The organism is Enterobacter sp. AC1 (assembly GCF_050434705.1).
In the GTDB taxonomy this organism is placed as follows: Bacteria; Pseudomonadota; Gammaproteobacteria; order Enterobacterales; family Enterobacteriaceae; genus Enterobacter; species Enterobacter cloacae_L.
In genome coordinates this window covers 514,975-572,475 of record NZ_JBNDIZ010000003.1, presented here as the reverse complement: position 1 = coordinate 572,475, position 57,501 = coordinate 514,975, and the positions used below count along the sequence as shown (strand labels likewise).

Sequence of the window (57,501 nt, the reverse complement as noted above, 5' to 3'; positions counted from 1 at the left end):
TGTTCTGCTCAATAACCTGCGTCACGGTGTTTTCCAGCGTTTGTGCGGAGGCGCCGGGGTAGTTTGCGGTGACGCGCACGTTCGGCGGTGCCAGATCGGGGTATTGCTCAACGGGAAGTGAAGTAATCGCCAGGACGCCTGTCAGGCACAACAGGATGGCAAGCACCCAGGCAAAAATGGGGCGATCGATAAAAAAATTCGCCATGAAAGAGTGACCTCGTTTTGCTGCACGTCATTATTGTTTATTGCCCGCATAACTTTAGCGGTAAGGCCCAGGTCAAACGTGGAGAAATAAAGGAGATAATGTAAATTATCATGCGCTTTTCCCTGCGCTTCCTCCTTTACCGTTATTTACCCGCCGGCGCCGCAGGCACGGGGAATGTGACGCTGACCAGCGTACCGCCGTTTTGCGGCTGCGAAAAATGCAGCGCTCCCCCTAGCCGCTGCGCGCGTTCACGCATAATGTTCAGGCCGTAATGCCCCGGCGGCTCGCTGGCCTCGCCAATCCCGATGCCGTTGTCACGAATGCTGACGCTGTGCGTACCGTCCGCTGCCGTGACGCAGCTCACCGCAATCTCAGTGGCCTGCGCGTGCTTAATGGCGTTCAGCACGGCCTCACGTACGATCTGTAAAAGATGCACCTGCTTTTGCGCGTCGAGCGCCAGCGAGGAGAGGCGGCAGTCGAGATGCAGCTTAGCCTGCGTCTGGCTCTGCAGGGCGTCGAGGGACTCCTGCAGCGCCGCGGGTAAATTCGCGTGGTTCAGGGTCAGGCGGAAGGTGGTGAGCAACTCGCGCAGCTGCTGCCAGGCGTTGTTCAGCTCGCGGGAGAAGTCAGTGATGATGGTCTGCGCCGGGGCGTTTTCCTCCGGCACGGCGCGTTTAAGCAGGGCAAGCTGAATGCGCAGATACGACAGCACCTGCGCCAGCGAATCATGCAGCTCGCGAGCGATGGTGGCGCGCTCTTCCATTAGCAGCAGCTGCTGGTAATGCTTTTGCGCCTGGTTAAAGTACAGCCCGCGCCCGAGCATGGTCGCCACGCTTCGCATCAGCGGGAGGGGGACGCTGTCCCTCTCGCTTTGCCAGCGCAGCTCGCCGTAAAGGGTGTCCTGCATCAGCACCGGCAGATTTTGCAGCGGGAGGCCGTGTGACTCCGTCCCTTCACACAGCCGCCAGTCGTCGCTGGTGCGCAGCTCCAGATAACTCATCTGCGTATAGTCATGGACAATCTGCAGGATATGCCGGAAGCAGTGGCTGTCTATCTGGCCGGTATTCAGCGCCTGAGAGCACTTGAACAGCATGTCGAGCTGCTGGTGGGCGTCATGCAAATGCCGCGTTTTTTCCGCAACCGAGGCTTCAAGCGAGCGGTAGAGCGTGGCTAGCTCGGCGGACATGTGGTTGAAGGCGCGCGAGAGCTGGCCAAGCTCGTTCGGCAGGGCGGTATCCGGCGCAGGGGTCGCAAACTCGCCTCGCTCAATTCGCTCGCTGGCCGCCACCAGATTGTTCAGCGGCAATACCACCTGGCGACGGATGCGCCGCAGGGTAAACAGCGTCAGCAGCAGGATCCCAAGCGCGCCCGCCAGGGAGAGCAGGGTGACCGTCTGAATTTTATGTTCAGTGTAGTGCTGCAGGGCAAGCACGAAGGCATCAATGCGGCCGACAAAATCGCCAATGTGGTTTTGATACCACGCGCTGTCGCCGCGGGCGATGCGCGTGTCCATCTCCAGCCAGGCCACGTGCAGCTGCTGATAGCGTGCTTTTACATTGTCCGGAACGTACCAGCGGTTCAGCTTCTGCAGGGCAGGCGCGCTGAGCGTCAGTTGCCAGTTCTCGCGATGTTCGGCAAGGGAAGGGCTGTTACGCTGCATCTCGTAGCCCAGGCGATAGCTCTGCATGCGCAGTGAGCCCGCGATATTAATGGCTTCGGCGTCACGCTGGCTGCTGGCAAGCGTCAGCAGCGCGACGGTGCTGGTCAGCACGGATAAGACGATGATCGAAAAGAAAGCCCAGGCGAGGCTTCCGGAAACGGGTCGTTTAACGGTCACAGAACGGCTCTCTGAATAAAATTGATCTGCCACAGGTTCACTGGAAATAATTGGGCATCCTGGGCATTTGAACATTGCCCGATCGCGCCGTGATGCGTAAATACCATATTCATACAAAGAATAAGGTTATTGAACCAAAAACAGGTGTGGATATGAATCGTTTTATTATGGCTGACGGCCAGCAATGCATTGGGTGTCGCGCCTGCGAAGTGGCCTGCGTGATGGCGCACAACGGTGATCAGCACGTCCTGAGCGAGCGCCATTTTCATCCCCGTATTACGGTCCTGCGAGCCGGCGAGAAGAGAAGCCCCGTCACCTGCCATCACTGCGAAAACGCGCCCTGCGCGCAAAGCTGCCCGAACGGTGCCATCAGCAAATGCGATGACAGCGTACAGGTGAATCAACAAAAATGCATCGGGTGTAAGGCCTGCGCGGTGGCCTGCCCGTTTGGCACGATGGAAATTATCGTCACCCCGCTCGGCAGCGGCGGCGTGAAGGCCTCGGCGAACAAATGCGATCTCTGCCAGGCGCGACCAAACGGCCCGGCCTGTATCGAAAACTGCCCGGCAGACGTCCTCTCCCTGGCGACGCCCGCCGTCCTGGACAATCTGGCAAAATCGCGCCGACAGCGCGCTGCCAGCCTGGAGGCGCGGCCCTGGCATGCGGAGGCCGTCAGAGAGGACGTCCCGCGCACTAAGCTGCAGCAGATGCAAACAACCCCGCCACGCGGCGAGCCCGACAAGCTGGCTGGCGCAGAGCGCGTGGGCCATTTTAACGAAATCTACCTGCCGTTTCGGGCCGAACAGGCCGCCCGCGAGGCGTCGCGCTGCCTGACGTGCGGCGAGCACAGCATTTGCGAATGGACCTGCCCGCTGCACAACCACATCCCGCAGTGGATTGAGCGCCTCAGCGCGGGGGACATTGCCGGCGCGGTCGAACTTTCTCATCAGACTAACTGTTTACCTGAAATTACCGGCCGCGTCTGTCCGCAGGACCGTTTATGCGAAGGGGCCTGCACCATCCGTGACGAGGCGGGATCCGTGACCATCGGTAACATCGAGCGCTATATCGCCGAACGGGCGCTGGCGATGGGCTGGCGCCCGGATATGTCCGCCGTCACGCCGTCAGGTAAGCGTGTCGCGATTGTTGGCGCGGGGCCTGCCGGGCTGGCGTGCGCCGACGTGCTGGCGCGCAGCGGCGTGAGCGTGACGGTCTATGACCGGCATCCGGAAATCGGCGGATTGCTGACCTTTGGCATCCCGGCGTTCAAGCTGGATAAATCGCTGCTCGCGCGGCGCAGAGAGATATTCACCGCGATGGGTATCCGCTTTGAGCTGAACTGCGAGGTGGGCCAGGACGTGTCGATGTCACAGTTAAAGAACGAGTACGACACCCTGTTTATTGGCGTGGGCACCTATCGCTCGATGAAGGCGGGTATCCCGCACGAAGACGCGCCAGGAGTCTATGACGCGCTGCCTTTCCTGGTGGGCAATACGCGGCATGTTATGGGGCTGGATGAGTCGGCCAGCGAACCGTTCATCGACACCCGTGGCTTAAACGTGGTGGTGCTGGGCGGGGGCGATACCGCGATGGACTGCGTCCGCACCGCGTTACGCCACGGCGCGGCGAACGTCACCTGCGCCTATCGTCGGGATGAGGCCAATATGCCGGGGTCAAAGAAAGAGGTGAAGAACGCCAGAGAAGAGGGCGCGGTGTTTGAATTTAACGTCCAGCCGGTTGAGCTGACGCTGGATCCTGACGGAAAGGTCAACGGTATCCGGATGCTGCGTACCGAGCTCGGTGAGCCGGATGCGCAGGGGCGGCGGCGTCCCGTTCCGGTGGTGGGGAGCGAGTTTGTGATGCCCGCTGATGCGGTCATTATGGCGTTTGGTTTTAACCCGCACGCGATGTCGTGGCTGCAGGCGCAGGGTGTTGAAACGGATGACCGGGGGCGGATTGTTGCCTCGGTTGAGAGCCGCTACCGTTACCAGACGACCAACCCGCAAATCTTCGCCGGGGGGGATGCGGTACGCGGTGCGGATCTGGTGGTAACCGCCATGGCGGAAGGGCGGCATGCGGCGCAGGGGATACTCGACTGGCTGGGAGTCAGTTCGCCAGAACACCATTAAACCGGCGGGCGACAAAGCGGGATTCACGGCGTAGTATAGGGCGACTCATTATGTTGTGGAGCCCGTATGACCCTGAAAATTGACGTTATCAAAGACAAAATTCTCTCTGAAAACTACTTTGTCCTGCGTAACATCACCTACGATCTTACGCGTAATAACGGTGAAGTGATCCGCCACAAACGCGAGGTCTACGACCGCGGCAACGGGGCAACCATCTTGCTCTATAACCGTGAAAAGCAGAGCGTGGTGCTGATCCGTCAGTTCAGGGTGGCGACATGGGTTAACGGCAACCCTGACGGACGTCTGATTGAAACCTGCGCGGGCCTGCTCGATGACGATGAGCCGGAGGTCTGCATCCGCAAAGAGGCCGTAGAGGAAACTGGCTTCGAAGTGGGCGAGGTCAAAAAGGTCTTCGAGCTGTTTATGTCGCCCGGCGGCGTGACGGAGATCGTTCACTTCTTCATTGCGGAATACAGCGACGCGCAGCGCACTCACCGGGGCGGTGGCGTAGAGGATGAAGATATTGAAGTGCTGGAGCTCCCCTTTTCCCGGGCGCTGGAGATGATGCGTTCAGGCGAAATCAAAGATGGTAAGGCAGTGATACTACTGCAGTATTTACAGACGACCGGGTTGATGAATAGCGCTTTCGAACGGATATAGCGTGTTTTTCGGGTATATCTGATAAATCCGATTGAGCAACCCCGGCGGGAACACGAAGATACTGCCCAGTTAAGCGTTTTCGTTTCGGGATTGTGCCATTCATGCGCTACAGCGTCTTTTTATTTTCCCTGTTTTGCGTGCTTCTCGCGCCGCAGGTGCGGGCTGCGCCCGCGCAGCAAGCCTTCTCTGACTGGCAGGTGACCTGCAATAACCAGAATTTTTGCCTTGCGCGCAACACGGGCGAGCACCGCGGTCTGGTCATGACGCTTACCCGTAGCGCCGGGGCAAAAACGGATGCCACGCTGCGTATCGACCTCGGCGGACTTGAAACGCCCTCCGTCAAAGAGCCGGAGATAGCCCCCCGGCTGCTGCTGGATAACGCCCCTCTGAAGCTGGACAGACAGCACTGGCAGCTCACGCCCTGGCATCTTAAAACGGACGATGCGGCCACCATCACCGCCTTTCTGAAAAACATCCAGGAAGGGAAAGCCCTGACCCTGCGCGACGGCAAGCAGGTGATTTCCCTGAGCGGTCTGAAAGCGGCGCTGCTGTTCATTGATGCCCAGCAAAAGCGCGTCGGCAGCGAAACCGCATGGATTAAAAAGGGCGACGATCCGCCGTTAAGCGTGCCGCCCGCACCCGCCCTGAAAAAAGTGGCTGTCGTGAACCCCACCCCAACACCGCTTTCCCACGCTGAACTGAACGACCTGCTGGATTATGGTACCGGGCGGATGAACAGCAGCCAGTGCTCGCTGGATCCTAACCGTCGGGAAGTGCGCGTTACCGCGTTAACCGATGACAAAGCGCTGCTGATCGTCAGCTGCGAGGCGGGGGCCTATAACACGGTCGATCTGGCGTGGCTGGTATCACGCAAGAAACCCTTCTCCGCCCGGAGCGTCAGGCTGCGGCTGCCGTTTACGCCGTCAAGCGACAGCAGCGAAATGGAGCTAATGAACGCCAGCTTCGATGAGAAAACGCGCGAGCTGACCACGCTCGCGCTCGGGCGCGGTATGGGGGATTGCGGGATCCAGACGCGCTGGCGTTTTGACGGCCAGCGTTTTCGCCTGGTGCGTTATGCCGAGGAACCCAGCTGTGATAGCTGGAACGGGCCAGATGCCTGGCCTACGCTGTGGATCACGCGCTAGCTTTTTGCCGGCCTACGTTTCGGACCCGTAGGCCGGGTAAGCGTAGCGCCACCGGGCACGCAGGCCGCACTAGATCACGCTCAACGCCTTCTCGACCACGTTCTCAACGGTAAAGCCGAAGTACGGGAACAGCTTGTCGGCAGGGGCAGACTCGCCGTAGCCCCGCATGCCAACAATCGCCCCCTTAAGCCCGACGTATTTGTACCAGTAGTCGGCAATACCGGCTTCCACCGCCACGCGCGCCGCGACGTTAGAGGGCAGCACCGACTCCCGGTACGCCTCGTCCTGAGCGTCAAAGATATCCGTCGACGGCAGGGACACCACGCGCACCGCGTGGCCTTCGGCGGTCAGTTTTTCCGCCGCTTTCACCGTGATTTCCACCTCTGAACCGGTCGCAATCAGGATCACGTCCGGCTTGCCGCCGCTGTCTTTCAGGATGTAGCCGCCGCGGGCGATATTTTTCACCTGCTCCGGAGTACGCTCAATCTGCGCCAGGTTCTGGCGTGACAGAATTAATGCCGTTGGGCCATTGTGGCGCTCTACCGCCAGCTTCCAGCCGACCGCCGCTTCGACCTGATCGCACGGACGCCAGGTGCTGAAGTTTGGCGTCAGGCGCAGGCTCGCCAGCTGTTCAACCGCCTGGTGCGTCGGGCCATCTTCCCCCAGCCCGATGGAGTCATGGGTGTAGACCATAATCTGTCGCGCCTTCATTAATGCCGCCATGCGCGCCGCGTTACGGGCATACTCGACAAACATCAGGAAGGTGGCGGTGTAGGGCACGAAGCCGCCGTGATGGGCGATGCCGTTGGCAATGGCGGTCATCCCGAACTCACGCACGCCGTAGTGGATATAGTTCCCGGCAATGTCCTCTTTCAGCGATTTCGAGCCGGACCAGATGGTCAGGTTACTCGGTGCCAGATCCGCCGAGCCGCCCAGCAGTTCGGGCAGGATAGGACCGATGGCATTCAGCGTGTTTTGCGAGGCCTTACGGGTGGCGATTTTCGCCGGGTTGGACTGCAGGTTTTCAATCAGCGCCTGGGTTTTATCGTCCCAGTCCTCCGGCAGGCCGCCGCTCATGCGGCGGGAAAACTCGGCGGCCAGATCCGGATGCGCTTTTTTGTACGCGGCAAACTTCTCGTTCCAGGACTGCTGCGCTTTTTCACCCGTTTCGCGGGCATCCCATGCCCTGTAGATCTCTTTCGGGATCTCAAACGGCGGATGTTTCCAGCCCAGCTTTTGCCGGGTCAGCGCCACTTCCTCTTCACCCAGCGCCGCGCCGTGCGCCTCTTCTTTGCCCGCCTTGTTGGGCGAGCCGAAGCCGATAGTCGTGCGGCAGATAATCAGCGACGGTTTGTCCTTCACGCTTTGCGCTTCCTGAATCGCCTTTTTCACCGCCTCGGGATCGTGGCCGTCGATCTCATGCACCACGTGCCAGTGGTAGGCCTCGAAGCGCTTCGCCGTGTCGTCGGTAAACCAGCCCTCGGTTTCCCCGTCGATGGAGATGCCGTTGTGATCGTAAAACCCGATCAGCTTGCCCAGCCCCAGCGTGCCCGCCAGCGAGCAGACCTCGTGGGAGATCCCCTCCATCAGGCAGCCGTCGCCCATAAACACGTAGGTGTAGTGATCGACAATCTCGTGGTCCGGCTGGTTAAACTGTGCCGCCAGCGTGCGCTCGGCAATCGCCAGCCCGACCGCATTGGCCAGCCCCTGACCGAGCGGCCCGGTGGTGGTTTCCACGCCCGGCGTATAGCCGATTTCCGGGTGTCCCGGCGTTTTGGAGTGCAGCTGGCGGAAGTTTTTCAGCTCCTCAAGCGGCAGGTCGTAGCCGGAGAGATGCAGCAGGCTGTAGAGCAGCATTGAGGCGTGGCCGTTGGAGAGAATAAAACGGTCGCGATCGTACCAGGTGGGATCGTTGGGGTTGTGCTTCAGGAAGTCGTTCCACAGCACTTCGGCAATATCAGCCATGCCCATTGGCGCGCCGGGGTGGCCGGAATTGGCTTTCTGCACGGCATCCATGCTGAGGGCGCGAATGGCATTGGCTAGCTCTTTACGGGACATAGTTCACTCCGTGGCAAGGTTAAAGTTTGGCGGCGAGAAGATCTTCAAGTTTGCGCTGGTCGACGGCGAACAGGCGGATACCTTCCGCCAGTTTTTCCACGGCCATGGCGTCCTGGTTATGCTCCCAGCGGAATTCGGCTTCGGTCATGGCTTTTGGTTTTGGCAGGACGGTAGAGGTGGGCACCAGCTTGCGGATCACCGTCTCTTCTTTGTCCTGCAGCTCTTTAAGCAGATTAGGGGAGATAGTCAGGCGATCGCAGCCCGCCAGGGCGAGGATCTGCTCCGTACGGCGGAAGCTCGCCCCCATCACGATGGTTTCATAGCGGTGCTGCTTGTAATAGTCGTAGATATTACGGACCGACTTCACGCCCGGGTCCTCATCCACCACGTACGGGTCCATCGGCTGTTTCGCCTGGTACCAGTCGTAGATGCGGCCGACAAACGGCGAGACGAGGAACACGCCCGCTTCAGCGCAGGCGCGCGCCTGGGCAAAGGAGAACAGCAGCGTCAGGTTGCAGTGGATCCCCTCTTTTTCCAGCACTTCCGCCGCGCGGATGCCTTCCCACGTCGACGCGAGTTTGATCAGAATGCGTGATTTATCGATTCCCTGCTCCTGGTAGAGCTCAACCAGGCGGCGGGCTTTATTAATGCTCTTTTCTTTATCGAACGAGAGTCGGGCGTCCACTTCGGTTGAAACGCGCCCCGGGATGCTTTTCAGAATTTCCGCACCGAAATTAACCGCCAGCTTGTCGCTGGCTTCCGCGACCTGCTGCTCCTGCGTTTTCCCGCGCTGTTTACCGTAGGCAATGGCGTCATCAATCAGATGACTAAAGTGCGCAAGCCCGGCTGCCTTGAGCAGGAGCGACGGGTTGGTGGTCGCGTCCTCCGGCTGATAGTGGCGAATCGACTCGATATCGCCGCTGTCTGCGACCACGGTGGTGAATTGTTTGATGCCGTCTAGCTGGTTCATAAATAATTACTCCTTGGAAATAAAAGAGTTAGATGAGTGCGTTAGTTCACACTTCTGAGAAAATCATGATGGACTTAACAAAAAAGCATAGCAGACAGGGGAGGCATTGCTTTTGAGACGGGTAACATGGCTGTTATAAATTGATAACAATTTTTAATGTGTGATGGTGAGAGTTTGGCAGCCTTCAAAGTTTATGCGCTGTCCTGCGGCGATACTATCTGACCGATACGTAAAAGGAATAACAAGATGGACGATCAGTTAAAACAGAGTGCCCTCGATTTTCACGAGTTCCCCGTCCCGGGCAAAATCCAGGTTTCCCCAACCAAGCCGCTGGCGACCCAGCGCGATCTGGCGCTGGCCTATTCGCCGGGCGTCGCTGCGCCGTGTCTGGAAATCGAAAAAGACCCGCTGGCAGCCTACAAATATACCGCGCGCGGCAACCTTGTCGCCGTTATCTCCAACGGCACGGCGGTGCTGGGTCTCGGTAACATCGGCGCCCTGGCCGGCAAGCCGGTGATGGAAGGGAAGGGGGTGCTGTTCAAGAAATTCGCCGGTATCGACGTGTTCGATATCGAAGTGGACGAACTCGATCCCGATAAATTCATCAACGTGGTGGCCGCGCTGGAACCGACCTTCGGCGGGATCAACCTGGAAGACATCAAAGCGCCGGAATGTTTCTATATCGAGCAGAAGCTGCGCGAGCGTATGAACATTCCCGTGTTCCATGATGACCAGCACGGCACCGCGATTATCAGCACCGCCGCCATTCTGAACGGCCTGCGCGTGGTTGAGAAAAATCTCTCTGACGTGCGCATGGTGGTTTCTGGCGCAGGCGCAGCGGCCATCGCCTGTATGAACCTGCTGGTGGCGCTGGGGATGCAGAAACACAACATCGTGGTCTGCGACTCCAAAGGCGTTATCTATAAAGACCGCGAGCCCAACATGGCGGAAACCAAAGCGGCATACGCGGTGGAAGACGACGGCAAGCGCACGCTCGAGGACGTCATTGACGGCGCGGATATCTTCCTTGGCTGCTCCGGCCCGAAAGTGCTGACCCAGGAGATGGTGAAGAAGATGGCGCGCGCGCCAATGATCCTGGCCCTGGCGAACCCGGAACCGGAAATTCTGCCGCCGCTGGCGAAAGCGGTGCGTGAAGATGCCATTATCTGTACCGGCCGTTCCGACTACCCGAACCAGGTGAACAACGTGCTCTGCTTCCCGTTCATCTTCCGCGGGGCGCTGGACGTCGGCGCGACGGCGATCAACGAAGAGATGAAGCTTGCCGCCGTGCACGCCATCGCCGAGCTGGCCCACGCCGAGCAGAGCGAGGTGGTTGCCTCAGCCTACGGCGATCAGGATCTGAGCTTTGGCCCGGACTACATCATTCCAAAACCGTTCGACCCGCGTCTGATCGTTAAAATTGCGCCAGCGGTGGCCAAAGCGGCGATGGATTCCGGCGTGGCGACGCGTCCGATTCAGGACTTCGACGCTTACGTCGATAAGCTCACCGAGTTCGTCTACAAAACTAACCTGTTCATGAAGCCGATCTTCTCGCAGGCGCGCGCCGACGCGAAGCGCGTGGTACTGGCGGAAGGGGAAGAGGCGCGCGTGCTGCACGCCACCCAGGAGCTGATCACCTTAGGTCTGGCGAAGCCAATCCTGATTGGTCGTCCGAGCGTGATCGAGATGCGCATTCAGAAGCTGGGCCTGCAGATTAAGCCGGGCGTCGACTTCGAGATCGTCAATAACGAATCCGATCCGCGCTTTAAAGAGTACTGGAGCGAATACTACGCGATCATGAAGCGCCGGGGGATCACCCAGGAACAGGCGCAGAAAGCCGTCATCAGCAACACGACGGTGATCGGCGCGATCATGGTCCATCGCGGCGAAGCGGATGCGCTGATCTGCGGCACCATCGGCGATTACCACGAGCACTTTAGCGTGGTGCAGGAGATCTTCGGCTATCGCGACGGCGTCCATACCGCCGGGGCGATGAACGCCCTGCTGCTGCCGAGCGGGAACACCTTTATCGCTGACACCTACGTTAACGACGATCCAAGCCCGGACGAGCTGGCGGAGATCACCGTGATGGCCGCAGAGACCGTGCGCCGCTTTGGCATCGAGCCGAAGGTGGCGCTGCTGTCGCACTCAAACTTTGGTTCGTCTAAATCCGCGGCGGCCTGCAAAATGCGTCAGACGCTTGAGCTGGTGCGCGAGCGTGCGCCGGAGCTGATGATTGACGGGGAGATGCACGGCGATGCCGCGCTGGTGGAGAGCATCCGCAACGAGCGTATGCCGGACAGCCCGCTGAAAGGATCGGCGAATATACTGATTATGCCGAACGTGGAAGCGGCGCGTATCAGCTATAACCTGCTGCGCGTCTCCAGCTCTGAAGGGGTGACCGTAGGACCGGTGCTGATGGGCGTGGCGAAACCGGTGCATGTGTTAACGCCGATTGCCTCTGTGCGCCGCATCGTGAATATGGTGGCGCTGGCGGTGGTTGAGGCGCAGACGCAGCCGCTGTAATTTTTACCCTCACCCTAACCCTCTCCCAAAGGGAGAGGGAATTTATACTGCCTCTCCCTTTGGAAGAGGGCCGGGGTGAGGGGTAAGGTTTACACCCACTCCCGAACCTGAATAAATTCACTCAAGGCAGCCTCCGGGCTGCCTTCTTTTGGCTCGTAGCAGTACTCCCAGCGCACCAGCGGCGGCATCGACATCAGAATTGATTCCGTGCGCCCGCCGGTCTGCAGGCCGAATAGCGTTCCGCGATCCCACACCAGGTTAAACTCCACGTAGCGCCCGCGACGATAGAGCTGGAACTCGCGTTCGCGCACGCCGTAGTCGGTATTTTTACGGCGCTCGACGATGGGCAGATAGGCGTCGGTATAGCCTTCGCCCACCGCGCGCATAAAGCTGAACGCGGTATCAAAATCAGGGGTGTTGAGATCGTCAAAGAACAGCCCGCCGATGCCGCGCTGTTCGTCGCGGTGCTTCAGATAAAAGTAGTCATCGCACCACTTTTTGAATTTCGGGTAGACGTCTTCGCCAAACGGCAGACAAAGGTCCCGCGCGGTGGTGTGCCAGTGCACGGCATCCTCTTCGAAGCCGTAGTAGGGCGTCATGTCGAAACCGCCGCCAAACCACCAGACCGGATCGGCCCCCGGTTTTTCCGCAATGAAAAAGCGGACGTTGGCGTGGCTGGTCGGCACAAACGGGTTGTGCGGATGCACCACCAGCGAGACGCCCATCGCTTCGAAGCTGCGGCCCGCGAGTTCAGGACGATGTGCGGTCGCCGACGCGGGCATAGCGTCTCCGTGAACGTGGGAAAAATTCACGCCCGCCTGTTCAAAAATACCGCCGTTACGCAGCACCCGGCTGCGTCCGCCGCCGCCGGCTTCGCGCTGCCAGTTATCTTCCTGAAATTCACCGCCGTCTGCGGCGGCCAGTTTCTGGCAAATCTCATCCTGCAGCTGCAGCAGGAACGTTTTAACCAGTTGAGCATTGGGTTTCATCAACGTTTCCTGGAGTGCGCTTTTTGGTTATCGAACCAGTTGAAGTAGCTGATAATGCCGGAGGCGATAGCGTTGGCGATCTTCTGGCGAAACGCCGTGGTGCCGAGGAGCCGCTCTTCTTCCGGGTTGGTAATGAAGGAGGTTTCCACCAGTACGGACGGGATTGACGGTGATTTCAGCACCACAAACGCCGCCTGCTCGGTGCCTTTACTGTGCAGACGATGCACCGGCTTAATCTTCTTTAGAATGTGCGAGCCGAGCGTCAGGCTGTTTTTGATCGTATCGGTCTGCACGAGGTCGAACAGCACCTGTTGCAGCAGATGGTCTTTGTCGGTGGCTTTCTTCCCGGCGACTTCATCCGCCCGGTTTTCACGGTCGGAGAGGTATTTTGCCATGGCGCTACTGGCGCCACGGTTGGAAAGCGCAAACACCGAGGCGCCCGCCGCTGAAGGGTTGGTAAAGCCGTCGGCGTGAATCGACATAAACAGATCCGCACCGTGCTGGTGGGCAATCTCAACGCGGTCATACAGCGGAATAAAGGTGTCGCCAGAGCGAGTCAGACGGGCGTCAATGCCGTTGCTGCGTAAAATTGCGCGCACATTTTTTGCAATCGCCAGCACGACGTGTTTTTCTTTCGAACCGTTTTTGCCGATGGCGCCGGTATCAATGCCGCCGTGGCCCGGGTCAAGCATGACCAGACGCTTCGCGCCCGGCTTTTTGGTTTTCGGTTTGCTGTGTCCGTTACTGGTTTTGAGCGTGCTCTCGTCTTTCGCCTGAGCCTGCTTTGCGATACCCGTTAACGTTAAGGCCGCCAGCCCCGCTTTGAGAACCTGACGACGCGATGTGAGTGCTTTTAATGGTTTGAATGTGCTCATGCGGCCTGAATACTAAAAAATGGGGTCCTGGTGTTATATCGTATCGTGTTTCCCGTTACGACAGTCCATATTGAGAATTGTTTTACTTTTCATTTCAATACGTGACAAAGTGACATTATGCCAAATTTTGGCGAGATTTTCCCCGGTTATTGGCTAAAGGCGTGGTTCACGCCATAATCACTGTTTTTAAACCCGAAAAGGCGGTTAATACCATGGAGATACGCGTTTTTCGCCAGGAAGATTTCGAAGAGGTGATCACCCTTTGGGAGCGCTGCGATCTGCTGCGTCCGTGGAACGATCCGGAAATGGATATCGAACGTAAGGTGAATCACGACGTCAGCCTGTTTCTGGTTGCGGAGGTCAATGGCGTGGTCGTGGGGACGGTGATGGGCGGTTACGACGGCCATCGCGGCTCGGCCTATTATCTGGGCGTTCACCCGGAATACCGTGCGCGTGGCATCGCCAACGCGCTGCTTAATCGTCTCGAGAAGAAGCTTATCGCCCGCGGCTGCCCGAAAATTCAGATCATGGTGCGGGACGATAACGACGTGGTGCTGGGCATGTATGAACGTCTGGGCTATGAACATTCTGACGTGCTGAATTTAGGAAAGCGTCTGATCGAAGATGAAGAGTACTGAGATCCATCCGGCAGATTATGACGCGCAGGGCCGCGTCAGGTTGCCCTTTTTATTCTGGTGCGTTCTGCTGCTGCAGGCCCGCACCTGGGTGTTGTTTGTGATGGCTGCCGCGTCGCGCGGGCAGGGCGACACGCTGCTGAATCTCTTTTACCCCGATCACGATGCCTTCTGGCTCGGCCTATTGCCGGGCGTCCCAGCGGTGGTGGCTTTTTTGTGCAGCGGCCGACGGCAGGCGATCCCGCGTTTGTGGCGTACGCTCCGCTGGCTGCTGATCCTTGCCCAGATTGCGCTGCTCTTCTGGCAGCCGGTACTCTGGTGGTGCGGTGAACCGCTGACGGGCATCGGCGTTGCGCTGGTGGTTGCCGATATTGTGGCGCTGCTGTGGCTGCTGACCAATCCGCGTCTTCGCGCCTGTTTTGCGCATCAGGATGATTAATCCGGCACTTTTTGCCGATGTCGCACTCCAACAAGCGTTGATTTAACACGTAAGGACGTTTCAATGAAATCGCTGCGTTTACTTTTATGCGCTCTCCCGCTGGTATTAACCGGCTGCTCAACGCTCTCATCCATTAACTGGTCCGCTGCCTATCCGTGGAACTGGTTTGGCTCATCAACGGAAGTGACCGAGCAGGGCGTGGGGAAAATTACCGCGTCAACGGCGCTGGATCAGAATGCCATTCAGGATGCGCTCAGCGGCGATTATCGCCTGCGCAGCGGCATGAAAACGGAGAATGGCAATATCGTTCGCTATTACGAAGCGCTGAAGGGCGACAAGCTGGCGCTGGTAATCAACGGTGATAAAGGCACGGTAAACCGCGTTGCGGTGCTGGATGAGGCCATTCCGACCGCCAGCGGCGTGAAGGTAGGAACGCCGTTTAGCGATCTCTATAAGCAGGCCTTTGGCAACTGCACCAGCGCCCCTTCTGACGCCGGCGTGGCGGTGGAGTGTAAGGCAGAAGGCAGCCAGCACATCAGCTACGTCTTTACCGGTACCTGGAGCGGTCCGGAAGGTTTGATGCCGTCTGACGACACGCTGAAGAACTGGAAGGTGAGCAAAATTATCTGGCAGCAGTAATTTGCGCCTGAACAAACCGCCTCGCTGAAATCCGGGTATAATACCCGCCATCAATGCCACGCTGACGTGGCATCTTTATTTCAGGAGGAGCGATGTCTCAGGTTCAGAGTGGCATTTTGCCAGAACATTGCCGCGCGGCGATTTGGATTGAAGCCAATGTAAAAGGGGACGTGGATGCCCTGCGTGCGGCCAGTAAAGCGTTTGTTGATAAGCTGGCGACCTTCCAGGCTAAATTCCCGGAAGCCCACCTCGGCGCCGTTGTCGCCTTTGGCAATAACGTCTGGCGTCAGCTGAGCGGTGGCGAAGGGGCGGAAGAGCTGAAGGATTTCATCCCCTACGGCAAAGGTCTGGCGCCTGCGACGCAATACGATGTGCTGATCCACATTCTCTCTCTGCGTCACGACGTGAACTTCTCGGTTGCGCAGGCGGCGGTAGCGGCCTTTGGCGACAGCATTGAGGTGCAGGAAGAGGTTCACGGTTTCCGCTGGGTGGAAGAGCGCGACCTGAGCGGCTTTGTCGACGGAACCGAAAACCCGGCGGGCGAAGAGACGCGTCGCGAAGTGGCTGTGATCAAAGACGGCGTGGACGCGGGCGGCAGCTACGTGTTCGTGCAGCGCTGGGAGCACAACCTCAAGCAGCTTAACCGCATGAGCGTGCATGACCAGGAGATGATGATTGGCCGTACCAAAGACGCCAACGAAGAGATCGACGGCGATGACCGTCCGGTTACCTCTCATCTGACCCGCGTTGACCTCAAAGAAGACGGCAAAGGGCTGAAGATTGTCCGCCAGAGCCTGCCGTACGGCACGGCAAGCGGCACGCACGGCCTCTACTTCTGCGCGTATTGCGCGCGCCTGCATAACATTGAGCAGCAGCTGCTGAGCATGTTCGGCGATACCGACGGCAAGCGTGACGCCATGCTGCGCTTCACCAAACCGGTGACCGGCGGCTACTACTTCGCGCCGTCCGTTGAGCGTCTGCTGGCGCTGTAACCCCCTCACCCTGGCCCTCTCCCCACAGGGGAGAGGGGATTAATGCCTTATTCCCTTTTCTGCTTCTAAATCACCAAACGGTATATAAAACCGTTACGCCTTTGGTCCTCGTTATAAATATTATGACTATAAGATAGTCATCACATTTATAAGGGTGCGCAATGGCCGTTACTGTACTGAAAAAAGGAACTCTGGCGCTGGCAGGTTTACTGCTGGTGGCACAGGCGCAGGCGACTGAGCTGCTGAACAGTTCATATGACGTCTCCCGCGAGCTGTTTGCCGCCCTTAACCCACCGTTTGAACAGCAGTGGGCGAAAGATAATAACGGCGATAAGCTGACCATTAAGCAGTCTCACGCCGGTTCATCCAAGCAGGCGCTTGCCATTCTTCAGGGGCTAAAAGCGGACGTCGTGACCTACAACCAGGTGACTGACGTGCAGATCCTGCACGACAAAGGCAAGCTGATCCCGGCGGACTGGCAGAGCCGTCTGCCGAACAACAGCTCGCCGTTCTATTCCACCATGGGCTTCCTGGTGCGCAAGGGCAACCCGAAGAATATCCACGACTGGAGCGATCTGGTGCGTTCCGATGTGAAGCTGATTTTCCCGAACCCAAAAACCTCCGGCAACGCGCGTTACACCTATTTAGCGGCCTGGGGCGCGGCGGATAAGGCTGACGGTAACGATAAGGCTAAAACCGAGCAGTTCATGACCCAGTTCCTGAAAAACGTCGAAGTGTTTGATACCGGGGGCCGCGGGGCCACCACGACCTTCGCAGAGCGCGGTCTGGGTGATGTGCTGATTAGCTTTGAATCGGAAGTGAACAACATCCGCAAACAGTATGAAGCGCAGGGCTTTGAGGTGGTTATCCCGAAAACCAACATCCTGGCCGAGTTCCCGGTAGCGTGGGTGGATAAAAACGTGCAGGCAAACGGCACCGAGAAAGCGGCAAAAGCCTATCTCAACTACCTGTACAGCCCGCAGGCGCAGAGCATCATTACCGATTACTACTACCGCGTGAATAACCCGGACGTGATGAACAAGCTGAAAGATAAGTTCCCGCAGACCGCGCTGTTCCGCGTGGAAGACCATTTCGGCTCCTGGCCTGATGTGATGAAAACGCATTTTGCCAGCGGCGGTGAGCTAGACAAATTGCTGGCGGCGGGGCGTAAGTAATGTTTGCAGTATCGACTAAACGCGTGCTGCCGGGCTTTACCCTAAGCCTCGGGACCAGCCTGCTGTTCGTCTGCCTGATCCTGCTGCTGCCGCTCAGCGCGCTGGTGATGCAGCTCGCGCAGATGAGCTGGGCGCAGTACTGGGACGTGATCACCAATCCACAGGTGGTGGCGGCCTATAAGGTGACGCTGCTGTCAGCGTTTGTCGCCTCCATTTTTAATGGCGTATTTGGCCTGCTGATGGCGTGGATCTTAACTCGCTATCGCTTCCCGGGCCGTACGCTGCTTGATGCACTGATGGATCTGCCGTTTGCGCTGCCGACGGCGGTTGCGGGCTTAACCCTTGCGTCGCTCTTCTCCGTGAACGGGCTGTACGGCGAGTGGCTGGCGAAGTTTGACATCAAAGTGACCTATACCTGGCTCGGTATCGCGGTGGCGATGGCCTTTACCAGCATCCCGTTTGTGGTGCGTACCGTGCAGCCGGTGCTGGAAGAGCTGGGTCCGGAATACGAAGAAGCGGCAGAAACGCTGGGCGCCACGCGCTGGCAGAGTTTCCGCAAGGTGGTGCTGCCTGAGCTGTCTCCGGCGCTGATGGCGGGCGTCGCGCTGTCGTTTACCCGCAGCCTCGGTGAGTTCGGTGCGGTCATTTTTATCGCCGGGAACATCGCCTGGAAAACGGAAGTGACCTCGCTGATGATTTTCATCCGTCTGCAGGAGTTTGATTATCCGGCGGCGAGCGCGATTGCTTCGGTGATCCTCGCGGCCTCGCTGCTGCTGCTGTACTCGATTAACACTCTGCAAAGTCGCTTTGGTCGACGTGTGGTAGGTCACTGATGGCGGAAGTTACGCAATTGAAGCGATACGATGCGCCCCGCATCAACTGGGGTAAGTGGTTTCTGATTGGGGCGGGCGTGCTGGTTTCCGCCTTTATCCTCGTCGTGCCGACGATTTATATCTTCGTCCAGGCGTTCAGCAAGGGGCTGATGCCCGCGCTGGAAAACCTGGCGAACCCGGATATGCTGCATGCTATCTGGCTGACCGTGCTGATTGCATTGATCGCTGTGCCGGTGAACCTGGTGTTCGGTACTCTGCTGGCGTGGCTGGTGACGCGCTTTAACTTCCCGGGACGTCAGCTGCTGCTGACCCTGCTGGATATTCCTTTTGCCGTCTCGCCGGTGGTGGCGGGCCTGGTCTACCTGCTCTTTTACGGCTCCAACGGCCCGCTGGGCGGCTGGCTGGATGAGCATAACCTGCAGATCATGTTCGCCTGGCCGGGCATGGTGCTGGTCACCATCTTCGTGACCTGTCCGTTTGTGGTGCGTGAGCTTGTGCCGGTGATGTTAAGCCAGGGAAGCAACGAAGACGAAGCGGCGGTGCTGCTGGGCGCGTCAGGCTGGCAGATGTTCCGTCGCGTCACGCTGCCGAATATCCGCTGGGCGCTGCTTTACGGCGTGGTGCTGACCAACGCCCGCGCGATTGGCGAGTTCGGCGCCGTATCCGTCGTCTCCGGTTCTATTCGCGGTGAAACCCTGTCGCTGCCGCTACAGATTGAGCTGCTGCAGCAGGACTACAACACCATCGGCTCGTTTACTGCCGCAGCGCTGCTGACGCTGATGGCCATTTTGACCCTGTTTTTGAAGAGTGTGGTGCAGTGGCGTTTAGAAAATCAGGAAAAACGCCAGCATCAGGAGGGAAATCATGAGCATTGAGATTGCCAATATTAAGAAGTCTTTTGGTCGCACCCAGGTGCTGAATGATATCTCGCTGGATATCCCCTCCGGACAAATGGTGGCGCTGCTGGGGCCGTCTGGCTCGGGTAAAACCACGCTGCTGCGTATTATCGCCGGGCTTGAGCATCAGACCAGCGGGCATATCCGTTTTCACGGCACCGACGTGAGCCGCCTGCATGCCCGGGACCGTAAGGTGGGCTTTGTGTTCCAGCATTACGCGCTGTTCCGCCACATGACCGTGTTCGACAACATCGCGTTTGGCCTGACCGTGCTGCCGCGCCGTGAACGCCCGAATGCGGCGGCCATTAAAGCGAAAGTGACCAAACTGCTGGAGATGGTACAGCTGGCTCATCTGGCGGACCGTTTTCCGGCGCAGCTTTCCGGCGGGCAGAAGCAGCGCGTGGCGCTGGCGCGTGCGTTAGCCGTTGAACCGCAAATTCTGCTGCTGGATGAACCCTTCGGCGCGCTGGATGCGCAGGTGCGTAAAGAGCTGCGTCGCTGGCTGCGTCAGCTACATGAAGAGCTGAAATTCACCAGCGTCTTCGTGACCCACGATCAGGAAGAGGCGATGGAAGTCGCGGATCGCGTGGTGGTCATGAGCCAGGGCAACATTGAGCAGGTTGACGAGCCGGAGCAGCTCTGGCGTGAACCGGCAACCCGTTTCGTGCTGGAGTTTATGGGCGAGGTGAACCGTCTGCAGGGCACCATTCGCGGCGGACAGTTCCACGTGGGGGCGCACCGCTGGCCGCTGGGCTATACCTCCGCGCACCAGGGGCCGGTCGATCTGTTCCTGCGCCCGTGGGAAGTGGACGTGAGCCGCCGTACCAGCCTGGATTCACCGCTGCCGGTGCAGGTGCTGGAAGCTAGCCCTAAAGGGCACTACACGCAATTGGTGGTACAGCCTCTTGGCTGGTACACCGAGCCGCTGACCGTGGTTATGCGCGATGAGGTCCCGCCGCACCGGGGAGAGCGCCTGTTTGTCGGGCTGCAGCATGCCCGTATTTATCACGGGAAGGAACGTATCGAGACGCGCGAGGATATTGCTCTGGCGGAGTCAGCCTGATAGGTTATTAGGATGTTTATCGCCCGGTGGCGCTGCGCTGACCGGGCCTACAGCTAAAACTGCGTCTTGTAGGCCGGGTAAGCGAAGCGCCACCCGGCTTTTTTATTGAGTAAAAATCGTGAATACACTCGAACACACCATCGGCAACACGCCTCTGGTCAAGCTTCAGCGCATGGGGCCTGATAACGGCAGCGAAATCTGGGTCAAACTTGAAGGCAATAACCCGGCGGGGTCGGTGAAGGACCGTGCGGCGCTGTCGATGATTGTCCAGGCCGAAAAGCGCGGTGAAATTAAGCCGGGCGACGTGCTGATTGAGGCCACCAGCGGCAACACCGGTATCGCCCTGGCGATGATTGCGGCGCTGAAAGGCTACCGCATGAAGCTGCTGATGCCGGACAACATGAGCCAGGAGCGCCGCGCCGCGATGCGTGCCTACGGGGCCGAACTGATTCTGGTGACCAAAGAGCAGGGAATGGAAGGCGCGCGCGACCTGGCGTTAGAAATGGCCGAGCGCGGCGAAGGTAAACTGCTCGACCAGTTCAACAACCCGGACAACCCCTACGCGCACTACACCACCACCGGGCCAGAGATCTGGCAGCAGACCGACGGACGGATCACCCATTTTGTCTCCAGCATGGGTACCACCGGCACCATTACCGGCGTATCGCGTTTTCTGCGCGAGCAGGAAAAAGCCGTCACCATCGTTGGCCTGCAGCCGGAAGAGGGGAGCAGCATTCCGGGCATTCGCCGCTGGCCTGCGGAATATATGCCCGGCATCTTTAATGCGCAGCTTGTGGACCAGGTGCTGGATATTCATCAGCGCGAGGCGGAGAATACCATGCGTGAACTGGCCGTGCGTGAAGGCATCTTTTGCGGGGTCAGCTCGGGCGGCGCGGTAGCGGGCGCGTTGCGCGTTGCGCAGGCAAATCCCGGCGCCGTCGTAGTCGCGATTATTTGCGACCGCGGCGATCGCTATCTGTCTACCGGCGTCTTTGGTGAAGAGAGTTATTCGCAGGGGGCGGGGATTTAAGCGTCATGGAGATGATTTTATTCCGGGATAAAACCCGGGCGCAGCAAACCGATATTGTCGCGGTGCAGTCGCAGGTGGTTTACGGCAGCGTGGGGAACAGCATTGCGGTACCGAACATTCGTACCCACAGGCTGAACGTCACCGCCGTGCCGACGGTGCTGTTCAGCAACACGCCGCACTATGACACCTTCTACGGCGGCGTGATCCCCGATGAGTGGTTCAGCGGCTACCTGAAGGCGCTGGGAGAGCGCGAGATCCTGCGCGAGCTTAAGGCGGTCACCACCGGCTACATGGGCAGCGCCAGCCAGATCGTCCTGCTGGCGCAGTGGCTGAAGGCGGTAAAGGCGCAGCATCCTGACCTGCTGGTGCTGGTCGACCCGGTTATCGGCGATATCGACAGCGGGATGTACGTGAAGCCCGATATTCCGCAAGCCTATCGGGAGCATCTGCTGCCGCTGGCGCAGGGAATTACGCCAAACGTCTATGAACTGGAAGTGTTAAGCGGCAAACCGTGCCGCACGCCGGAAAGCGCCATCGCGGCGGCACAGGGATTGCTCTCCGACACCCTGAAATGGGTGGCGATCACCAGCGCGCCGGTTGCCGACGATCCGCAAAGCATCCACGTGGCGCTGGTGACAAATGAGGGCGTTACCGTCAGCGCGCATCCGCGCGTAGAAACCGATCTGAAAGGGACGGGCGATCTGTTCTGTTCAGAGCTGGTAAGCGGAATCGTTGAGGGGAAAACCGTTGCCGATGCCATTCGCATGGCGGGCGATCGGGTGACTGACGTGATGCTGTATACGCAGTCGAAAGGGTACGACGAGCTTATCCTCCCCGCATAAACAAAAATGGCGCCCGAAGGCGCCATTTTTCTGTGCGGCAAGAATTACTTCTTGATGCGGATAACCGGGGTTTCACCCACGGTGACGCTGCCAGACAGTTTGATCAGTTCTTTGATTTCGTCCATGTTGGAGATAACAACCGGCGTCAGGGTAGACTTGGCTTTCTCTTCCAGCAGTGGCAGATCGAATTCAATGACCGGGTCGCCAACTTTAACACGCTGGCCTTCTTCCGCGATACGCTTGAAGCCTTCGCCTTTCAGTTCAACGGTGTCGATACCGAAGTGAACGAACAGTTCGATACCGCTATCAGATTCGATAGAGAACGCATGGTTGGTTTCAAAAATTTTACCGATGGTGCCGTCAACTGGTGCAACCATTTTGTTGCCAGTTGGTTTGATAGCAATGCCATCACCAACGATTTTCTCAGCAAACACTACATCCGGCACGTCTTCGATGTTGACGATCTCGCCGGAGAGCGGAGCAACAATCTCAATAGTTCCGGTGTCTTTCTTATCATCAGAAACCAGAGATTTCAGTTTATCGAACAAACCCATGATCTTCTCCTAAGCAGTAATTTGGGCCGCATCTCGTGGATTAGCAGATTGTTTTTTCTTCAATGAACTTGTTAACCAGCGTCATTAACTCGTCCGTTGTCGGTTGAGCAAGAGCCTGCTCTGCTAACACCTTCGCATCTTCGAAGTTCGTGTTACGGATAATCTTCTTAATGCGCGGGATGGAAATGGCGCTCATAGAGAATTCGTCCAGACCCATACCCAGCAACAGAAGTGTAGCACGTTCGTCGCCTCCAAGCTCACCACACATGCCAGTCCATTTACCTTCTGCATGAGAAGCATCAATAACTTGCTTGATCAAGTTCAGTACGGACGGTGACATTGGCTGGTAGAGATGTGAAATCATATCATTACCACGGTCAACTGCCAGGGTGTACTGCGTTAAATCATTGGTGCCGATACTAAAGAAATCAACTTCTTTGGCTAAATGACGCGCAATGGTCGCGGCCGCTGGTGTTTCCACCATCACGCCGATCTCGATTGACTCGTCAAACGCTTTACCTTCGTCGCGCAGTTCCTGCTTGTAGATTTCGATCTCTTTCTTCAGTGCACGCACTTCTTCAACAGAGATGATCATCGGGAACATGATGCGCAGTTTACCGAAAGCGGAGGCACGCAGAATCGCGCGAACCTGGTCACGCAGGATCTCTTTACGATCCATCGCGATACGGATTGCACGCCAGCCCAGGAACGGGTTCTCTTCTTTCGGGAAGTTCATGTACGGCAGCTCTTTGTCGCCGCCGATGTCCATGGTACGGACGATAACGGCCTGAGAGCCACAGGCTTCAGCCACCGCTTTGTATGCCGCGAACTGCTCTTCTTCAGTTGGCAGGGCGTCACGGTCCATGAACAGGAATTCAGTACGATAAAGACCCACGCCTTCCGCACCGTTACGCTCGGCGCCATCAACGTCGCGGACGGTACCGATGTTCGCGCACACTTCTACCTGATGACCATCAAGGGTGATGGCTGGCAGGTCTTTCAGCTTAGCGAGTTCCGCTTTTTCAGTCGCAACCTGCTCCTGAACCGCGCGCAGTTTATCGATCTCTTCGTTGGTTGGGTTGACGTAAACCAGATTGTTTACGGCATCCAGAATCAGATAGTCGCCGTTTTTCACCTGAGAGGTGACGCTACCGGTACCCACGATGGCAGGCAGTTCCAGAGAACGCGCCATGATAGAGGTGTGGGAGGTACGGCCGCCCGCGTCAGTGATGAAACCGAGGACCTTTTTCAGGTTCAGCTGTGCGGTTTCGGACGGGGTGAGGTCAGCGGCAACCAGGATAACTTCATCCTGAATCGCGCTCAGGTCGATAATGGCCAGACCCAGGATGTTGCGCAGCAGGCGCTTACCGATGTCACGTACGTCAGCCGCACGCTCTTTCAGGTATTCATCATCCAGTTCTTCCAGGGCAGTTGCCTGACCTTCGATAACTTCATGTGCAGCCGCGTCGGCCGTCATGCCTTTATCTTTAATCAGGGCTATGATTTCCTGCTCCAGCTCCTCATCTTCGAGCAGCATGATGTGCCCTTCGAAGATGGCTTCTTTTTCTTCACCGAAAGTTTCGCCAGCTTTAGTCTTGATCGCTTCCAGTTGCGCAGATGCCTTGGCACGACCGCTCAGAAAACGTTCAACTTCCTGATCAACCTTGTCGGCAGAAATTTTTTTCCGGTCGATGACGATCTCGTCTTCTTTCAGCAGCAGTGCTTTGCCGAAAGCGATACCCGGGGATGCTAAAATGCCTGAAATCATAACCCTACCTTACTTGTGACTGATATTTAAAAGAACCCGGAAACTTACTCGAGCTCAGCCATCAGTTTTACCAGATGCTCAACTGCTTTCTGCTCGTCTTCACCTTCCGCAGAGATGGTGACTACGGTGCCCTGAGTCAGGCCCAGAGTCTGCAGTTTAAACAGGCTTTTTGCGCTGGCGCTTTTGCCGTTGGAAGTCACAGTGATTTCAGAAGTGAAGCCTTTCGCTTCTTTAACAAACTGAGCAGCAGGGCGGGTGTGCAGACCGTTCGGAGCGGTAATGGTAACTTCTTGCTGGAACATTGTATTTCCCCAACTTATAGGTTTAGTGTTGTGGAACTAAAGTCTAGCCTGGCGACTGAACTTTAGCCTGTATTGTTAGCGCTGACGTTTCGATCGTCATTAAACATTATGCAGCGAAAGCAAGACTTGAACCAAATCATAAAATCGATTCAGCAAGGCTATTTCGTTCACTGATTAATTTCACGCATCAAAATAATTGCTGGTTTAAATACCAGACCCAACGGGGTGAAGCAATGCCAGGAGGGGCAAAAGTTTGAAGCAGGCCACAAAAAAGCACCTGAAAAGGTGCTTTTTTACGCGTTATTAACATGCTGGCACTACTGTTGCAGCTCTTTTTCGGTAAACAGATCGGCAAACAGTGCGGTGCTCAAGTAACGCTCACCCGAGGAAGGAAGGATAACCACAATATTCTTATTGGTAAAGGCCTCATCTTCCTGAAGTTTGAGCGCTGCCGCAACGGCCGCACCGGAAGAAATACCCGCCAGAATGCCTTCTTCATCCATCAGACGACGCGCGGTAGAGATGGCTTCTTCGTTAGTGATGGTAACCACTTTATCGATAAGCTTCAGATCCAGGTTGCCCGGGATGAAGCCAGCGCCGATCCCCTGTATTTTGTGCGGGCCTGGTTTGAGCTCTTCGCCCGCCAGTGCCTGGGTGATAACCGGGGAGTCAGTCGGTTCAACCGCAACGGTGATCAGGTCTTTTTTACCCTTTGTACCTTTAATGTAGCGCGACACGCCGGTCAGCGTACCGCCGGTACCCACGCCGGAGATAAAGACATCAACCTGGCCGTCGGTATCTTCCCAGATTTCCGGGCCGGTGGTCTTCTCGTGAATTTCCGGGTTAGCCGGGTTGCTGAACTGCTGCAGCAGCAGATATTTCGCCGGATCGCTGGCCACAATTTCTTCGGCTTTCTGAATGGCACCTTTCATGCCTTTCGCGCCTTCGGTCAGCACCAGGTTCGCGCCCAGCGCTTTAAGCAGTTTGCGACGTTCGATGCTCATGGTTTCTGGCATGGTCAGCGTCAGCTTGTAGCCGCGTGCGGCAGCCACATAGGCCAGCGCGATACCGGTGTTGCCGCTGGTCGGTTCCACCAGCTCAACGCCAGGCTTCAGTACGCCACGTTTTTCAGCATCCCAAATCATGTTTGCACCGATACGGCATTTTACGCTGAAGCTCGGGTTACGTGATTCGACCTTCGCCAGAATGCGTCCATTACCGATACGGTTCAGTCGAACCAGGGGCGTATGACCGATAGTCAGCGAGTTGTCTTCATAAATCTTACTCATGGCCTGTCCTTAACTGTATGAAATTGGGATACCGACCCAGCATACCTGCTAAGCAGGTAGGGGGAAGTAAGGAATTCGCATATCTATATACTGCAAGGAAATAATGGGGATCAGTATGGAATAAGGGAGAGCATAAGCCCTCCCTCATTTACACAGTTTTGCATTATTTCCATAACGCGTGCTTAGCACGATAGCAATCCACCCACATCGCCGTCGCACCGCAGACCGCCACGGGCATGATGAACAGATTGAGGAAAGGAATCATCGTGAACAGGCTGGTCAGCGCGCCGAACTGCATATTGGCGACCTTCTGGGTGCGCAGGGCAGTGCGCATTTCTTTAAACGGCACCTTGTGGTTATCGAACGGATAGTCGCAGTACTGGATAGCCAGCATCCAGGCGCTGAACAGGAACCACAGCACCGGCGCCACCGTCTGGCCAATGCCGGGCACAAAGTAAAGAATAAGCAGCACAATCGCTCGGGGCAGGTACCAGGCAAACTTCTGCCATTCGCGCTTCATGATGCGCGGGAGATCTTTCATGATCCCCAGCACACCCGTGTCCGGTGGTGTCGCGCCGGTAAGCCGTGCTTCCAGCTGTTCCGCCAGCAGGCCGTTAAACGGGGCGGCTATCCAGTTCGCAATCGTTGAGAAGAAGTACCCGAATACCAGCAGCACGGAGATCACCGCTACCGGCCACAGCAGATAGTTAAGCCACTGCAGCCAGTCTGGCACGTAGCTCATCAGCGACGGGATCCAGCTCTCCAGCTTTGTGAACAGCCACCAGAACGCGCCGCCCATCAGGATAATGTTAATCACCAGCGGCAGTATGACGAAGCGTCGAATACCCGGCAGGGAGACCAGTTTCCAGCCCTGAGAAAAATACCAGACACCGCTGCGCGGGGGAGAAGAAGATGTTGAAACCATAACCAGGCTGTACTCCTTTTTACACAACCAGTGGAATTGCCCGCCTATATTATCCACTTACGGACCAATGACCAGTTCGGAAATGTTCGAAAAACCAGCAAAAAGCACGATTTCCTTCATCTTTATGCTGTGAATGCTCTGCACACACTTGCACTTGACGTAAACGGCAAATACTCTTAGTGAGTAAATGTTTGCCGTGGTGGCAAGGTGTTAGAACAACAGAGAATATAATGATGCAGGATTTGCGTCTGATATTAATCATTGTTGGCGCGATCGCCATAATCGCTTTACTGGTACATGGTTTCTGGACCAGCCGTAAAGAGCGTTCATCTATGTTTCGCGATCGCCCACTGAAGCGCATGAAGTCCAGTCGTGACGACGATGACAGTGACGATGACATCGACGGCAGCGACGACGACGGCGTGGGTGAAGTTCGTGTTCATCGGGTCAATACTGCGCCCGGCGCGGCTCATGGGGAGCATGAAGCCCCCCGTCCTGCGCAGCACCAGTATCAACCGCCGTATGCTTCTGCACAGCCGCGCCAGCACGCGCCGCAGCCCGTAGAAGAGCCGGTGCGCCAGCCGCCGCAACAGCCTGTCCATCAGCAGCCTGCTGCGCCACAGCCGGTTCAACAGCAACCTGCGCCACAGCCGGTGCAACAACCACAGCAGCCTGTTCACGTGCAGCCAGCGCCGCAGCCCGCTCCGGCCCCGCACGTTGAGCCTGAGCCCGTTGTCGAGCCTGAACCGGTTGTTGAAAAACCGCAGCGCAAAGAAGCGGTGATTATCATGAACGTGGCCGCGCATCACGGCAGCCATCTTAACGGTGACGTACTGCTGAACAGTATTCAACAGGCAGGCTTCAAGTTTGGCGATATGAATATTTTCCATCGCCACCTGAGCCCTGACGGAAGCGGCCCGGCGCTGTTCAGCTTGGCCAACATGGTTAACCCTGGCACCTTCGATCCGGAAATGACCGGTGATTTCGTGACGCCGGGCGTCACTATCTTCATGCAGGTGCCGTCCTACGGCGACGAACTGCAGAACTTCAAGCTGATGCTGCAATCCGCTCAGCACATCGCTGATGAAGTGGGCGGTGTGGTGCTCGACGATCAGCGTCGAATGATGACCCCGCAGAAGCTGCGCGAGTATCAGGACCGCATCCGCGAAGTTAAGGAAGCCAACGCGTAATCGTCGCGTTTACTTCAACTCCTCCTCAACCCCCGCATGTCGGGGGTTTTTTCTCATTGATGGTGTGATATGGACTCAATCGAAAAACAACTCACTGAACTGCGAACCACGCTTCGCCATCATGAATATCTCTATCATGTTATGGACGCGCCGGAAGTGCCGGATGCGGAGTATGACCGCCTGATGCGCGAGCTGCGTGAATTAGAGGCGCAGCACCCGGAGCTTATCACGCCGGATTCTCCCACCCAGCGCGTCGGCGCTGAGCCGCTGGGCGCCTTCAGCCAGGTGCGTCATGAAGTACCCATGTTGTCGCTGGATAACGTCTTCGATGAAGAGAGCTTTCTCGCCTTCAACAAGCGCGTGCAGGATCGCCTGAAAAGCAGCGACGCTCTCATCTGGTGCTGCGAGCTGAAGCTGGACGGCCTGGCGGTCAGTCTTCTGTACGAAAACGGCGTGCTGGTGCGCGCCGCGACGCGAGGTGACGGTACGACGGGTGAAGATATAACGACCAACGTGCGTACCATTCGCGCGATCCCGCTGAAGCTGCAGGGTGACAACATTCCTGCGCGTCTGGAAGTGCGCGGCGAGGTGTTCCTGCCCCAGGCGGGCTTCGAGAAAATCAACGACGAAGCGCGCCGCACCGGCGGGAAAGTGTTTGCCAACCCGCGTAATGCGGCAGCAGGTTCTCTGCGCCAGCTTGACCCGCGTATCACCGCGAAGCGACCGCTTACTTTCTTCTGCTACGGCGTGGGTATTCTGGAGGGCGGCGAGCTGCCGGATACGCATCTCGGACGTCTGCTGCAGTTTAAAGCGTGGGGCCTGCCGGTGAGTAACCGCGTTCAGCTCTGTGATTCCCCGGAGGCGGTCCTGGCGTTCTACCACAAGGTGGAAGAGGACCGTCCAACGCTCGGCTTTGATATCGATGGCGTCGTCATCAAGGTTAACTCGCTGGCGCTGCAGGAGCAGCTGGGCTTTGTGGCGCGCGCGCCGCGCTGGGCGGTTGCGTTCAAATTCCCAGCCCAGGAGCAGATGACCTTTGTTCGCGACGTGGAGTTCCAGGTGGGACGGACGGGGGCCATTACCCCGGTCGCCCGTCTGGAGCCAGTGCAGGTTGCGGGCGTGCTGGTGAGTAACGCCACGCTGCATAATGCCGATGAAATTGAACGCCTGGGCCTGCGTATCGGTGACAAAGTGGTGATTCGCCGCGCGGGTGATGTTATTCCCCAGGTGGTAAACGTCGTTGAGTCAGAACGTCCTGACGATACGCGCGAGGTCGTCTTCCCGACCCACTGCCCGGTGTGCGGCTCTGACGTTGAGCGCGTTGAGGGGGAAGCGGTAGCGCGCTGTACGGGCGGCTTAATATGTGGCGCGCAGCGTAAAGAGTCGCTGAAGCACTTCGTCTCCCGTCGGGCGATGGACGTTGACGGCATGGGCGACAAGATTATCGATCAGCTTGTTGAGAAGGAGTATGTCCACACCCCAGCGGATCTCTTCAGGCTGACGGCAGGTAAACTGACCGGTCTTGACCGCATGGGGCCAAAGTCAGCCCAGAACGTGGTCAATGCGCTGGAAGCCGCAAAAGAGACCACCTTTGCCCGCTTCCTCTATGCGCTGGGCATTCGTGAAGTGGGTGAAGCCACAGCGGCAGGGCTGGCGGCGTACTTCGGCACGCTGGAGGCGCTGGAAAAGGCGAGCATCGACGAGCTGCAGAAGGTCCCGGATGTCGGCATCGTCGTCGCCACGCACGTCTTTAACTTCTTTGCGGAAGAGAGCAACCGCGAAGTTATCGGCAAACTGCTGGAAGAGGGCATCAAATGGCCCGCGCCGGTGGTGCTTAACGCCGAAGAGATCGACAGCCCGTTCGCCGGTAAAACGGTGGTGCTGACCGGCAGCCTGAGCCAGCTTTCACGCGACGATGCGAAAGCGCGTCTGGTGGCGCTGGGGGCAAAAGTGGCGGGCAGCGTGTCGAAGAAAACCGACCTGGTGATTGCCGGGGAAGCCGCCGGTTCGAAGCTGGCGAAAGCCCAGGAGCTCGGCATTGCGGTTATCGACGAAGCGGAAATGATGCGTCTGTTAGGAGAGTAAGGTGGAGAAAGAGCAGCTCGTTGAAATCGCCAACACGGAGATGCCGTTCGGTAAATATAAAGGCCGCAGGCTGATCGATTTGCCGGAGGAGTATCTGCTGTGGTTTGCCCGTAAGGATGAATTCCCGGCCGGGCGGCTGGGCGAGCTGATGGCTATCACGTTACTGATCAAAACCGAGGGGCTGACCCAGCTGGTACAGCCCCTGAAACGTCCTTAAGCCTTCGCGGCGCGGGTCTCTTCCTGCGCCAGTTTTTCCGTCTGGCGCTTGTAGCGACGCGCCAGCACCGCGCAGACCATCAGCTGGATCTGATGGAAAATCATCAGCGGCAGCACCATCATCCCAATCACTGAGGTCGGGAACAGAATGTTGGCCATCGGGATACCGTTCGCCAGGCTCTTCTTCGAACCGCAGAAGACAATCGTAATTTCATCCGCTTTGTTGAAGCCGCACTTGCGCGCCACAAAGACGTTTACGGCAATCACTATCGCCAGCAGGACGATACTGACCACCACGATAAACAGCAGTGAACCCACCCCCACCTTGTGCCAGATACCGTTCACGACCGCTTCGCTGAAGGCGGAGTAAACCACCAGCAGAATCGAGGTCTGGTCGGTTTTTGAAATCCATTTTTTATGCTTCGCCACAAACGCGCCGGTCCACGGCCGGGAGAGGTGCCCCAGGACAAACGGCAGCAGCAGCTGCAGACAGATTTTGCCAACCTGCTCGAGGTTACCTTCCGCACCGTGCATGTTCATCAGCAGGCCTACCAGTAGCGGTGAGACGAAAATCCCTAACAGGCTTGACGCTGAAGCTGAACAAACCGCCGCCGCGACGTTACCCCCCGCCAGCGAGGTAAACGCAATGGCGGACTGAACGGTCGCGGGCAGAATGCACAGATAGAGGAAACCCGTATAAAGCGCCGGATCGACGTTTACCGGTGCCCACCAGGCAAACAGCACGCCGAGTACCGGGAACAGAATGAAGGTGCTGCACATCACCCACAGGTGCAGTCGCCAGTGACCCCCGCCTGCAATGATCGCTTCACGGGAAAGTTTGGCGCCATGCATAAAGAACAGCAACGCGATGGCCGCCGTGGTGAGTCCTTCAAAGAACGGGACAAAACCGCCGCGTGCGGGGAAGAAGGAGGCCAGTAAAACGGTGACTACCAGGGTAAGCGTGAACGGATCAAGGATACGAAATAGTTTCATAATGACTCCTGAAATCAGATGTCGCTATTGTGCTTTTTTCCATTTGAGAAATAAAATTGATTTATTGCATCCATTCATGAACTAAACAGATGAATTATTCACTACGCCAGCTTCGCGTTTTTGTGACCGTGGCCCATTCCCGCAGCTTTAGTCGGGCAGGGGATATTATCGGCCTGAGCCAGTCTGCGGTGAGCCACAGCGTAAAGGAGCTGGAGAATCAGACAGGTGTGAAATTGCTGGACAGAACGACGCGGGAGGTTGTGCTTACCGAGGCAGGGCAACAGCTGGCGCAGCGTCTGGAACGGCTGCTGGACGAACTGAACAGTACGCTCAGAGACGTGGGAAGGCTTGGGCAGCAGCTTTCGGGCACCGTGCGGGTGGCGGCCAGCCAGACCATTTCCGCGCATCTTATACCGCAGTGCATTGCCGAGGGTAACCACCGCTATCCGGATATCGATTTTGTGCTGCATGACAGACCACAGCAGTGGGTTCTGGAAAGCATCCGTCAGGGGGATGTGGATTTTGGTATTGTGATTGACCCCGGCCAGGTGAGCGATCTGGAGTGCGAGAGCGTATTGTCTGAGCCGTTCTTGCTGCTCTGCCGGGATGACGATCCGCTGGCCATGCAGCCTTACGTTCACTGGCAGTCGTTGAAAGGCGCGAACCTGGTTTTACAGGATTATGCCTCGGGCAGTCGTCCGCTGATTGATTCCGCGCTGGTGAATCAGGGCGTAAAGGCAACAATCGTGCAGGAGATTGGTCATCCGGCGACGCTGTTTCCAATGGTGGAAGCCGGAATCGGGATCAGCGTGTTGCCCGCCCTCGCGCTTCCCCTGCCGCAGGGCAGCCGGCTGGCCGTGAAGCGACTGACGCCCATCGTCGAGAGAAAGCTGATGCTGGTCCGGCGAAAAAATCGTTCACTTTCGGGGGCGGCGCAGGCTATCTGGGAAGTGGTGCGTATCCAGGCACAACGATTAACCGAAGCCCGCATACGCGACCCACTGTTTAACGCATCAGACGATCAGATGTAGATATCAATCTGATTTTCAGCTGACGGCTTGTTTACCCCTTCAACCTTGCCCTGCTTTTCATCTTGTTTCTTCTGGGCTTCTTCAGCCTGCTGACGCAGTAGCTGGGCAAGCTGTGTTTGCAGCACTTTAAGCTGCGTTTGAATGAGCTCCTGTTGTTTTTTCTTCTCTTCCGGGCTGCCGGCACTCTCTGGCAGCTCTTTCAACTGCTGAGTTAGCTTGGCGATCTGCTCCGTGATTCGAGTGATTTGAGCTGCAATATCGTTGTTACCGGAACGATTACTTTCGCTATTGCTGGTCTGTACTGAGGGGGTAGTCATCTGAATTGTCGACATAGTCTTTCCTCTCGCTATAAAACAGAGGTATCGGCACTAACGGGATTAGCTTGAGCAAAACTGCCATATCTGGCAGGAGGTAACTACGATACATAATCAGTATTGATAGTGCGTAGAATCTGTATTGGGGGCCACCTGACGGCTGTGAAACAGGACGCCGTGTATCTTCACGCTGCTGGAGTGCGGACTGCCGTTCAGCGTCAATGCTTGTGAGGTTGACGATGTAAATTGCAGATAGCAAAAAGGCGCCTTTAGGGCGCCTTTCTACATTGGTGGGTCGTGCAGGATTCGAACCTGCGACCAATTGATTAAAAGTCAACTGCTCTACCAACTGAGCTAACGACCCGAAATGGTGGGCGATGACGGGCTCGAACCGCCGACCCCCTCCGTGTAAAGGAGATGCTCTACCAACTGAGCTAATCGCCCATTTCGGAACTGCTGCGATAAGATGAGAATGGTGGGCGATGACGGGCTCGAACCGCCGACCCCCTCCGTGTAAAGGAGATGCTCTACCAACTGAGCTAATCGCCCAATCTCAATTCTTATCTACACTGCGAGTCTACCGAAGTAGATGGTGGGTGATGACGGGCTCGAACCGCCGACCCCCTCCGTGTAAAGGAGATGCTCTACCAACTGAGCTAATCACCCCCGCTGTGTGGAGTCGCATTATAGGGAGAGTTGAAAATGAGTCAACGCATTTTCTAAAGTTTTTATTCGTTCGTCGTAAAATTAAACAAAACGATCGCGAAACGGGCTGTGGCGCATGATTTCTAAACAAAAATCGCAAACCTGGTCACGATAAAGGGATCAACATTGAGGATTCCCCCCACAGTGATAGAATATTGCCCATCGTTTTTTCCCCCAGGATTTGCCGATTGCCGGCATCTTTATAACGTAAGGCCATTTCATGAAAATCAAAACTCGCTTCGCGCCGAGCCCGACAGGCTATCTGCACGTCGGTGGTGCACGTACCGCTCTCTATTCCTGGCTATTTGCACGTCACAACAAAGGTGAGTTCGTACTGCGTATTGAAGACACCGATCTTGAGCGCTCCACGCCGGAAGCAATTGAAGCCATTATGGATGGGATGAACTGGCTGAATCTGGAATGGGACGAAGGCCCGTATTTCCAGACCAAACGTTTTGACCGCTATAACGCCGTCATTGATGAGATGCTGGTCGCGGGCACGGCGTATAAATGCTACTGCTCCAAAGAGCGTCTGGATGCGCTGCGTGAAGAGCAAATGGCAAACGGTGAAAAGCCGCGTTATGACGGCCGCTGCCGCCACGACCACAGCGAGCATGCTGCTGATGAGCCTTGCGTGGTGCGTTTTGCTAACCCGCAGGAGGGTTCTGTGATCTTTGACGACCAGATCCGTGGCCCGATCGAGTTCAGCAACCAGGAGCTGGATGACCTCATCATCCGCCGCACCGACGGTTCCCCAACGTACAACTTCTGTGTGGTGGTTGATGACTGGGATATGGAAATTACCCACGTTGTTCGTGGTGAAGACCATATCAACAATACCCCGCGCCAGATCAACATCCTGAAAGCGCTGAATGCGCCTGTTCCGGTCTATGCCCACGTTTCGATGATCAACGGCGACGACGGCAAGAAACTGTCTAAACGTCACGGTGCGGTAAGCGTTATGCAGTACCGCGACGACGGCTATCTGCCGGAAGCGCTGCTGAACTACCTGGTGCGTCTGGGCTGGGCCCACGGCGACCAGGAGATCTTCAGCCGCGAAGAGATGATTGAACTGTTCTCTCTGAGCTCAGTGAGCAAATCCGCGAGCGCGTTTAATACCGACAAGCTCCTGTGGCTGAACCACCATTACATCAATACCATGCAGCCAGAATATGTGGCGACGTACCTGCAGTGGCACATCGAGCAGGCAAATATTGATACCCGCACCGGCCCTGAGCTGGCGGATCTGGTGAAACTGCTTGGCGAGCGCTGCAAAACGCTGAAAGAGATTGCTGAAAGCTGCCGCTATTTCTATGAAGAGTTTGATGAGTTCGACGCGGACGCCGCGAAGAAACACCTTCGTCCGGTTGCGCGTCAGCCGCTGGAAGTGGTGCGTGATAAGCTTGCTGCACTTACCGAGTGGACCGCTGAGAATGTGCATCACGCCATTCAGGCGACGGCAGACGAGCTGGAAGTCGGCATGGGTAAAGTCGGAATGCCGCTGCGCGTTGCGGTGACCGGTGCGGGGCAGTCCCCAGCGCTGGATGTGACGGTTCATGCCATCGGCAAGTCACGCAGCGTGGCGCGCATTAACAAAGCGCTCGACTTTATTGCTGAACGCGAAAATCAGCAGTAATTAAGTCCTCGATAAGAAGAACGGCAGGGTTACCTGCCGTTTTTTTATGGGTTTCATTCAGCAATATCCAGACGCATAAGAAAGCCGCGTATCCCTTCGCGTTTCAAAAAGTCTTCCAGACGCTTCTGCTCTGGCTGAGTCATATTTTCCAGGGTCTCAATAATGCCTGGACGCAGGTTTGAAGACGGTTCGCTATAGGAAGAGGTGACCTCCGCGAGATGGTAAACCGCCTGACGGTTTCGGATCGCCGGGAGGCTCATAATATGTTCCTTCACGCGCGCATCAACATGAATGAGCCGCGCCCGACCGCCCTTTACGCCGTTGAGCCCTTCGGTTTTCCATCCCTGCTGGCGTATCCAGCGGTTAACCGTTTGTCTGGCAACGCCCAAACTTTCCGCCAGTTCTTCCGTGGTCATTTTGCTACGTAATCTTCTCATATCAGTTTTGATCGCGAATCCCTAAACGTTGCAATAATCCGGTAATCCCTTCCCGCAGCAACAGCGATGTCATCTGCTTCTGCTCTTCCGGCGTCATTTCATTGGCCAGCGTCAGGAGTAGGGCGTGAAGCGAACCGTCATGGCTGGTGCCTGCCGGCAGTTCGGACGTCTCCGTTGCACGACGTGCGCTGCGGATAAAGTCACGCACTTTTTCGTTCACATGCACCAGGCGCGCTTTCCCGCCCTGGACTCCTGGTTTTGGTGAAGTAATCCAACCCTCTTTGCGTACCCATTTATTGATGGTCTGGCGGCTATAGCCAGTGAGCAGGGCTAACTCTTCTGGCGTCATTCGTTCCTTGATCATGCAATTTCCTGAATATTCGTGGGGTTAATTAACGGCTCATTTTATAGCACCGTTTTAGCTGAAAACGTGACAGGCTTAACTCATGTCTGCGAGAGGGCTCGCAAAGTGATTCATTTGCATGATTTTTCGGCGATTGAACCGCAGCCGTTGATTTTGCCGTTGACACTCCGCAGCGGAATTCATATTATGCCGCCCGTCAACATGACAGCTTTACGATGGGGCTATAGCTCAGCTGGGAGAGCGCTTGCATGGCATGCAAGAGGTCAGCGGTTCGATCCCGCTTAGCTCCACCAAACTCTGAACCCAACAGAGTGCGGTCAGTAAAGTAACATGTGGGGCTATAGCTCAGCTGGGAGAGCGCTTGCATGGCATGCAAGAGGTCAGCGGTTCGATCCCGCTTAGCTCCACCAAAATTGTAAACCCTCGTCGAAAGACGAGGGTTTTTTTTATCTGTTTGTAACGCCCATCACCGCATTTTGTTATCAAAAAGAAGATATTCCTGTACCTCACCTCAATCGACATCAATAAACCAGTCTATAAATAGACTTGAACTTGATTCGCGCAATTAATAAACCTATTATCCATCCGGTCAATGATTCCCCCGGAAAATAACGCCCCTGATTAATGAATAGAAAAACTTACAATAATGTAAAGATATTTATGATTGCCCTGGCACTTTGCCTGATTGCGGTACCTGTCTCCCGTTATCTCTCTCCCCGCGCAATTGTAAATGGTCACGACGTATATTTAGCATGGTTACCGCTAAGCGTTATGCTGGCGATTATTCTGCTATTTGGACGCAAGGCCATTCTTCCCATTTTGTTAGGTTTTAGTGTCACTAATTTATTTTATGTTAATTTAGCACCGCTACAATATTCAGTATTACTGTTTTGTCAGACCTTTGCATTGTTCGCGGCGTGCGGCCTTCTGCGCCTCACGCTGGGCAAGCGCTGGCGCTACTCCATCCCCAACAAGCACATCGGTTTACGTATATTCTGGCTCGGTTTTATCGTGCCGATAGGTATTAAGCTGTCGATGTATATGGCGGGCTATTTGTTTGATTTTCCGGTGACTATTTCAACCTTTTTCGGTGAAGGGACGGTAATTTATAACGTTGTGGATATACAAAGCCTGATATGCGCGGCGCTGATTTTTACCATGATGTTCTATTACCCATTAAGAATGATAATTAATCCTCGTTATGCGAAGAATTTCTGGCGGCGAAGCGTGAAGCCCGTGTTTTTTCACAAGAATTCATTATATATTTTTGTCTGGTTGATGTTTTTAAGTTTCATTCTCGTCATTTTATGCGGCCCCTTTGAATCACCCGTCATTGCGGGCTATTTGATGCCGCTGATTTTTATTCTTTTTACCTTAGCGATAAGTCGCCTGACCTATGCGCTTATCTCTCTGCTGTGGGCAGCATCTGCACTCCTGCTGTTGTCCTACAACTACAATTTTCTTAACGGGGTGGAATCGGGCCATTCGCTCTCCTTTATCCTCTCCGTACTTATCTCTTTCGCCATCTGTTTGCTTTACATGTCGCGAATTTACCAGCGCAGCGAGTGGCTGAAGCGGGGATGGCAGAACAGGGCGCTCACCGATCCGCTGACCGGTTTGCCCAATATTCGCGCGCTGGAGGATCATCTTGAGATTCACCCGGATGCAAAAGTAAGCATTCTGCGTATGGATAACCTGGAGTTTTTAAGCCGCCACTACGGGATCCTCATGCGGGTCCATTGCAAACGAACGATTGCCGCGTCGCTTCAACCGCTTCTGCAAAAAGATGAAGCGCTTTTCCAGCTTCCGGGAAGCGAGCTGGTGCTGGTATTACTGGGGCCGGGAATCGCTGAACGTCTCCAGCATATGGTCGATCGGCTGAATAGCCGCAAGATTTTCTGGAACAATACCGGGCTGGATATCGAGTTTGGCGCGTCCTGGGGAATGGTTGAAAACGGTGAAAAGCTGCACCACACGCTGGGCCAACTGAGCTGGCTGGCTGAGCAATCCTGCGGCGAGCACAACGTTCTTGCGCTCACGAATAGCCTCGAAGCGGCTTCAGGACAAACGACAGAGCGCGTGCTGATGCTGGCGAGGATTAAACATGCCCTGGAGGCCGGTCAGTTCCATCTCTACGCACAGCCCATCCAGAAGGCCGACGGCAGCGGGTACTACGAAATTCTGACGCGTATGGAAAGCGAGGGAGAGATGATTACCCCCGATCGCTTTATTCCGCTGATTGCCCAGTTCAACCTGAGCCACCGGTTCGATATGTACGTCATGGAAAAATTACTGGCGTGGCTGCGCGATCATCCTGCGACGCAGGCCGGTGCCCGCTTCTCCGTTAATCTGATGCCGCTGACGCTGATGCAAAAAGAGGTCGCCGGTGAGATTTGCGCGCTCTTTGAGCAGCACGGCATCGCGCCTCAGGCCGTCGTTCTTGAAATCACCGAGGAGCAGGCCTTCTCGAATTCAGGAAGCAGTATCAGCAATCTCCAGCAGCTGCGGGATTACGGTTTCCGGATTGCCATTGATGATTTTGGTACGGGCTACGCGAACTATGAGCGCCTCAGGCGTCTGCAGGCGGACATCATTAAAATTGACGGCTGCTTTGTGAAAGACATTTGTACCGATGACATGGATGCGATGATCGTGCAGTCGATGTGTAATCTGGCGAAGACAAAATCGCTGTGCGTGGTTGCTGAATATGTAGAAACACCGGCGCAGCGCGAGATGCTGCTCCGCTTTGGTGTGGACTACCTGCAGGGGTATCTGATAGGCAAACCCAAACCGCTGGAAGAATTACGGGCATAAAAAAACCGGGAGCCAGGCTCCCGGTTTTTTTGTTTAACGGTAAACGTTACAGAACCAGTGCCGCGATAGAAGCAGACAGGACGCTCACCAGGGTAGAGCCATAAACCAGTTTCAGGCCAAAGCGAGAAACCACGTTACCCTGTTCTTCGTTCAGACCTTTAATCGCACCGGCGATGATACCGATGGACGAGAAGTTCGCGAAGGAGACCAGGAACACGGACAGAATGCCTTCCGCGCGCGGAGAAAGCGTGCTGGCGATTTTCTGCAGATCCATCATCGCCACGAATTCGTTAGAAACCAGTTTGGTCGCCATGATACTGCCCACCTGCAGCGCTTCGTGAGCCGGAACACCCATCACCCATGCAACAGGGTAGAAGATGTAGCCCAGAATACCCTGGAAGGAGATACCCAGCACCGCGGCGAACAGGGCGTTCAGCGCAGAAATCAGCGCAATGAAGCCGATCAGCATGGCGGCAACGATAACCGCCACTTTGAAACCGGCCAGAATGTATTCACCCAGCATTTCGAAGAAGCTCTGGCCTTCATGCAGGTTGGACATCTGGATGTTTTCTTCGCTGGCGTCAACGCGGTACGGGTTGATCAGCGACAGCACGATAAAGGTGCTGAACATGTTCAGAACCAGCGCAGCAACAACGTACTTCGGCTCCAGCATGGTCATATACGCGCCCACGATAGACATGGAAACGGTAGACATTGCGGTTGCCGCCATGGTGTACATGCGGTTACGGGACATTTTGCCGAGAATATCTTTATACGCGATGAAGTTCTCAGACTGACCGAGGATCAGGGAACTTACGGCGTTAAACGATTCCAGCTTACCCATGCCGTTCACTTTGGATAACAGGAAACCAATTCCACGAATAACGAACGGCAGAACGCGGATGTGCTGCAGAATACCGATAAGCGCGGAGATAAAGACGATTGGGCACAGAACTTTCAGGAAGAAGAACGCCAGACCTTCGTCGTTCATTTTACCGAAGACAAAGTTCGTCCCTTCGTTAGCGAATCCGAGCAGTTTTTCGAACATTTCGGAGAAGCCTTTCACGAAGCCGAGGCCGACGTTGGAGTTCAGGAAGAACCACGCAAGTAATACTTCAATGACCAGCAGCTGGACAACATAACGAATACGAATTTTTTTGCGGTCTGTGCTGACCAGCAATGCAAGTGCAGTAACGACAACAAGTGCCAGGACAAAATGAAGGACGCGGTCCATATTTGCTCCAAATATGAGGCAGGTTTAATTTTCGTGCACATTCTATGTAACAAGCGAAAAGAAAACGAGATCAAGGGCACACTATAGTTACATCCTGTGACGAGTCTCAAAAATAGTGATCCACAATACATTTTTGTTATGTTAGGTAAATGAGTGAAAAGTTAAGTTTGTGTGCTAGTCTTCACAAAAGAGCGCGTGATTTCGCTTTCTGTTAAATCGCCCTCGCTTACCCGCCCGTCTATCGTTCCAGGCTATCAGAGAAATCACTGTAAACTTCACAAATGATCTTGATAATCATTCTCATTTTGATAGCATTAAACATAGCAAAGGCTATATTTCAGAGGCAGAAATGACAAACAGTCGCGTAGAGGGTAGCAGTAGCAGAGCAGCGCGCAAGTTGCGGTTCGCATTAATGGGACCTGCGTTCATCGCTGCCATTGGCTATATCGATCCAGGTAACTTTGCGACCAACATTCAGGCCGGGGCGAGCTTCGGCTATAAGCTGCTGTGGGTGGTTGTCTGGGCTAACCTGATGGCAATGCTGATTCAGATGCTCTCTGCAAAGCTGGGGATTGCCACCGGTAAAAATCTGGCTGAGCAAATTCGCGATCATTATCCGCGTCCGGCCGTCTGGCTCTACTGGGTTCAGGCGGAAATCATCGCCATGGCAACGGACCTCGCTGAATTTATCGGTGCGGCGATCGGCTTTAAGCTGATTCTGGGCGTGTCGCTGTTGCAGGGGGCGGTACTGACCGGGATTGCTACATTCCTGATCCTGATGCTGCAGCGTCGCGGCCAAAAACCGCTGGAGAAGGTCATCGGCGGTCTGCTGCTGTTTGTCGCGGCGGCGTACATCGTCGAGCTGATTTTCTCTCAACCTAATCTGGCGCAGCTCGGTAAAGGGATGGTGATCCCAAGCCTGCCAACCTCGGAAGCGGTGTTCCTGGCCGCCGGGGTACTGGGGGCGACCATCATGCCGCATGTGATTTATCTGCACTCCTCGCTGACCCAGCATCTCCACGGTGGGACGCGTAAAGAACGTTATTCCGCAACCAAGTGGGATGTGGCTATAGCCATGACCATCGCGGGGTTTGTGAATCTGGCGATGATGGCTACCGCAGCCGCCGCTTTCCACTTTAACGGCCATACCGGCATCGCCGATCTCGACCAGGCTTATCTCACGCTGGAGCCGCTCCTGAGCCATGCAGCCGCCACGATATTTGGTTTGAGCCTGGTGGCTGCCGGTCTTTCTTCGACGGTGGTGGGCACGCTGGCAGGTCAGGTGGTAATGCAGGGATTTGTCCGGTTCCATATTCCGCTGTGGGTGCGTCGTTCCGTCACCATGCTGCCGTCATTTATCGTGATTCTGATGGGGCTCGATCCCACGCGAATTCTGGTCATGAGCCAGGTATTGCTGAGCTTTGGTATCGCGCTGGCGCTGGTGCCGCTACTGATCTTTACCAGCAACAAAACCCTGATGGGCGATCTGGTCAACTCAACGCTGGTGAAACGTGCCGGATGGGCCATTGTGGTGGTGGTGGTGGCATTGAACCTGTGGCTGTTGATTGGAACCGCGCTGGGGCTTTAACAAAAAAGGCGCCGCGGGGCGCCTTTATGATTAGTGATGATGGCCGTGACCATGGCCTTTGCCGTGACCCCAGCCGCCGCGGCGGTCGTCACGATCTTTCCAGCCTTCACGGTAACCGCGCTCATACGCTTTGTCTTTATACCATCCGCGGTGTCTGCCGTTATCATGTTTCCACCAGCGATCGCCGCGCCACTCATAGTGACGATGCCAGTAGTCACGGTCGCGCCAGTAGCCACCGTCCCAGTATCTGCCGTAGTCGTCACGATCGCCAATTTGTAATTTTACTGATGGCAACAGGGTGATTTCGCCCGCAGTGGCGATCAGCGGGGCTGATGAAGCCAGTAATACCGCTGCAAGAATCAGTGACCTGAACATACTCTTTCTCCTTCACGATCGGGGCCTTTGTTGGGCCTGTTAACGCAATATTACGAGTTGGTAAAGGCTCGTTTCATCGCCTCAACTCCGAATTCCTGAGTGGGAGCACTTTTTGCTAAAAGTGGTTTTATTTTGAGCCGTTCAGGATGGCTTCAATACGGGCCAGCTCTTCGGCGGAGAAATGACGGTTTTCCAGCATACCCGCGGCATCGTCAATCTGGGCGACTTTGCTCGCGCCAATCAGCACAGACGTCACCGATTCGTGGCGTAATATCCAGGCCAGCGCCATCTGCGACAGCTTCTGGCCTCGGCCTTCCGCCAGCGCGTTGAGTTGTCTTACTTTCTCCAGCTTCGCTTCGGTAATCTGGTCAGGGTTAAGGAACTTACTGCCGCTTGCCGCGCGGGAGTCTGCGGGAATGCCGTCCAGATAGCGGTTGGTCAGTTGTCCCCCGGCCAGCGGCGAGAAGGGAATACAGCCAACCCCTTTTTCCTTCAATACGTCCAGCAACTCCGCTTCCGGCGCACGTTCAAACATGGAGTATTTCGGCTGGTGGATCAGGCAGGGGGTTCCAAGGTCATTAAGGATATCAATCGCCTGGCGGGCCAGATCGGCCGGGTAGTTGGATAACCCGACATACAGGGCTTTTCCCTGACGCACCACGTGGTCAAGCGCTTTCATGGTTTCCAGCAGCGGCGTTTGTGGGTCGGGACGGTGGTGATAAAAGATATCTACATACTCCAGCCCCATGCGCTTCAGGCTTTGATCCAGGCTTGCCAGCAAATATTTGCGTGACCCCCAGTCGCCGTACGGGCCATCCCACATGGTATACCCCGCTTTGGTTGAAACGATCAGCTCATCGCGCCAGGGCAGGAAATCCTCCTGCAAAATGCGTCCGAAATTACGTTCGGCGGATCCCGGTGGCGGGCCATAATTATTGGCAAGGTCGAAATGCGTAATACCCAGATCGAACGCGCGCTGTAAAAGTTGACGGCTGTTTTCGATAAGCGTGGTATCGCCAAAATTATGCCACAGCCCAAGCGAGATGGCGGGCAACCTGAGCCCGCTTTGCCCGCAGCGGCGATACTCCATTGTCTGATAACGATTTTTGTTCGGCTGATAACCCATTCTTATGACCTCTGGCGCTGAAGAGAAAAATCAGTGTATGCGTTTACATTAACGTGAAAAAAAGCAGCATAGCGCAGCATTTTTTGTAAAGCATTCTTTCCATACCCTTCTTAGCGCCAATTCTGGACAGCCATCACGCTTCTTTAATACTCAAGGTGAGGTCAACATTAGAAGGATACCTGTTCATGCGTACCCCATACTGCGTCGCCGATTACCTGCTGGACCGTCTTACTGATTGTGGAGCCGATCATCTGTTTGGCGTGCCGGGCGACTATAACCTGCAGTTTCTCGACCACGTGATAGACAGCCCCGATATCTGTTGGGTGGGCTGTGCCAACGAGTTAAACGCCTCTTATGCCGCTGATGGATATGCCCGATGTAAGGGCTTCGCCGCGCTGCTGACGACATTTGGCGTAGGAGAGTTAAGCGCCATGAACGGCATTGCGGGCAGCTATGCCGAGCACGTTCCGGTACTGCATATTGTGGGGGCGCCAGGTATGGCGTCACAGCAGCGAGGGGAACTGCTGCACCATACGCTGGGCGACGGCGAGTTTCGTCACTTTTACCATATGAGCGAACCGATCACTGCCGCACAGGCGATCCTGACCGAACAAAATGCCTGCTATGAGATTGATCGGGTGTTAACTACCATGCTCCGGGAACGTCGCCCCGGCTATCTTATGCTGCCTGCCGATGTGGCAAAAAAAGCCGCCACGCCTCCTGTAAACGCTCTCACTCTCCGGCATGCGCATGCCGATAGCGCCTGCCTGAAGGCGTTCCGGGATGCCGCCGAGAGCAAGCTGGCCATGAGCAAGCGCACGGCGCTGCTGGCCGATTTCCTTGTCCTGCGCCATGGCCTGAAGCATGCACTACAGAAATGGGTCAAAGAAGTGCCGATGGCGCACGCTACCATGCTGATGGGCAAAGGCATCTTTGACGAGCGACACGCAGGCTTTTACGGGACGTACAGCGGTTCAGCGAGCGCCGGCGCGGTAAAAGAAGCGATTGAAGGGGCGGACACGGTACTGTGCATCGGCACGCGATTTACCGATACCCTGACCGCCGGCTTCACCCACCAGTTAACCCCGTCGCAAACGATAGAAGTTCAGCCTCATGCCGCACGTGTCGGGGATATCTGGTTTACCGGTATCCCGATGCTTCAGGCGATTGAGACGCTGGTGGAACTGTGCAAGCAGCACGTGCACGGCACGCCTGCACCGTCGTCTCAAAACGCGATGGCCTATCTGCAGCCGGACGGCACGCTGACGCAGGAGAATTTCTGGAGAACGTTGCAGACGTTTATTCGTCCGGGAGACATTATTCTTGCGGATCAGGGCACTTCGGCCTTCGGCGCGATCGATCTTCGGCTTCCGGCAGACGTGAATTTTATCGTCCAGCCGCTGTGGGGGTCGATTGGCTACACGCTGGCGGCGGCATTTGGCGCGCAAACGGCCTGCCCGAACCGGCGCGTGATTGTGCTGACGGGGGACGGCGCGGCGCAGCTCACCATCCAGGAGCTCGGCTCGATGCTGCGGGATAAACAGCATCCGATCATTCTGGTTCTGAACAACGAAGGGTATACGGTGGAAAGGGCAATCCACGGGCCAGAGCAGCGATATAACGATATTGCGCTGTGGAACTGGACGCAAATCCCGCAGGCGCTGAGCCTCGATCCTCATGCCCAGTGCTGGCGGGTCAGCGAAGTGGAGCAGCTGGCGGACGTCCTTGAAAAAGTGGCGCACCACGAGCGGCTCTCGCTGATTGAGGTGATGCTGCCGAAAGCCGACATCCCGCCGCTGCTGGGGGCGCTTACTAAAGCGCTGGAAGCGCGCAACAGCGCCTGATTACCTGTCGTTTCGCCAGGCCATCATCATCGGTTTGCCCGCCAGCAGGAGCCAGGCGGGCAACATCACGATGCAAAGTAACGGGATGAGGGTGGTATCCGGTACTACCACGGCGGCCATAAAGAGGCTCAGCCAGGCATCGCGCGTGACCACCAGCACCAGCCCCAGAATCGAGCAGGAAACGGTAATCGCTGCCGGAACGGCATCGACGTGTTCGTGGAGCATCAGCCCCAGCGCTACGCCGACAAAGACCGCCGGGAAGATGCGTCCGCCGCGGAAACCGCAGGCTGCAGCCATCACCAGTGCGGCCAGTTTTATCACGGCAAACAGCAGATAATCCGATACGCTAAACACCTGGCTGAAGGCCAACTGCTGCATCTCGTCCAGACCTTTAAACAGCGTCACCGTTCCGCCGATTGCCCCTAAAACCCCGAGAATCAAACCGCCGATACCCAGAATCAATACCGGGTGCTTGAGTTTATGCATCAGCCGGTGCAGGCGTGGAAGGCACCATACCGCCACCATGCCCAGCGCGATGGCAATCGCGACAACGACGGCGCCGCTGAAGATATCGGCTATCTGCATCTGGCCGTAGTGGGGCAGGGAGAGGGAAAAATGGGGATGGAAAAACAGGCTGGTCGTCAGCGCCCCGGCGGCTGCGGCCATCAGCGGGGCAAAGAGTTTATCCCAGAGCGGGACGTCGTTATTGCTGCTGAGCGTCTGAGAAAAGATCAGTGCTGCGGCAACGGGCGTACCGAAAAGCGCCCCGATGGTGCCTGCTGAGGCGAGGATGGTCCAGTCCAGCGCGCCAACGCGGGGCAAAATGCGTGAACCGAGGAAAACCGCCAGGCCAATATTCACCGCCATAATCGGATGCTCAGGCCCCAGGCTGACGCCGCCTGCCAGGCCCACAATCAACGCAACGATCAGCCCCGGCAGCGCGGAAGGAGAAACCGGGGCACCAATCAGCGGCTCCTGCGCCGGATCGGGGCCGGCATGCCCGGGGCTAAAACGGATGACCAGGCCCACCGCAATGCCGGTCAACGTCAGCATCATAATGATCCAGGCAGAGGAATCAGGGGTGACGCCCAGTTTTACCGGAAGCGCTGTCCATAACATCGTTTGCAGCACCGACGCGACTTTCATCACGACAATGAGCACCAGGCTTGAGGCTATGCCAATGATTAGCGCCGGGATTGCCAGCAACAGCATGGTTCTGGCTCGCGGGTGGAGCATGATGATTTCCTTGTACAAAACGCAATGACGTTACTTTGCACAATCAGCTTTATGGCAATAGTGCAAAAGGTGCTGAAACGGTAAAGTTATTCTGTGACGAAGATCGATAATCCATGGGCATTCACCTTCCGGTCGTTGTTGTTATCACGCCTTGAACTTACAGTGTCCCAAAAGATTTATTCTGACTTTAGCGGAGCAGTAGAAGAATGACAAAGTATGCTTTGGTAGGCGATGTGGGCGGCACGAACGCGCGCCTCGCATTGTGCGATGTAAGTAGTGGTGAAATTTCCCGGGCAAAAACCTACTCAGGGCTGGATTATCCAAGCCTTGAGGCCGTTGTCCGCGTCTACCTGGAAGAGCAGCAGCTGAGCGTTGAAGACGGCTGCATCGCGATTGCCTGCCCGATAACCGGCGACTGGGTCGCAATGACCAACCATACCTGGGCATTCTCCATCGCCGGGATGAAAAAAAACCTCGGTTTTGCGCATCTTGAAATCATCAATGACTTCACCGCGGTGTCCATGGCGATCCCGATGCTGAAGCCAGAGCATCTGATCCAGTTTGGCGGTGCCGAACCGGTCGAAGGCAAGCCGATTGCGGTTTACGGGGCCGGTACTGGTCTGGGCGTTTCGCATCTGGTTCACGTTGCTCAGCGCTGGGTGAGCCTGCCGGGTGAAGGCGGCCACGTGGACTTTGCGCCAAACAGCGAAGAAGAGGGCATTATCCTCGAAGAATTACGCGCTGAAATCGGCCACGTCTCCGCCGAGCGCGTGCTCTCCGGTCCGGGGCTGGTGAACCTGTACCGTGCGATTGTGAAATCGGACGGTCGTCTGCCGGAAAACCTGCAGCCGAAAGACGTCACCGAACGCGCGCTGGCGGACAGCTGCATTGACTGCCGCCGCGCGCTGTCGCTGTTCTGCGTAATCATGGGACGTTTCGGCGGTAACCTGGCGCTGACGCTGGGTACCTTCGGCGGCGTCTATATTGCGGGTGGCATCGTACCGCGCTTCCTCGACTTCTTTAAGGCCTCAGGCTTCCGCGGCGGGTTTGAAGATAAAGGCCGTTTCAGAAGCTATGTGCAGGACATTCCGGTTTATCTGATCGTGCATGATAACCCTGGCCTGCTTGGCTCGGGGGCCCACCTGCGTCAGGTTCTCGGTCAAATCCTCTGACACAGAGCCCTCTCCGGAAGGAGGGGGCGCTTTCTTTACAGATGCATCAACTGGCGGAATTCTTTCACCTTGCTGCGGCTCACCGGCACCTGAAAATCCAGATCTTTCAGGCGCAAAATATAGGTGTTGTTAAACCACGGTTCGATCTCGCGGATCTTGTTTAAATTCACGCAGAACGAACGGTGGCAGCGGAAAAAGTGTGCCGCCGGCAGTTTGCTGCAGAATTCGGTGATGTTCATCGCCATCACGTAAGATTCCCGCCGCGTATAGACAAACGTCATCTTTTCATGGGCTTCGGCATAGTAGATGTCATTGACCGGCGTCACGATGATGCGCTCATCTTTGACCAGGTTGATGGTGTCGTTTTCCCGCACCGCTGGGCTGGCGTTCGCGGGCGCAGCCTGCTGCTGCCATGCGGCCTCCAGCTTTTGCAGCATGCTGACAATCCGCGACTCCTGATAAGGCTTCAGAATATAGTCAAATGCCTCCAGCTCAAAAGCCTCCACGGCGTGCTCTTTCCACGCGGTGACGAAAACGATAAACGGCTTATGGGCAAACTGATTGATGTTTTGCGCCAGTAATACGCCATCCAGCGAGGGGATATTAATATCCAGGAAAATGGCATCGACCCGGTTATGCTGCAAAAACTTCAGCACGTCCAGACCATCATCAAAGGTGCCCACAATCTCCATATTGCTGTGGGTTTTGATAAGCCAGGTTAGCTCCTGTTGAGCCAGGAATTCATCTTCTACGATGATGACTTTCATGGGTTACTCCACATGGGGTAACAATGATGTGGTCGTATGAACGAGAGAGCGTTCATTCGGGACGTAAAAAGCAATTTCGGTGCCCGGTTCAAGACGGTGAATATGCAGTCCGTCGCCGTAAAGCAGTTTGACCCGGTGGTGCACGTTCAGCAGGCCGATTTTATTCCCGGGCATCTCGTTAGACTCCACGCGCTCAATAACTTTTGGATCAATCCCGTGGCCGGTATCGCGCACGGCAATGCGCACGCGGTTGCCGCTTTCGGTGACGCTGATGGTGACGACGCCTTTGCCTTTACAGGGCTGTATACCGTGTACGATTGCGTTTTCGACCAGCGGCTGGATAAGCAGGCTCGGGATCACGCAGTTAACCTCTTCGTCAATATCGTAAATGACCGTGAGTTTGTCACCAAAGCGCGCCTGCTCAATCGCGATGTAGTCTTTGATTTGATACAGCTCCTTTTTGATGTCGATCTGCTCGTCATCTTTCAGCTCAATGTTGTAGCGTAGATAGCGCGACAGGTTAAAAATCAGCTGGCGCGCGGTGTCCGGATTAAGACGAATGGAAGAAGAGATAGCGTTCAGGGCGTTGAACAGGAAATGAGGATTAATTTTGCTCTGCAGCGCGCGCAGCTCTGCCTTATTTGCCATCTCACGCAGTTGCTCTGCCCGCGAAACTTCAAGCTGGGTGGAGATGATCTGCGACAGGCCAATGGCCATCTCCTGCAGTGAGGAGGTGATCTGATGCGCGTGACAATAATAAATTTTCAGCGTGCCCGTCACGACGCCTTTTTCCCACAGCGGGATCACCAGCATGGAGTGGATTTCCGGCGTTCTGTGGGCTTCATCATTGTTTTTAATAATGATTTTACCGTAGTTAATTGCCTGTCGGGTGGTCGGGCTTATGGTATCGTCATTGTCGCGATAGTTGTGCTCCCCCACGCCGACGTAGGCCAGAACGTGGTCGATATTGGTAATGGCGACGGCATCAGCATGGATGTCGTGGCGAATAATCTCGCAGACCTGACGCAGCGATTCCGCGTTAACGTGGCGGAAAAGCGGCAGCGTTTTGTTGGCAATATCCAGCGCCAGCTTGGCCTGACGTGCGGCACTGGCCTCTTTTTCCCCTTCGACGCTCTGCACCAGCAGCACGATAAAACCGATGCAGACGCTGCCGAGGATCATCGGAATACCGATTTTCGAGACGATATCCAGCCCCAGTGCGGTGGTGGGGGCCCAGACGACCACCAGGATCATGGTCAGCGTTTCGCACACCATGCCCGCGACGATCCCGGCGCGCCAGCGCTGTTTTTTCGGGATTTTGCGGCTGATCCAGCCGGACAGCACCCCGGCGATAATGCTGGTGATAAAGCATGGCACCGCCGTTACGCCACCGATATCAATCAGGTAGCGATGGGTCCCGGCAATCAGGCCGGTGATGACGCCCACCCACGGGCCAAACAAAATCCCGCCGGACATGACGGCGATAATGCGCACGTTCACCAGCGACCCCTCTACCGGCACGCCGGACCAGGTGCTGAACAGGGCAAACAGCGAAAAGATGGCGGTAACGGCCAGCAGCTCTTTTGGCGAGTGTGCAGATTTGTGCAGCAGCTCGCGAAAAAGGCGAATGCGGATAAGGAAGAACAGGCAAATCAGCATTAATGCTGCACGGTCAAAAACCGCCAGCAGCATAGTGAATATTTCGTGCACGAGTAGACCTGGTAAAACGGGAAAGAACCATGATAAAAAACCTGGCGCGTATTGACCAGCTATCCGTCAGGTTTATCAAATGGGGAAAAACCATAATTTACAAAGGGGATAATCTGCCGGGGATTGACGCGTCCCGGTTTTTTATCGTCGGCTCGGCATGTGGTAACTGTTTTGATATCATCATGTTAAATAACCGCTACCAGACAGGCGTTCTTCAAACAAAGGCTTCCGCTTTTAGGCGCAGCCGGGTTCCGGTTTTCTTGCGAGCGCTTTTTTTTTCATTTCCCTCTCGACAGCATGATTTTTTTCAGGTTATTTTCTAAACACGCCACATCAGTGGCAGCGTCGCTCGGACGGTCCGGGCGCTAACGTTAATCTGAGGAATCTATGGCTGAATTCAGTCCTGAACGCCGTTTTACGCGTATCGATCGTCTCCCCCCTTACGTTTTCAACATCACCGCTGAGCTGAAGATGGCTGCGCGTCGGCGCGGCGAAGATATTATCGACTTTAGTATGGGTAACCCTGACGGCCCAACGCCACCGCACATTGTTGAGAAACTCTGCACGGTTGCCCAGCGCCCGGATACCCATGGCTACTCAACGTCTCGCGGTATTCCCAGGTTACGTCGCGCGATCTCGCGCTGGTATCAGGATCGCTATCAGGTTGATATCGATCCTGAAAGTGAAGCCATTGTTACCATCGGCTCGAAAGAGGGGCTGGCACACCTGATGCTGGCCACGCTGGACCATGGCGACACGGTTCTGGTCCCTAACCCAAGCTATCCAATTCATATCTACGGCGCGGTCATTGCCGGGGCGCAGGTCCGTTCCGTGCCGCTGGTGGAAGGTGTCGATTTCTTTAACGAGCTGGAACGCGCGATTCGCGAAAGTTATCCGAAACCCAAGATGATGATCCTCGGTTTCCCGTCGAACCCAACGGCCCAGTGCGTGGAGCTCGATTTCTTCGAGAAAGTGGTCGCGCTGGCGAAGCGTTATGACGTGCTGGTGGTTCACGATCTGGCCTATGCTGACATCGTCTATGACGGCTGGAAGGCTCCGTCGATTATGCAGGTCCCGGGCGCGCGTGACGTGGCGGTAGAGTTCTTTACCCTGTCGAAAAGCTACAACATGGCGGGCTGGCGTATTGGCTTTATGGTGGGTAACAAAACGCTGGTGAGTGCACTGGCGCGTATTAAGAGTTACCACGACTACGGCACCTTCACGCCGCTCCAGGTCGCCGCTATCGCTGCTCTGGAGGGCGATCAGCAGTGTGTTCACGAGATTGCTGCCCAGTATAAGCGCCGCCGCGACGTGCTGGTAAAAGGGCTACATGAAGCGGGCTGGATGGTAGAAATGCCGAAAGCGTCCATGTACGTCTGGGCTAAAATTCCTGAGCCGTACGCGGCGATGGGGTCCCTGGAGTTTGCCAAAAAACTGCTCCAGGACGCAAAGGTGTGTGTGTCACCGGGCATTGGCTTTGGTGATTACGGCGACACCCATGTGCGATTTGCCCTGATTGAAAATAGCGACCGTATTCGTCAGGCGGTGAGGGGCATCAAGAGTATGTTCCGGGCCGATGGGATGCTCTCCTCAAAGAGCGTCGCTGAAACCCCCGCGTCGTCATGACATAAAAAAACAGGAGCCGATGGCTCCTGTTTTTTTGACAGCATGTTCTTCACTAGATCATCAGGGCAAAGGTTCCGGCCCAGACTAAAACAATCACCGAAATGCCCATAAAGAAATATTTCACGTTTCATCGCTCCGCGTATCTTGCTGGTACGCATTTAAAAACAGAGTCCACCTGAGTATAGAGAACTGAAATCCGGTCAAAACGGAAATGAGAATTTTCCCGTTACGCCGCCGACTCCAGCTCAGAATTCTGTGCTTTCCTGATGCCAGACGGCGCTAATGTACGCCTAAAAATGGGGGGTGACAAGAGGGATTTTTTTAAATAATTTCCGTTACTTACGACTGTCGTGGAACGGCGACAGTTTGATTTCGCAACGCAATAAATTCACTTTGAGCGACGCACAGAAAGACGATTTTGCAGCAGGATGGCAGGTGATTGAAAAGGTTAGTTTCTTAGCGAAACTAACCTTCATAAAGCGCTTAAATATAGAGCGAGGCTTCGCCGAGGGGGCGCGTTTTGAAACGACGATGCATCCAGAGATACTGCTCCGGCGCACGCATGATTTCAGTTTCGATGACTTTGTTGATAAACGCTGCGGCTTCGCACTCGTTTTCCGGATAGTTAGCCATTTCAGGGGAGATGTGCAGACGATAGCCTGATTTATCCGCTTTTCTCACCATCGTCACGGTCAGCATGGAAGCGCCCGACAGACGCGAAATAACAAAGGTGCCGTTGGTCGTCGCAACGTCTTTAACCGCGAAGAACGGTGCAAAGCTGCTGCCCTTACGTCCATAATCCTGATCGGGTGCAAACCAGACGGCCTCACCTTTCTTCAGGGCACCGACCATACCGCGCAGGTTATTACGGCTGATCATCGCCTTATTGGAACGCATGCGGCCACGGGTCTGAACCCACTCCATCAGCGCACTGTTGTGAGGGCGGTAGGTGGCCATCATTGGCTGACACAGACCCATCACGCGGCCACCCAGTTCCAGCGACATAAAGTGAACGCCGACGACCATCACGCCGCGATTTTGCATCTGCGCGCGTTTAAGGTTATCCAGGCCTTCCACATCAAACCACTTGCGGACACGCTCATCCGGCCAGAACCAGGCCATGCCGGTTTCCAGCAGCGCCATGCCGATAGATTTGAAGTTTTCAGCGATGAGCTTCTCGCGCTCCTCGGCATTGTATTGAGGAAAGCAAAGCTCAAGATTTTTACGCGCGATGGATTCGCGACGTTTCAGGAAATAGCGGGATATGCTGCCGAGTCTTGAACCCAGTAAGCGGATCACCGGATAAGGAAGCTGTACCAGCAGCCACAGTAAGCCAAGGCCAAACCATGTAAACCAGTAACGCGGATGCAAAAATGCGCGTTTGAAATTGGATTGAGACAAAATAGAGAAACCTATGTAGAGCCGGTGAAAGTAACGCTTAATGCGATACCACGTGCCTATTAGACCGTAGTACAAGGTCATGGTTGCAGGCTTTACCGATCTTTACGGCGTTACCTGGCCATAGCTGACATTGGGTGGGCGGCATAATGTAGCACCGTTATACGATATGTGCTATTACTCGTTTTTGATTAAAAAAGCGGCAGTTCGGGAGGTGTTTGATTTTACGGTTGTTATAGATTTCAACGTTGTTTCGCGTCATCTATGGAGCATTACAATCGGTACTGATAAAGTCTCTTTTATGGCTAACACGTGGCTGACAGGAAAACCCCGGGTGACTGAGCGAATCGATTATCAGATTGAAAAGTACAGTTTTACGGAAGTGAATGAATCTTCCCGCCTCACAAAGCAGTGGAGTGATGTTTTGAGCGAGTGCCGGGAGAGTAAAGCCGGGGCCGAGGAGCGCTTACGTATTGCCCTGCTCAATGTCGATTACGTGACCAGCTTTGAGCTGCCTTTCCGCCTGCTGCTCGTGCGCACGCCCCAGTTAATAGCCGGGCTTCGCAATGAGCTGCAGCTTAGCCAGAAGAATGTCATTTTTAACGGCAAACGCTTCGGTTGCGTCTGGAGTGTGAAAACCGATCTGAGCGATGTTCCTGAACATTTTCAATACCGTCTCTCCACCCGTATACGCAGACTGGGGTCAGTCAGTCAAACTGCGGAACCTTTTTTGCAGATTGCGAAAGAGATTAAGCCTCCCGCTGAACGCCTGAAGCGTGCCCTGCTGAATGGGCTGGAAGTGACCGCGCTGGACGCGCTTTTCTGGTTTGGCATCCAACGAATTGCGGCCGAGGTGTCGCGCTTGAGAAAAGCGGGCATGAGGATTACAACGGCTGAAACAGAGGTATTTGAGAATCTGACCGGAACGACCCGACGCGTGCCGGTTTATCGCTGTGCTGAAAAGACCGACTGAGTATGGTGTCCCCTGCAGGAATCGAACCTGCAACTAGCCCTTAGGAGGGGCTCGTTATATCCATTTAACTAAGGGGACGAGGCGGCACGAGTATAGCCTTATTTACACTTTGCGTTAAGCGCATTGCCGCCTGACTGCTCAAAGAGTCACCATTCAGGTCGATTTTTTTGTCGATTTATCATCATTTTCCCGTGCCTTTTGTTCAGCTTTGCGTTTGTTAGACATGTCGTTACGGATTTGAGCATGGCTTAACAGCGCGAAGATAAACGTTCCGCCGCAGATGTTTCCCGCAAGCGTCGGCAGGGCGAACGGCCAGAAGAAATCGCTCCAGTGAAGCGTACCGTTAAAGACCAGATAGAGGATCTCCACGGTACCGACCACAATGTGCGTGGTGTCGGCGAGCGCAATCAGCCAGGTCATCAGGATGATCACCACTATTTTGGCGCTACCGGCTGAAGGGAACATCCAGACCATGGTGGCGATAATCCAGCCGGAGATGATGGCATTTGAGAACATTTCTAGCGGCGTGTTTTTCATCACGTCCATGCCAATTTTCACAAACGCGTCCCGGGTGGGTTCATCAAAAATCGGCATGTATTCAAATGCCCAGGCCGCGATGCCCGTGCCGATGATATTACCCAGCAGGACCACGCTCCACAGACGCATCAGTAAACCGAAATTGCCGAGGGTAGGGTTTTGCATCACCGGCAAAACGGCCGTCACCGTGTTTTCGGTAAACAGCTGCTGGCGGGCCATGATGACAATCACAAAGCCAAAGGTGTAGCCGAGGTTCTCCAGTAAAAAACCACCGGGCACGCCTTCCAGCTGAACATGAAATATCCCTTTTGCGAGCAGAGATGCGCCCATTGACAGACCTGCCGCGATAGCTGACCAGAAGAGGGCCATGGCATCGCGCTCCATCTCTTTTTCGCCATCCTGGCGTATATGCTCGTGGATGGCCATCGCGCGGGAAGGGAGGCGGTCTTCATCAATTTCTATCTTCTCGCCGCGCGCTTTCTCCTCGCTTTCAATCTCAAGCTCCTCATTGCTCTCGCCAATTTTTTCTTCGCTCACTTCTTTCATATCTGCTCCCGAGGTTGATCTTTCTGTTAAGCGTAGCGGCTTTTATCGGGATGCCTGTGGGGATGGTCTTAAATTGGCGGCAATGACAACAAAGGTGATACATCTCTTTCAAAGACATTATAAAATTGCCAGCGAAACGAATTCCAAAAGCCAGGCTATGCTGAGATCAGAGTCACGGTGGTTACTGCCCGTAATTGTGCTCATAGACATCGGTAAACGTGCTGTTACAATCACTTGCACGTTTACAGACGGAGCGTCACGGCTCCGTTACGGATGGCAATCAACGATAGCCATACTGAACAGGGAGATATTTATGAAACTTCGGCTGTCGGCGCTTGCGCTGGGCGCGACGATGCTTGTGGGCTGCGCCAGCTCCGGGGAGCAAACGGGACGCTCCGATCCTCTCGAAGGATTTAACCGCTCAATGTATAGCTTCAACTACAACGTGCTGGACCCGTATGTGGTTCGCCCGGTGGCTGTAGCATGGCGTGATTATGTTCCCCAACCTGCGCGTAACGGATTAAGTAACTTTACCAGCAACCTCGAAGAGCCTGCGGTCATGGTGAACTACTTCCTGCAGGGTGACCCGTATCAGGGGATGGTGCACTTTACCCGCTTCTTCCTGAACTCCATATTAGGGATGGGTGGCTTTATCGATGTCGCCGGCATGGCTAACCCGAAACTGCAGCGTGAACAGCCGCACCGTTTCGGCAGCACGCTGGGACATTACGGTGTAGGTTATGGTCCGTATGTGCATCTGCCGTTCTATGGCAGTTTCACCGTGCGTGATGATGGCGGCGATATGGTGGATACGCTTTATCCTGTGCTGTCATGGCTGACCTGGCCGCTGTCGATTGGTAAATGGACGGTAGAAGGGATTGAAACCCGCGCGCAGCTGCTCGACTCTGATGGCCTGCTGCGTCAGTCTTCAGATCCGTACATTATGGTGCGTGAAGCGTACTTCCAGAATCATGACTTTATCGCTAACGGCGGTAAGCTGAAGCCGGAAGACAACCCGAACGCGAAGGCTATCGAAAACGAACTAAAAGATATCGATTCGGAGTAAATAAAAAAGGTGAGCAATGCTCACCTTTTTTAATCCCTGCGCGATTAGAACGCGTAGTTGAAGTTCATACCATACAGCCAGGCTTTACCTTCGGAAGAGAACTCATACGGACCTTCCTTGAAGTTAACTTTTTGACCGTGCATATAAGAGATACCGGCATCAACCGAGGCATCTTTGTTGAAGGCATAGGTCGCACCTGCGCTCAGCCAGAAGCGGTCCTGATCCGGAATAGAGATGGAACGCTTGTCGGCAGGTACCGGGCTGTCATCGAAGGCAATACCGGTACGGAACGTCCAGTTGTCATCCATGTAGTAGGTGGTCCCCAGCGCGATGCGGTAAGCGTCGCGGAAGCTTTCATCTTTATAGAAGAGCGTGTCGCCCTTGCTGTTGGTCGCTTTCAGCTCCTGGAACTGACTCCAGCTGGTGTAGGTCAGGCTATAGTGAATTGCCCACTGCGGTGCCACTTTGTTATAACCTGACAGTTCCCACATTTCCGGCAGGTGCAGGCTCAGAGAGCCGCCGGTGGTACTGCCGTTGGTGCCCATCGGCAGACCGAAGTTGCCGAGGATCTGGTTATAGGCAGAAGGCAAGCTGCTCTTATAGTCGCCATCAAAATCGATTTTAACTTCCGAACGGTAGGTAAAGCCGTAACGGTTGTTCTTATCGAGTTCGTACAGGATACCGGCGTTCCAGCCAAAGCCCCACTCGTCACCCTTCAGATAGGCAATCTGAGTGTCTGCCGGAATGCCCGCCACTTGCTGCGCCAGTGGGGGGGGCAGCGCGCCCGATCCCGCCACGATTTTGCCCAGGTCGCCCGCGTAACGCTCGATCTTCGCTTTGGCATACACGGCGTCAAAGCCAACGCCAAAGCTCCAGTGGTTGTCCAGACGGTAAGCACCGCTCAGGTTCAGGTTCAGGGTTTCCAGGTCGGTTTTACCGCCAAACGCCCCAGCGGCATAGTTATCACTAAACTCGGTCGCTAAACCGTAGTTAGAGGTGACGGAGGCACCCCAGCCAAACTGGTCGTTAATAGGTGCAACGAAGTGCAGGTTTGGCACCCATGCCGTTGGCGCGATGTTGTCCGCATTCAGGCTGGCGCCCGTCGGAGAACGACCTGAAATATCAACGCCTGGATCGACAAAAATAGCACCAGCAGAGAAGGTAGGACGATCGAACATCATGATCAGCGCAGGGTTACGACTCGCGTTACCCGCGTCATCCGCAATCGCACCTTCCCCGGAATATGCACGGCCAAGGCCAGAGGAAGAAAATTCGTTTAACTGAAAGCCCGCTGACCAGGCGGAAGTAGAGACGATTGCCACTGCGACTGCCAGCGCAGTTTTGTTGAACAGGGTTTTCTGGCTCATGACCATAACCTCATTGAGTTATTTTTATTCAATAATTGTTACATACCGTAACAGGAGCGCGAAGTGTAGGGTCTGAGGTATGACATACAAATCAGACCAGTGGCGTGAGTATAGGTCTGACCAGCTAGAATGTTGCAAGTTTGTTTATTAATATTTTCAAACATGTTTCTTGAAACGAGATCTGGTTGGCAAAATTGTGACCATCGCGACTCACCCAAAAGGGTGGTTTTTGTTTTAGATCATTTTTTAGTGTGATATTGGTCACTTATCCGCTTTTACGCCATTAACGGCTGGAGAGAGCCAGCGCCGGGGCGTAAAATATCAGCATCGTGTTTATCTCGCGCGCTGCGCGAATACAGAGGAAATTGAGCTATG

At 55.6% G+C, this 57,501-nt stretch carries 53 protein-coding genes and 7 tRNA genes (2 of these 60 cut by a window edge); 30 read left to right on the top strand and 30 right to left on the bottom strand.

Annotation, left to right across the window (positions count from 1 at the left end):
• Positions 1-205 carry the start of a multidrug efflux RND transporter permease AcrD gene (acrD, locus tag M2433_RS12435; RefSeq protein ID WP_429054040.1) on the bottom strand. It extends 2,909 nt beyond the left edge of the window, so the window shows 205 of its 3,114 coding nt (coding positions 1-205); its start codon is at positions 203-205; the stop codon falls past the left edge of the window.
• Between the two features lie 142 nt (positions 206-347).
• A complete protein-coding gene (gene narQ / locus M2433_RS12430) occupies positions 348-2,042 on the bottom strand; it encodes a nitrate/nitrite two-component system sensor histidine kinase NarQ (RefSeq protein ID WP_429054041.1) in 1,695 nt (564 codons plus the stop codon).
• A 152-nt stretch (positions 2,043-2,194) separates the two neighbouring features.
• On the opposite strand from narQ, the gene aegA reads away from it, so the two are divergent.
• From aegA to M2433_RS12415, 3 genes are all read left to right on the top strand, one after another.
• Entirely contained in the window at positions 2,195-4,171 is a 1,977-nt protein-coding gene (aegA, locus tag M2433_RS12425; RefSeq protein WP_429054043.1) for a formate-dependent uric acid utilization protein AegA, read from the top strand.
• A 66-nt stretch (positions 4,172-4,237) separates the two neighbouring features.
• Positions 4,238-4,831, top strand: coding sequence for a GDP-mannose pyrophosphatase NudK (gene nudK / locus M2433_RS12420; RefSeq protein ID WP_429054045.1), 594 nt, complete (start codon positions 4,238-4,240; stop codon positions 4,829-4,831).
• A 101-nt stretch (positions 4,832-4,932) separates the two neighbouring features.
• Entirely contained in the window at positions 4,933-5,976 is a 1,044-nt protein-coding gene (locus M2433_RS12415) for a DUF1176 domain-containing protein (protein ID WP_429054047.1), read from the top strand.
• A 69-nt stretch (positions 5,977-6,045) separates the two neighbouring features.
• Here the strand turns inward: M2433_RS12415 and tkt are convergent, their stop codons facing one another.
• Positions 6,046-8,034, bottom strand: a complete 1,989-nt coding sequence (gene tkt / locus M2433_RS12410) for a transketolase (RefSeq protein ID WP_429054050.1) — start codon at positions 8,032-8,034, stop codon at positions 6,046-6,048.
• Positions 8,035-8,053: 19 nt separating this feature from the next.
• A complete protein-coding gene (gene tal, locus M2433_RS12405; protein ID WP_045909457.1) occupies positions 8,054-9,004 on the bottom strand; it encodes a transaldolase in 951 nt (316 codons plus the stop codon).
• Between the two features lie 246 nt (positions 9,005-9,250).
• Here tal and maeB point away from each other — a divergent pair, with 246 nt between their 5' ends.
• On the top strand, positions 9,251-11,530 hold the full coding sequence (gene maeB / locus M2433_RS12400; RefSeq protein ID WP_047346690.1) for an NADP-dependent oxaloacetate-decarboxylating malate dehydrogenase: 2,280 nt from the start codon (positions 9,251-9,253) through the stop codon (positions 11,528-11,530).
• Between the two features lie 89 nt (positions 11,531-11,619).
• Here the strand turns inward: maeB and hemF are convergent, their stop codons facing one another.
• Positions 11,620-12,519 (bottom strand): oxygen-dependent coproporphyrinogen oxidase, encoded by a 900-nt coding sequence (gene hemF, locus M2433_RS12395; protein ID WP_429054055.1) that lies wholly within the window; start codon positions 12,517-12,519, stop codon positions 11,620-11,622.
• Positions 12,519-13,394, bottom strand: a complete 876-nt coding sequence (gene amiA, locus M2433_RS12390) for an N-acetylmuramoyl-L-alanine amidase AmiA (RefSeq protein ID WP_023308739.1) — start codon at positions 13,392-13,394, stop codon at positions 12,519-12,521. Before amiA ends, hemF begins: the two co-directional genes overlap by 1 nt.
• Positions 13,395-13,606: 212 nt before the next feature.
• Here amiA and M2433_RS12385 point away from each other — a divergent pair, with 212 nt between their 5' ends.
• The 10 genes from M2433_RS12385 to pdxK all read left to right on the top strand — a co-directional run bounded on the left by M2433_RS12385 (position 13,607) and on the right by pdxK (position 21,938).
• Positions 13,607-14,032 (top strand): GNAT family acetyltransferase, encoded by a 426-nt coding sequence (locus M2433_RS12385; RefSeq protein ID WP_059311953.1) that lies wholly within the window; start codon positions 13,607-13,609, stop codon positions 14,030-14,032.
• Entirely contained in the window at positions 14,019-14,468 is a 450-nt protein-coding gene (locus tag M2433_RS12380; protein WP_429054057.1) for a DUF2919 domain-containing protein, read from the top strand. The genes M2433_RS12385 and M2433_RS12380 overlap by 14 nt, the downstream gene beginning before the upstream one ends.
• Positions 14,469-14,531: 63 nt before the next feature.
• On the top strand, positions 14,532-15,107 hold the full coding sequence (locus M2433_RS12375; RefSeq protein ID WP_429054060.1) for an RpoE-regulated lipoprotein: 576 nt from the start codon (positions 14,532-14,534) through the stop codon (positions 15,105-15,107).
• Positions 15,108-15,199: 92 nt separating this feature from the next.
• Entirely contained in the window at positions 15,200-16,099 is a 900-nt protein-coding gene (locus tag M2433_RS12370; protein ID WP_063427952.1) for a Dyp-type peroxidase, read from the top strand.
• Positions 16,100-16,260: 161 nt separating this feature from the next.
• Entirely contained in the window at positions 16,261-17,274 is a 1,014-nt protein-coding gene (locus tag M2433_RS12365) for a sulfate ABC transporter substrate-binding protein (protein ID WP_337280895.1), read from the top strand.
• Positions 17,274-18,107, top strand: a complete 834-nt coding sequence (gene cysT / locus M2433_RS12360) for a sulfate/thiosulfate ABC transporter permease CysT (protein ID WP_008501609.1) — start codon at positions 17,274-17,276, stop codon at positions 18,105-18,107. Before M2433_RS12365 ends, cysT begins: the two co-directional genes overlap by 1 nt.
• Positions 18,107-18,982: a sulfate/thiosulfate ABC transporter permease CysW gene (gene cysW, locus M2433_RS12355; RefSeq protein ID WP_429054061.1), complete on the top strand. Its 876-nt coding sequence runs from the start codon at positions 18,107-18,109 to the stop codon at positions 18,980-18,982. The genes cysT and cysW overlap by 1 nt, the downstream gene beginning before the upstream one ends.
• Positions 18,972-20,066, top strand: a complete 1,095-nt coding sequence (gene cysA, locus M2433_RS12350; protein ID WP_059312900.1) for a sulfate/thiosulfate ABC transporter ATP-binding protein CysA — start codon at positions 18,972-18,974, stop codon at positions 20,064-20,066. Before cysW ends, cysA begins: the two co-directional genes overlap by 11 nt.
• A gap of 118 nt (positions 20,067-20,184) precedes the next feature.
• The gene (gene cysM / locus M2433_RS12345; protein ID WP_063957765.1) at positions 20,185-21,096 is read left to right on the top strand and encodes a cysteine synthase CysM; all 912 of its coding nucleotides are present in this window, start codon (positions 20,185-20,187) and stop codon (positions 21,094-21,096) included.
• A gap of 5 nt (positions 21,097-21,101) precedes the next feature.
• Positions 21,102-21,938 carry a pyridoxine/pyridoxal/pyridoxamine kinase gene (gene pdxK / locus M2433_RS12340; RefSeq protein WP_429054065.1) on the top strand — a complete coding sequence of 279 codons (837 nt, stop codon included), beginning with the start codon at positions 21,102-21,104 and terminating at the stop codon, positions 21,936-21,938.
• 44 nt (positions 21,939-21,982) lie between these two features.
• Here pdxK and crr read toward each other — a convergent pair whose 3' ends face one another.
• The 5 genes from crr to cysZ form a co-directional block, all read right to left on the bottom strand.
• A complete protein-coding gene (gene crr / locus M2433_RS12335; protein WP_000522253.1) occupies positions 21,983-22,492 on the bottom strand; it encodes a PTS glucose transporter subunit IIA in 510 nt (169 codons plus the stop codon).
• A gap of 40 nt (positions 22,493-22,532) precedes the next feature.
• A complete protein-coding gene (gene ptsI, locus M2433_RS12330) occupies positions 22,533-24,260 on the bottom strand; it encodes a phosphoenolpyruvate-protein phosphotransferase PtsI (RefSeq protein ID WP_429054091.1) in 1,728 nt (575 codons plus the stop codon).
• A gap of 44 nt (positions 24,261-24,304) precedes the next feature.
• On the bottom strand, positions 24,305-24,562 hold the full coding sequence (gene ptsH, locus M2433_RS12325) for a phosphocarrier protein Hpr (RefSeq protein WP_000487600.1): 258 nt from the start codon (positions 24,560-24,562) through the stop codon (positions 24,305-24,307).
• Positions 24,563-24,879: 317 nt separating this feature from the next.
• Positions 24,880-25,851 (bottom strand): cysteine synthase A, encoded by a 972-nt coding sequence (gene cysK, locus M2433_RS12320; protein WP_014884739.1) that lies wholly within the window; start codon positions 25,849-25,851, stop codon positions 24,880-24,882.
• 163 nt (positions 25,852-26,014) lie between these two features.
• A complete protein-coding gene (gene cysZ, locus M2433_RS12315; RefSeq protein ID WP_429054110.1) occupies positions 26,015-26,776 on the bottom strand; it encodes a sulfate transporter CysZ in 762 nt (253 codons plus the stop codon).
• Positions 26,777-27,006: 230 nt separating this feature from the next.
• Between cysZ and zipA the strand changes: the two genes are divergently transcribed.
• From zipA to M2433_RS12300, 3 genes are all read left to right on the top strand, one after another.
• Positions 27,007-27,966 (top strand): cell division protein ZipA, encoded by a 960-nt coding sequence (gene zipA, locus M2433_RS12310; RefSeq protein ID WP_429054112.1) that lies wholly within the window; start codon positions 27,007-27,009, stop codon positions 27,964-27,966.
• A 69-nt stretch (positions 27,967-28,035) separates the two neighbouring features.
• The gene (ligA, locus tag M2433_RS12305; protein ID WP_429054114.1) at positions 28,036-30,051 is read left to right on the top strand and encodes an NAD-dependent DNA ligase LigA; all 2,016 of its coding nucleotides are present in this window, start codon (positions 28,036-28,038) and stop codon (positions 30,049-30,051) included.
• A 1-nt stretch (position 30,052) separates the two neighbouring features.
• Positions 30,053-30,268 carry a DUF3820 family protein gene (locus M2433_RS12300; protein WP_003861328.1) on the top strand — a complete coding sequence of 72 codons (216 nt, stop codon included), beginning with the start codon at positions 30,053-30,055 and terminating at the stop codon, positions 30,266-30,268.
• Here the strand turns inward: M2433_RS12300 and M2433_RS12295 are convergent.
• A complete protein-coding gene (locus M2433_RS12295; RefSeq protein WP_429054116.1) occupies positions 30,265-31,260 on the bottom strand; it encodes a bile acid:sodium symporter family protein in 996 nt (331 codons plus the stop codon). The two genes, M2433_RS12300 and M2433_RS12295, sit on opposite strands and share 4 nt — an antisense overlap.
• A gap of 89 nt (positions 31,261-31,349) precedes the next feature.
• On the opposite strand from M2433_RS12295, the gene M2433_RS12290 reads away from it, so the two are divergent.
• Positions 31,350-32,291 (top strand): LysR substrate-binding domain-containing protein, encoded by a 942-nt coding sequence (locus M2433_RS12290; RefSeq protein ID WP_429054118.1) that lies wholly within the window; start codon positions 31,350-31,352, stop codon positions 32,289-32,291.
• Here the strand turns inward: M2433_RS12290 and M2433_RS12285 are convergent.
• The 5 genes from M2433_RS12285 to M2433_RS12265 all read right to left on the bottom strand — a co-directional run bounded on the left by M2433_RS12285 (position 32,282) and on the right by M2433_RS12265 (position 33,271).
• On the bottom strand, positions 32,282-32,623 hold the full coding sequence (locus M2433_RS12285; protein ID WP_023615700.1) for a FlxA-like family protein: 342 nt from the start codon (positions 32,621-32,623) through the stop codon (positions 32,282-32,284). The genes M2433_RS12290 and M2433_RS12285 overlap by 10 nt on opposite strands.
• Positions 32,624-32,893: 270 nt before the next feature.
• Positions 32,894-32,969, bottom strand: a tRNA-Lys gene (locus M2433_RS12280).
• Between the two features lie 4 nt (positions 32,970-32,973).
• Positions 32,974-33,049: transfer RNA gene (locus M2433_RS12275), tRNA-Val, on the bottom strand.
• 29 nt (positions 33,050-33,078) lie between these two features.
• Positions 33,079-33,154, bottom strand: a tRNA-Val gene (locus M2433_RS12270).
• A gap of 41 nt (positions 33,155-33,195) precedes the next feature.
• Positions 33,196-33,271 (bottom strand) — tRNA-Val (locus M2433_RS12265).
• Positions 33,272-33,530: 259 nt separating this feature from the next.
• On the opposite strand from M2433_RS12265, the gene gltX reads away from it, so the two are divergent.
• A complete protein-coding gene (gene gltX / locus M2433_RS12260) occupies positions 33,531-34,946 on the top strand; it encodes a glutamate--tRNA ligase (protein ID WP_264438509.1) in 1,416 nt (471 codons plus the stop codon).
• A gap of 53 nt (positions 34,947-34,999) precedes the next feature.
• Here the strand turns inward: gltX and M2433_RS12255 are convergent, their stop codons facing one another.
• Both M2433_RS12255 and M2433_RS12250 read right to left on the bottom strand, forming a co-directional pair.
• A complete protein-coding gene (locus tag M2433_RS12255) occupies positions 35,000-35,383 on the bottom strand; it encodes a YfeC-like transcriptional regulator (RefSeq protein ID WP_429054120.1) in 384 nt (127 codons plus the stop codon).
• A gap of 1 nt (position 35,384) precedes the next feature.
• Positions 35,385-35,747: a YfeC-like transcriptional regulator gene (locus M2433_RS12250; RefSeq protein ID WP_429054123.1), complete on the bottom strand. Its 363-nt coding sequence runs from the start codon at positions 35,745-35,747 to the stop codon at positions 35,385-35,387.
• Between the two features lie 217 nt (positions 35,748-35,964).
• On the opposite strand from M2433_RS12250, the gene M2433_RS12245 reads away from it, so the two are divergent.
• The 3 genes from M2433_RS12245 (at position 35,965) to M2433_RS12235 (ending at position 38,561) form a co-directional block, all read left to right on the top strand.
• A tRNA-Ala gene (locus M2433_RS12245) sits at positions 35,965-36,040 on the top strand.
• 41 nt (positions 36,041-36,081) lie between these two features.
• A tRNA-Ala gene (locus tag M2433_RS12240) sits at positions 36,082-36,157 on the top strand.
• Between the two features lie 214 nt (positions 36,158-36,371).
• Entirely contained in the window at positions 36,372-38,561 is a 2,190-nt protein-coding gene (locus M2433_RS12235) for an EAL domain-containing protein (RefSeq protein WP_429054126.1), read from the top strand.
• Positions 38,562-38,607: 46 nt separating this feature from the next.
• On the opposite strand, the gene M2433_RS12230 is transcribed toward M2433_RS12235, so the two are convergent.
• A complete protein-coding gene (locus M2433_RS12230; RefSeq protein WP_014884725.1) occupies positions 38,608-39,795 on the bottom strand; it encodes a NupC/NupG family nucleoside CNT transporter in 1,188 nt (395 codons plus the stop codon).
• Between the two features lie 349 nt (positions 39,796-40,144).
• On the opposite strand from M2433_RS12230, the gene M2433_RS12225 reads away from it, so the two are divergent.
• Complete coding sequence (locus M2433_RS12225) at positions 40,145-41,383, top strand: Nramp family divalent metal transporter (RefSeq protein WP_429054128.1); 1,239 nt, start codon at positions 40,145-40,147, stop codon at positions 41,381-41,383.
• Between the two features lie 30 nt (positions 41,384-41,413).
• On the opposite strand, the gene M2433_RS12220 is transcribed toward M2433_RS12225, so the two are convergent.
• Positions 41,414-41,758, bottom strand: coding sequence for a DUF2502 domain-containing protein (locus M2433_RS12220; protein WP_429054131.1), 345 nt, complete (start codon positions 41,756-41,758; stop codon positions 41,414-41,416).
• A 127-nt stretch (positions 41,759-41,885) separates the two neighbouring features.
• On the bottom strand, positions 41,886-42,884 hold the full coding sequence (gene mgrA, locus M2433_RS12215; RefSeq protein WP_429054132.1) for an L-glyceraldehyde 3-phosphate reductase: 999 nt from the start codon (positions 42,882-42,884) through the stop codon (positions 41,886-41,888).
• 185 nt (positions 42,885-43,069) lie between these two features.
• On the opposite strand from mgrA, the gene ipdC reads away from it, so the two are divergent.
• Complete coding sequence (ipdC, locus tag M2433_RS12210) at positions 43,070-44,728, top strand: indolepyruvate decarboxylase (RefSeq protein WP_429054135.1); 1,659 nt, start codon at positions 43,070-43,072, stop codon at positions 44,726-44,728.
• Here ipdC and M2433_RS12205 read toward each other — a convergent pair whose 3' ends face one another.
• A complete protein-coding gene (locus tag M2433_RS12205; protein ID WP_429054138.1) occupies positions 44,729-45,964 on the bottom strand; it encodes an ion channel protein in 1,236 nt (411 codons plus the stop codon). It abuts the gene before it with no gap.
• Between the two features lie 206 nt (positions 45,965-46,170).
• On the opposite strand from M2433_RS12205, the gene glk reads away from it, so the two are divergent.
• Entirely contained in the window at positions 46,171-47,136 is a 966-nt protein-coding gene (gene glk, locus M2433_RS12200; protein WP_429054141.1) for a glucokinase, read from the top strand.
• Between the two features lie 35 nt (positions 47,137-47,171).
• Here the strand turns inward: glk and M2433_RS12195 are convergent, their stop codons facing one another.
• Positions 47,172-47,903: a LytR/AlgR family response regulator transcription factor gene (locus M2433_RS12195; RefSeq protein WP_429054144.1), complete on the bottom strand. Its 732-nt coding sequence runs from the start codon at positions 47,901-47,903 to the stop codon at positions 47,172-47,174.
• A gap of 3 nt (positions 47,904-47,906) precedes the next feature.
• Entirely contained in the window at positions 47,907-49,613 is a 1,707-nt protein-coding gene (locus M2433_RS12190; protein ID WP_429054147.1) for a LytS/YhcK type 5TM receptor domain-containing protein, read from the bottom strand.
• A gap of 29 nt (positions 49,614-49,642) precedes the next feature.
• Between M2433_RS12190 and M2433_RS12185 the strand changes: the two genes are divergently transcribed.
• Positions 49,643-49,936: a hypothetical protein gene (locus tag M2433_RS12185; RefSeq protein ID WP_429054150.1), complete on the top strand. Its 294-nt coding sequence runs from the start codon at positions 49,643-49,645 to the stop codon at positions 49,934-49,936.
• A 64-nt stretch (positions 49,937-50,000) separates the two neighbouring features.
• Entirely contained in the window at positions 50,001-51,239 is a 1,239-nt protein-coding gene (gene alaC, locus M2433_RS12180; protein ID WP_429054153.1) for an alanine transaminase, read from the top strand.
• 52 nt (positions 51,240-51,291) lie between these two features.
• On the opposite strand, the gene ypdK is transcribed toward alaC, so the two are convergent.
• Both ypdK and lpxP read right to left on the bottom strand, forming a co-directional pair.
• Entirely contained in the window at positions 51,292-51,363 is a 72-nt protein-coding gene (ypdK, locus tag M2433_RS12175; protein WP_099458937.1) for a membrane protein YpdK, read from the bottom strand.
• 359 nt (positions 51,364-51,722) lie between these two features.
• Positions 51,723-52,643, bottom strand: a complete 921-nt coding sequence (lpxP, locus tag M2433_RS12170; protein WP_429054662.1) for a kdo(2)-lipid IV(A) palmitoleoyltransferase — start codon at positions 52,641-52,643, stop codon at positions 51,723-51,725.
• Positions 52,644-52,971: 328 nt separating this feature from the next.
• On the opposite strand from lpxP, the gene M2433_RS12165 reads away from it, so the two are divergent.
• Positions 52,972-53,610: a helix-turn-helix domain-containing protein gene (locus tag M2433_RS12165; protein WP_429054664.1), complete on the top strand. Its 639-nt coding sequence runs from the start codon at positions 52,972-52,974 to the stop codon at positions 53,608-53,610.
• Between the two features lie 3 nt (positions 53,611-53,613).
• On the opposite strand, the gene M2433_RS12160 is transcribed toward M2433_RS12165, so the two are convergent.
• Both M2433_RS12160 and M2433_RS12155 read right to left on the bottom strand, forming a co-directional pair.
• A tRNA-Arg gene (locus tag M2433_RS12160) sits at positions 53,614-53,688 on the bottom strand.
• Positions 53,689-53,763: 75 nt separating this feature from the next.
• Positions 53,764-54,693, bottom strand: coding sequence for a formate/nitrite transporter family protein (locus M2433_RS12155; protein WP_047346659.1), 930 nt, complete (start codon positions 54,691-54,693; stop codon positions 53,764-53,766).
• Positions 54,694-55,006: 313 nt separating this feature from the next.
• Here M2433_RS12155 and mlaA point away from each other — a divergent pair, with 313 nt between their 5' ends.
• The gene (gene mlaA / locus M2433_RS12150) at positions 55,007-55,759 is read left to right on the top strand and encodes a phospholipid-binding lipoprotein MlaA (RefSeq protein WP_429054156.1); all 753 of its coding nucleotides are present in this window, start codon (positions 55,007-55,009) and stop codon (positions 55,757-55,759) included.
• Positions 55,760-55,803: 44 nt separating this feature from the next.
• Here the strand turns inward: mlaA and fadL are convergent, their stop codons facing one another.
• Entirely contained in the window at positions 55,804-57,126 is a 1,323-nt protein-coding gene (gene fadL, locus M2433_RS12145; protein WP_047346657.1) for a long-chain fatty acid transporter FadL, read from the bottom strand.
• Positions 57,127-57,498: 372 nt separating this feature from the next.
• Between fadL and M2433_RS12140 the strand changes: the two genes are divergently transcribed.
• Positions 57,499-57,501: the start of a YfcZ/YiiS family protein gene (locus M2433_RS12140; protein WP_028013973.1), read on the top strand. Its footprint extends 282 nt past the window's final position; 3 of the gene's 285 nt are visible here — the first part of the coding sequence; its start codon is at positions 57,499-57,501; its stop codon lies beyond the right edge, outside the window.

Bases quoted from the DNA above. Each gene is read 5' to 3' on its own strand.
- M2433_RS12235 (WP_429054126.1), top strand. From the start codon at position 36,372: ATGAATAGAAAAACTTACAATAATGTAAAGATATTTATGATTGCCCTG.
- tkt (WP_429054050.1), bottom strand. From the start codon at position 8,034: ATGTCCCGTAAAGAGCTAGCCAATGCCATTCGCGCCCTCAGCATGGAT.
- ligA (WP_429054114.1), top strand. From the start codon at position 28,036: ATGGACTCAATCGAAAAACAACTCACTGAACTGCGAACCACGCTTCGC.
- ptsH (WP_000487600.1), bottom strand. From the start codon at position 24,562: ATGTTCCAGCAAGAAGTTACCATTACCGCTCCGAACGGTCTGCACACC.
- glk (WP_429054141.1), top strand. From the start codon at position 46,171: ATGACAAAGTATGCTTTGGTAGGCGATGTGGGCGGCACGAACGCGCGC.
- nudK (WP_429054045.1), top strand. From the start codon at position 4,238: ATGACCCTGAAAATTGACGTTATCAAAGACAAAATTCTCTCTGAAAAC.
- M2433_RS12365 (WP_337280895.1), top strand. From the start codon at position 16,261: ATGGCCGTTACTGTACTGAAAAAAGGAACTCTGGCGCTGGCAGGTTTA.
- M2433_RS12225 (WP_429054128.1), top strand. From the start codon at position 40,145: ATGACAAACAGTCGCGTAGAGGGTAGCAGTAGCAGAGCAGCGCGCAAG.
- cysK (WP_014884739.1), bottom strand. From the start codon at position 25,851: ATGAGTAAGATTTATGAAGACAACTCGCTGACTATCGGTCATACGCCC.
- cysW (WP_429054061.1), top strand. From the start codon at position 18,107: ATGGCGGAAGTTACGCAATTGAAGCGATACGATGCGCCCCGCATCAAC.
- hemF (WP_429054055.1), bottom strand. From the start codon at position 12,519: ATGAAACCCAATGCTCAACTGGTTAAAACGTTCCTGCTGCAGCTGCAG.
- maeB (WP_047346690.1), top strand. From the start codon at position 9,251: ATGGACGATCAGTTAAAACAGAGTGCCCTCGATTTTCACGAGTTCCCC.
- cysA (WP_059312900.1), top strand. From the start codon at position 18,972: ATGAGCATTGAGATTGCCAATATTAAGAAGTCTTTTGGTCGCACCCAG.
- crr (WP_000522253.1), bottom strand. From the start codon at position 22,492: ATGGGTTTGTTCGATAAACTGAAATCTCTGGTTTCTGATGATAAGAAA.
- tal (WP_045909457.1), bottom strand. From the start codon at position 9,004: ATGAACCAGCTAGACGGCATCAAACAATTCACCACCGTGGTCGCAGAC.
- M2433_RS12250 (WP_429054123.1), bottom strand. From the start codon at position 35,747: ATGATCAAGGAACGAATGACGCCAGAAGAGTTAGCCCTGCTCACTGGC.
- M2433_RS12375 (WP_429054060.1), top strand. From the start codon at position 14,532: ATGAAATCGCTGCGTTTACTTTTATGCGCTCTCCCGCTGGTATTAACC.
- M2433_RS12295 (WP_429054116.1), bottom strand. From the start codon at position 31,260: ATGAAACTATTTCGTATCCTTGATCCGTTCACGCTTACCCTGGTAGTC.
- cysT (WP_008501609.1), top strand. From the start codon at position 17,274: ATGTTTGCAGTATCGACTAAACGCGTGCTGCCGGGCTTTACCCTAAGC.
- fadL (WP_047346657.1), bottom strand. From the start codon at position 57,126: ATGAGCCAGAAAACCCTGTTCAACAAAACTGCGCTGGCAGTCGCAGTG.
- ptsI (WP_429054091.1), bottom strand. From the start codon at position 24,260: ATGATTTCAGGCATTTTAGCATCCCCGGGTATCGCTTTCGGCAAAGCA.
- M2433_RS12285 (WP_023615700.1), bottom strand. From the start codon at position 32,623: ATGTCGACAATTCAGATGACTACCCCCTCAGTACAGACCAGCAATAGC.
- aegA (WP_429054043.1), top strand. From the start codon at position 2,195: ATGAATCGTTTTATTATGGCTGACGGCCAGCAATGCATTGGGTGTCGC.
- pdxK (WP_429054065.1), top strand. From the start codon at position 21,102: ATGGAGATGATTTTATTCCGGGATAAAACCCGGGCGCAGCAAACCGAT.
- amiA (WP_023308739.1), bottom strand. From the start codon at position 13,394: ATGAGCACATTCAAACCATTAAAAGCACTCACATCGCGTCGTCAGGTT.
- mlaA (WP_429054156.1), top strand. From the start codon at position 55,007: ATGAAACTTCGGCTGTCGGCGCTTGCGCTGGGCGCGACGATGCTTGTG.
- M2433_RS12290 (WP_429054118.1), top strand. From the start codon at position 31,350: ATGAATTATTCACTACGCCAGCTTCGCGTTTTTGTGACCGTGGCCCAT.
- M2433_RS12185 (WP_429054150.1), top strand. From the start codon at position 49,643: ATGATAAAAAACCTGGCGCGTATTGACCAGCTATCCGTCAGGTTTATC.
- M2433_RS12155 (WP_047346659.1), bottom strand. From the start codon at position 54,693: ATGAAAGAAGTGAGCGAAGAAAAAATTGGCGAGAGCAATGAGGAGCTT.
- zipA (WP_429054112.1), top strand. From the start codon at position 27,007: ATGATGCAGGATTTGCGTCTGATATTAATCATTGTTGGCGCGATCGCC.
- M2433_RS12255 (WP_429054120.1), bottom strand. From the start codon at position 35,383: ATGAGAAGATTACGTAGCAAAATGACCACGGAAGAACTGGCGGAAAGT.
- M2433_RS12370 (WP_063427952.1), top strand. From the start codon at position 15,200: ATGTCTCAGGTTCAGAGTGGCATTTTGCCAGAACATTGCCGCGCGGCG.
- M2433_RS12205 (WP_429054138.1), bottom strand. From the start codon at position 45,964: ATGCTCCACCCGCGAGCCAGAACCATGCTGTTGCTGGCAATCCCGGCG.
- M2433_RS12220 (WP_429054131.1), bottom strand. From the start codon at position 41,758: ATGTTCAGGTCACTGATTCTTGCAGCGGTATTACTGGCTTCATCAGCC.
- alaC (WP_429054153.1), top strand. From the start codon at position 50,001: ATGGCTGAATTCAGTCCTGAACGCCGTTTTACGCGTATCGATCGTCTC.
- M2433_RS12415 (WP_429054047.1), top strand. From the start codon at position 4,933: ATGCGCTACAGCGTCTTTTTATTTTCCCTGTTTTGCGTGCTTCTCGCG.
- M2433_RS12380 (WP_429054057.1), top strand. From the start codon at position 14,019: ATGAAGAGTACTGAGATCCATCCGGCAGATTATGACGCGCAGGGCCGC.
- M2433_RS12195 (WP_429054144.1), bottom strand. From the start codon at position 47,903: ATGAAAGTCATCATCGTAGAAGATGAATTCCTGGCTCAACAGGAGCTA.
- ipdC (WP_429054135.1), top strand. From the start codon at position 43,070: ATGCGTACCCCATACTGCGTCGCCGATTACCTGCTGGACCGTCTTACT.
- M2433_RS12385 (WP_059311953.1), top strand. From the start codon at position 13,607: ATGGAGATACGCGTTTTTCGCCAGGAAGATTTCGAAGAGGTGATCACC.
- mgrA (WP_429054132.1), bottom strand. From the start codon at position 42,884: ATGGGTTATCAGCCGAACAAAAATCGTTATCAGACAATGGAGTATCGC.
- cysZ (WP_429054110.1), bottom strand. From the start codon at position 26,776: ATGGTTTCAACATCTTCTTCTCCCCCGCGCAGCGGTGTCTGGTATTTT.
- gltX (WP_264438509.1), top strand. From the start codon at position 33,531: ATGAAAATCAAAACTCGCTTCGCGCCGAGCCCGACAGGCTATCTGCAC.
- M2433_RS12230 (WP_014884725.1), bottom strand. From the start codon at position 39,795: ATGGACCGCGTCCTTCATTTTGTCCTGGCACTTGTTGTCGTTACTGCA.